The 53,628-nt window shown below is 64.1% G+C and carries 63 protein-coding genes and 1 tRNA gene (1 of these 64 only partly in view); 41 read left to right on the top strand and 23 right to left on the bottom strand.

Going from position 1 to position 53,628, the window contains the following annotated elements:
* The 16 genes from nosD (RMO95_RS17455) to RMO95_RS17380 all read left to right on the top strand — a co-directional run.
* Positions 1 to 425 carry the 3' end of a nitrous oxide reductase family maturation protein NosD gene (gene nosD, locus RMO95_RS17455; RefSeq protein WP_310451933.1) on the top strand. The gene continues 967 nt to the left of window position 1, outside the view, so only the last 425 of its 1,392 coding nucleotides appear in the window; its start codon lies beyond the left edge, outside the window; the stop codon is at positions 423 to 425.
* A complete protein-coding gene (locus RMO95_RS17450) occupies positions 422 to 1,285 on the top strand; it encodes a 4Fe-4S dicluster domain-containing protein (RefSeq protein WP_310451932.1) in 864 nt (287 codons plus the stop codon). The genes nosD (RMO95_RS17455) and RMO95_RS17450 overlap by 4 nt, the downstream gene beginning before the upstream one ends.
* Positions 1,282 to 2,262, top strand: coding sequence for a NapH/MauN family ferredoxin-type protein (locus RMO95_RS17445; RefSeq protein ID WP_310451931.1), 981 nt, complete (start codon positions 1,282 to 1,284; stop codon positions 2,260 to 2,262). The genes RMO95_RS17450 and RMO95_RS17445 overlap by 4 nt, the downstream gene beginning before the upstream one ends.
* 118 nt (positions 2,263 to 2,380) lie before the next feature.
* Positions 2,381 to 3,319 carry an ABC transporter ATP-binding protein gene (locus tag RMO95_RS17440; RefSeq protein ID WP_310451930.1) on the top strand — a complete coding sequence of 313 codons (939 nt, stop codon included), beginning with the start codon at positions 2,381 to 2,383 and terminating at the stop codon, positions 3,317 to 3,319.
* Positions 3,319 to 3,801, top strand: a complete 483-nt coding sequence (locus tag RMO95_RS17435; RefSeq protein WP_310451929.1) for a protein NosL — start codon at positions 3,319 to 3,321, stop codon at positions 3,799 to 3,801. Before RMO95_RS17440 ends, RMO95_RS17435 begins: the two co-directional genes overlap by 1 nt.
* Positions 3,802 to 3,925: 124 nt before the next feature.
* Entirely contained in the window at positions 3,926 to 4,753 is an 828-nt protein-coding gene (locus tag RMO95_RS17430; RefSeq protein ID WP_310451928.1) for an ABC transporter permease, read from the top strand.
* Positions 4,750 to 5,244, top strand: coding sequence for a TlpA disulfide reductase family protein (locus RMO95_RS17425; protein ID WP_310451927.1), 495 nt, complete (start codon positions 4,750 to 4,752; stop codon positions 5,242 to 5,244). Before RMO95_RS17430 ends, RMO95_RS17425 begins: the two co-directional genes overlap by 4 nt.
* Before the next feature lie 28 nt (positions 5,245 to 5,272).
* Positions 5,273 to 6,226 carry a prenyltransferase gene (locus RMO95_RS17420; protein ID WP_310451926.1) on the top strand — a complete coding sequence of 318 codons (954 nt, stop codon included), beginning with the start codon at positions 5,273 to 5,275 and terminating at the stop codon, positions 6,224 to 6,226.
* Between the two features lie 28 nt (positions 6,227 to 6,254).
* On the top strand, positions 6,255 to 7,148 hold the full coding sequence (locus tag RMO95_RS17415) for a class I SAM-dependent methyltransferase (RefSeq protein ID WP_310451925.1): 894 nt from the start codon (positions 6,255 to 6,257) through the stop codon (positions 7,146 to 7,148).
* Complete coding sequence (locus RMO95_RS17410) at positions 7,145 to 8,062, top strand: 1,4-dihydroxy-2-naphthoate polyprenyltransferase (RefSeq protein ID WP_310451924.1); 918 nt, start codon at positions 7,145 to 7,147, stop codon at positions 8,060 to 8,062. The genes RMO95_RS17415 and RMO95_RS17410 overlap by 4 nt, the downstream gene beginning before the upstream one ends.
* A gap of 18 nt (positions 8,063 to 8,080) precedes the next feature.
* Positions 8,081 to 8,932, top strand: coding sequence for a hypothetical protein (locus tag RMO95_RS17405; RefSeq protein WP_310451923.1), 852 nt, complete (start codon positions 8,081 to 8,083; stop codon positions 8,930 to 8,932).
* A gap of 12 nt (positions 8,933 to 8,944) precedes the next feature.
* Positions 8,945 to 9,829, top strand: coding sequence for a bile acid:sodium symporter family protein (locus RMO95_RS17400; protein WP_310451922.1), 885 nt, complete (start codon positions 8,945 to 8,947; stop codon positions 9,827 to 9,829).
* Positions 9,826 to 11,028 carry a nitrous oxide reductase family maturation protein NosD gene (nosD, locus tag RMO95_RS17395; RefSeq protein WP_310451921.1) on the top strand — a complete coding sequence of 401 codons (1,203 nt, stop codon included), beginning with the start codon at positions 9,826 to 9,828 and terminating at the stop codon, positions 11,026 to 11,028. Before RMO95_RS17400 ends, nosD (RMO95_RS17395) begins: the two co-directional genes overlap by 4 nt.
* A gap of 35 nt (positions 11,029 to 11,063) precedes the next feature.
* Positions 11,064 to 11,420 carry a hypothetical protein gene (locus RMO95_RS17390; RefSeq protein WP_310451920.1) on the top strand — a complete coding sequence of 119 codons (357 nt, stop codon included), beginning with the start codon at positions 11,064 to 11,066 and terminating at the stop codon, positions 11,418 to 11,420.
* Between the two features lies 1 nt (position 11,421).
* Positions 11,422 to 12,036 (top strand): SCO family protein, encoded by a 615-nt coding sequence (locus tag RMO95_RS17385; RefSeq protein ID WP_310451919.1) that lies wholly within the window; start codon positions 11,422 to 11,424, stop codon positions 12,034 to 12,036.
* Between the two features lie 12 nt (positions 12,037 to 12,048).
* The gene (locus RMO95_RS17380; protein WP_310451918.1) at positions 12,049 to 13,374 is read left to right on the top strand and encodes an FAD-dependent oxidoreductase; all 1,326 of its coding nucleotides are present in this window, start codon (positions 12,049 to 12,051) and stop codon (positions 13,372 to 13,374) included.
* A 144-nt stretch (positions 13,375 to 13,518) separates the two neighbouring features.
* On the opposite strand, the gene RMO95_RS17375 is transcribed toward RMO95_RS17380, so the two are convergent.
* On the bottom strand, positions 13,519 to 14,031 hold the full coding sequence (locus RMO95_RS17375; protein WP_310451917.1) for a DUF411 domain-containing protein: 513 nt from the start codon (positions 14,029 to 14,031) through the stop codon (positions 13,519 to 13,521).
* Complete coding sequence (locus tag RMO95_RS17370; RefSeq protein WP_310451916.1) at positions 14,025 to 14,525, bottom strand: ankyrin repeat domain-containing protein; 501 nt, start codon at positions 14,523 to 14,525, stop codon at positions 14,025 to 14,027. Before RMO95_RS17370 ends, RMO95_RS17375 begins: the two co-directional genes overlap by 7 nt.
* A 136-nt stretch (positions 14,526 to 14,661) precedes the next feature.
* On the opposite strand from RMO95_RS17370, the gene nirJ reads away from it, so the two are divergent.
* The 6 genes from nirJ to RMO95_RS17340 all read left to right on the top strand — a co-directional run bounded on the left by nirJ (position 14,662) and on the right by RMO95_RS17340 (position 20,229).
* A complete protein-coding gene (gene nirJ, locus RMO95_RS17365; RefSeq protein WP_310451915.1) occupies positions 14,662 to 15,804 on the top strand; it encodes a heme d1 biosynthesis radical SAM protein NirJ in 1,143 nt (380 codons plus the stop codon).
* 102 nt (positions 15,805 to 15,906) lie between these two features.
* Entirely contained in the window at positions 15,907 to 16,500 is a 594-nt protein-coding gene (locus RMO95_RS17360; RefSeq protein WP_310451914.1) for an SCO family protein, read from the top strand.
* 13 nt (positions 16,501 to 16,513) lie between these two features.
* Positions 16,514 to 16,888 carry a hypothetical protein gene (locus RMO95_RS17355; protein ID WP_310451913.1) on the top strand — a complete coding sequence of 125 codons (375 nt, stop codon included), beginning with the start codon at positions 16,514 to 16,516 and terminating at the stop codon, positions 16,886 to 16,888.
* Positions 16,885 to 18,030: an ABC transporter permease gene (locus tag RMO95_RS17350; RefSeq protein WP_310451912.1), complete on the top strand. Its 1,146-nt coding sequence runs from the start codon at positions 16,885 to 16,887 to the stop codon at positions 18,028 to 18,030. Before RMO95_RS17355 ends, RMO95_RS17350 begins: the two co-directional genes overlap by 4 nt.
* Before the next feature lie 425 nt (positions 18,031 to 18,455).
* Positions 18,456 to 19,133 carry an ABC transporter ATP-binding protein gene (locus tag RMO95_RS17345; protein ID WP_310451911.1) on the top strand — a complete coding sequence of 226 codons (678 nt, stop codon included), beginning with the start codon at positions 18,456 to 18,458 and terminating at the stop codon, positions 19,131 to 19,133.
* Positions 19,134 to 19,215: 82 nt separating this feature from the next.
* Entirely contained in the window at positions 19,216 to 20,229 is a 1,014-nt protein-coding gene (locus RMO95_RS17340; protein ID WP_310451910.1) for a hypothetical protein, read from the top strand.
* Positions 20,230 to 20,487: 258 nt separating this feature from the next.
* Here the strand turns inward: RMO95_RS17340 and RMO95_RS17335 are convergent, their stop codons facing one another.
* The 7 genes from RMO95_RS17335 to RMO95_RS17305 are packed head-to-tail and all read right to left on the bottom strand — an operon-like array spanning position 20,488 to position 26,736.
* Positions 20,488 to 20,964 (bottom strand): hypothetical protein, encoded by a 477-nt coding sequence (locus RMO95_RS17335; protein ID WP_310451909.1) that lies wholly within the window; start codon positions 20,962 to 20,964, stop codon positions 20,488 to 20,490.
* Positions 20,961 to 22,175, bottom strand: coding sequence for a sialidase family protein (locus tag RMO95_RS17330; RefSeq protein WP_310451908.1), 1,215 nt, complete (start codon positions 22,173 to 22,175; stop codon positions 20,961 to 20,963). The genes RMO95_RS17335 and RMO95_RS17330 overlap by 4 nt, the downstream gene beginning before the upstream one ends.
* Before the next feature lie 11 nt (positions 22,176 to 22,186).
* Entirely contained in the window at positions 22,187 to 24,610 is a 2,424-nt protein-coding gene (locus RMO95_RS17325) for a TonB-dependent receptor domain-containing protein (RefSeq protein ID WP_310451907.1), read from the bottom strand.
* Positions 24,611 to 24,664: 54 nt separating this feature from the next.
* Positions 24,665 to 25,075, bottom strand: coding sequence for a biopolymer transporter ExbD (locus RMO95_RS17320; RefSeq protein WP_310451906.1), 411 nt, complete (start codon positions 25,073 to 25,075; stop codon positions 24,665 to 24,667).
* Between the two features lie 7 nt (positions 25,076 to 25,082).
* Positions 25,083 to 25,826, bottom strand: coding sequence for a MotA/TolQ/ExbB proton channel family protein (locus RMO95_RS17315; RefSeq protein ID WP_310451905.1), 744 nt, complete (start codon positions 25,824 to 25,826; stop codon positions 25,083 to 25,085).
* 6 nt (positions 25,827 to 25,832) lie between these two features.
* Positions 25,833 to 26,474, bottom strand: a complete 642-nt coding sequence (locus tag RMO95_RS17310) for an energy transducer TonB (protein ID WP_310451904.1) — start codon at positions 26,472 to 26,474, stop codon at positions 25,833 to 25,835.
* Between the two features lie 10 nt (positions 26,475 to 26,484).
* Entirely contained in the window at positions 26,485 to 26,736 is a 252-nt protein-coding gene (locus RMO95_RS17305; protein WP_310451903.1) for a hypothetical protein, read from the bottom strand.
* A gap of 52 nt (positions 26,737 to 26,788) precedes the next feature.
* Between RMO95_RS17305 and RMO95_RS17300 the strand changes: the two genes are divergently transcribed.
* From RMO95_RS17300 to RMO95_RS17270, 7 genes are all read left to right on the top strand, one after another.
* Positions 26,789 to 27,394 (top strand): nitrous oxide reductase accessory protein NosL, encoded by a 606-nt coding sequence (locus RMO95_RS17300; protein WP_310451902.1) that lies wholly within the window; start codon positions 26,789 to 26,791, stop codon positions 27,392 to 27,394.
* Positions 27,395 to 27,401: 7 nt separating this feature from the next.
* Positions 27,402 to 27,893 carry a nitrous oxide reductase accessory protein NosL gene (locus RMO95_RS17295; protein ID WP_310451901.1) on the top strand — a complete coding sequence of 164 codons (492 nt, stop codon included), beginning with the start codon at positions 27,402 to 27,404 and terminating at the stop codon, positions 27,891 to 27,893.
* A gap of 204 nt (positions 27,894 to 28,097) precedes the next feature.
* Positions 28,098 to 29,714 (top strand): cytochrome D1 domain-containing protein, encoded by a 1,617-nt coding sequence (locus tag RMO95_RS17290; RefSeq protein ID WP_310451900.1) that lies wholly within the window; start codon positions 28,098 to 28,100, stop codon positions 29,712 to 29,714.
* 180 nt (positions 29,715 to 29,894) lie between these two features.
* Positions 29,895 to 30,191: a type II toxin-antitoxin system HicA family toxin gene (locus tag RMO95_RS17285; RefSeq protein ID WP_310451899.1), complete on the top strand. Its 297-nt coding sequence runs from the start codon at positions 29,895 to 29,897 to the stop codon at positions 30,189 to 30,191.
* Entirely contained in the window at positions 30,184 to 30,444 is a 261-nt protein-coding gene (locus tag RMO95_RS17280) for a VF530 family protein (protein ID WP_310451898.1), read from the top strand. Before RMO95_RS17285 ends, RMO95_RS17280 begins: the two co-directional genes overlap by 8 nt.
* A gap of 95 nt (positions 30,445 to 30,539) precedes the next feature.
* Positions 30,540 to 31,046, top strand: coding sequence for a DUF1993 domain-containing protein (locus RMO95_RS17275; protein ID WP_310451897.1), 507 nt, complete (start codon positions 30,540 to 30,542; stop codon positions 31,044 to 31,046).
* 14 nt (positions 31,047 to 31,060) lie between these two features.
* Positions 31,061 to 31,324, top strand: a complete 264-nt coding sequence (locus RMO95_RS17270; protein ID WP_310451896.1) for a hypothetical protein — start codon at positions 31,061 to 31,063, stop codon at positions 31,322 to 31,324.
* A gap of 43 nt (positions 31,325 to 31,367) precedes the next feature.
* Here the strand turns inward: RMO95_RS17270 and RMO95_RS17265 are convergent, their stop codons facing one another.
* Positions 31,368 to 31,814 carry a DUF1318 domain-containing protein gene (locus RMO95_RS17265; RefSeq protein WP_310451895.1) on the bottom strand — a complete coding sequence of 149 codons (447 nt, stop codon included), beginning with the start codon at positions 31,812 to 31,814 and terminating at the stop codon, positions 31,368 to 31,370.
* Between the two features lie 16 nt (positions 31,815 to 31,830).
* Positions 31,831 to 32,412 (bottom strand): SCO family protein, encoded by a 582-nt coding sequence (locus tag RMO95_RS17260; protein WP_310451894.1) that lies wholly within the window; start codon positions 32,410 to 32,412, stop codon positions 31,831 to 31,833.
* Positions 32,413 to 32,573: 161 nt separating this feature from the next.
* On the opposite strand from RMO95_RS17260, the gene RMO95_RS17255 reads away from it, so the two are divergent.
* The gene (locus tag RMO95_RS17255; RefSeq protein ID WP_310451893.1) at positions 32,574 to 33,941 is read left to right on the top strand and encodes a hypothetical protein; all 1,368 of its coding nucleotides are present in this window, start codon (positions 32,574 to 32,576) and stop codon (positions 33,939 to 33,941) included.
* Positions 33,942 to 34,011: 70 nt separating this feature from the next.
* On the opposite strand, the gene RMO95_RS17250 is transcribed toward RMO95_RS17255, so the two are convergent.
* Positions 34,012 to 34,572 (bottom strand): YbhB/YbcL family Raf kinase inhibitor-like protein, encoded by a 561-nt coding sequence (locus RMO95_RS17250; protein ID WP_310451892.1) that lies wholly within the window; start codon positions 34,570 to 34,572, stop codon positions 34,012 to 34,014.
* A 320-nt stretch (positions 34,573 to 34,892) separates the two neighbouring features.
* Here RMO95_RS17250 and RMO95_RS17245 point away from each other — a divergent pair, with 320 nt between their 5' ends.
* The 7 genes from RMO95_RS17245 to RMO95_RS17215 all read left to right on the top strand — a co-directional run bounded on the left by RMO95_RS17245 (position 34,893) and on the right by RMO95_RS17215 (position 38,280).
* Positions 34,893 to 35,720: a hypothetical protein gene (locus RMO95_RS17245; protein WP_310451891.1), complete on the top strand. Its 828-nt coding sequence runs from the start codon at positions 34,893 to 34,895 to the stop codon at positions 35,718 to 35,720.
* A gap of 83 nt (positions 35,721 to 35,803) precedes the next feature.
* Positions 35,804 to 35,992 carry a type II toxin-antitoxin system HicA family toxin gene (locus tag RMO95_RS17240; protein ID WP_310451890.1) on the top strand — a complete coding sequence of 63 codons (189 nt, stop codon included), beginning with the start codon at positions 35,804 to 35,806 and terminating at the stop codon, positions 35,990 to 35,992.
* Positions 35,993 to 35,999: 7 nt separating this feature from the next.
* Entirely contained in the window at positions 36,000 to 36,212 is a 213-nt protein-coding gene (locus tag RMO95_RS17235; protein WP_310451889.1) for a type II toxin-antitoxin system HicB family antitoxin, read from the top strand.
* A gap of 72 nt (positions 36,213 to 36,284) precedes the next feature.
* Positions 36,285 to 36,836 carry a hypothetical protein gene (locus RMO95_RS17230; RefSeq protein ID WP_310451888.1) on the top strand — a complete coding sequence of 184 codons (552 nt, stop codon included), beginning with the start codon at positions 36,285 to 36,287 and terminating at the stop codon, positions 36,834 to 36,836.
* A 143-nt stretch (positions 36,837 to 36,979) separates the two neighbouring features.
* Positions 36,980 to 37,243, top strand: coding sequence for a DUF167 family protein (locus RMO95_RS17225; RefSeq protein WP_310451887.1), 264 nt, complete (start codon positions 36,980 to 36,982; stop codon positions 37,241 to 37,243).
* Positions 37,240 to 37,671 (top strand): hypothetical protein, encoded by a 432-nt coding sequence (locus RMO95_RS17220; RefSeq protein WP_310451886.1) that lies wholly within the window; start codon positions 37,240 to 37,242, stop codon positions 37,669 to 37,671. The genes RMO95_RS17225 and RMO95_RS17220 overlap by 4 nt, the downstream gene beginning before the upstream one ends.
* Before the next feature lie 66 nt (positions 37,672 to 37,737).
* Positions 37,738 to 38,280 carry a DinB family protein gene (locus RMO95_RS17215; protein ID WP_310451885.1) on the top strand — a complete coding sequence of 181 codons (543 nt, stop codon included), beginning with the start codon at positions 37,738 to 37,740 and terminating at the stop codon, positions 38,278 to 38,280.
* An 11-nt stretch (positions 38,281 to 38,291) separates the two neighbouring features.
* Here RMO95_RS17215 and RMO95_RS17210 read toward each other — a convergent pair whose 3' ends face one another.
* The 11 genes from RMO95_RS17210 to RMO95_RS17160 form a co-directional block, all read right to left on the bottom strand.
* Positions 38,292 to 40,202 (bottom strand): 2Fe-2S iron-sulfur cluster-binding protein, encoded by a 1,911-nt coding sequence (locus RMO95_RS17210; RefSeq protein ID WP_310451884.1) that lies wholly within the window; start codon positions 40,200 to 40,202, stop codon positions 38,292 to 38,294.
* Between the two features lie 43 nt (positions 40,203 to 40,245).
* Entirely contained in the window at positions 40,246 to 40,764 is a 519-nt protein-coding gene (locus tag RMO95_RS17205) for a hypothetical protein (RefSeq protein WP_310451883.1), read from the bottom strand.
* Between the two features lie 114 nt (positions 40,765 to 40,878).
* Positions 40,879 to 42,435 (bottom strand): hydrogenase iron-sulfur subunit, encoded by a 1,557-nt coding sequence (locus RMO95_RS17200; RefSeq protein WP_310451881.1) that lies wholly within the window; start codon positions 42,433 to 42,435, stop codon positions 40,879 to 40,881.
* Between the two features lie 95 nt (positions 42,436 to 42,530).
* Positions 42,531 to 43,409, bottom strand: a complete 879-nt coding sequence (locus tag RMO95_RS17195; RefSeq protein ID WP_310451880.1) for an SCO family protein — start codon at positions 43,407 to 43,409, stop codon at positions 42,531 to 42,533.
* 16 nt (positions 43,410 to 43,425) lie between these two features.
* A complete protein-coding gene (gene cyoE, locus RMO95_RS17190; protein ID WP_310451879.1) occupies positions 43,426 to 44,316 on the bottom strand; it encodes a heme o synthase in 891 nt (296 codons plus the stop codon).
* A gap of 139 nt (positions 44,317 to 44,455) precedes the next feature.
* Positions 44,456 to 46,153: a cbb3-type cytochrome c oxidase subunit I gene (locus RMO95_RS17185; RefSeq protein ID WP_310451878.1), complete on the bottom strand. Its 1,698-nt coding sequence runs from the start codon at positions 46,151 to 46,153 to the stop codon at positions 44,456 to 44,458.
* 12 nt (positions 46,154 to 46,165) lie between these two features.
* Positions 46,166 to 46,705 carry a hypothetical protein gene (locus RMO95_RS17180; RefSeq protein WP_310451877.1) on the bottom strand — a complete coding sequence of 180 codons (540 nt, stop codon included), beginning with the start codon at positions 46,703 to 46,705 and terminating at the stop codon, positions 46,166 to 46,168.
* Positions 46,706 to 46,732: 27 nt separating this feature from the next.
* Positions 46,733 to 46,885 (bottom strand): hypothetical protein, encoded by a 153-nt coding sequence (locus RMO95_RS17175; RefSeq protein ID WP_310451876.1) that lies wholly within the window; start codon positions 46,883 to 46,885, stop codon positions 46,733 to 46,735.
* A 244-nt stretch (positions 46,886 to 47,129) separates the two neighbouring features.
* Positions 47,130 to 48,080: an MBL fold metallo-hydrolase gene (locus RMO95_RS17170; protein WP_310451875.1), complete on the bottom strand. Its 951-nt coding sequence runs from the start codon at positions 48,078 to 48,080 to the stop codon at positions 47,130 to 47,132.
* Between the two features lie 100 nt (positions 48,081 to 48,180).
* A complete protein-coding gene (locus RMO95_RS17165) occupies positions 48,181 to 49,797 on the bottom strand; it encodes a GMC family oxidoreductase (RefSeq protein ID WP_310451874.1) in 1,617 nt (538 codons plus the stop codon).
* A 163-nt stretch (positions 49,798 to 49,960) separates the two neighbouring features.
* Positions 49,961 to 51,478 carry a CoA-acylating methylmalonate-semialdehyde dehydrogenase gene (locus RMO95_RS17160; protein ID WP_310451873.1) on the bottom strand — a complete coding sequence of 506 codons (1,518 nt, stop codon included), beginning with the start codon at positions 51,476 to 51,478 and terminating at the stop codon, positions 49,961 to 49,963.
* A 112-nt stretch (positions 51,479 to 51,590) separates the two neighbouring features.
* Between RMO95_RS17160 and RMO95_RS17155 the strand changes: the two genes are divergently transcribed.
* The 4 genes from RMO95_RS17155 to RMO95_RS17140 all read left to right on the top strand — a co-directional run bounded on the left by RMO95_RS17155 (position 51,591) and on the right by RMO95_RS17140 (position 53,487).
* Positions 51,591 to 52,484: a LysR family transcriptional regulator gene (locus tag RMO95_RS17155; protein WP_310451872.1), complete on the top strand. Its 894-nt coding sequence runs from the start codon at positions 51,591 to 51,593 to the stop codon at positions 52,482 to 52,484.
* A 63-nt stretch (positions 52,485 to 52,547) separates the two neighbouring features.
* Positions 52,548 to 52,624, top strand: a tRNA-Asp gene (locus RMO95_RS17150).
* 258 nt (positions 52,625 to 52,882) lie between these two features.
* Positions 52,883 to 53,170, top strand: coding sequence for a type II toxin-antitoxin system ParD family antitoxin (locus tag RMO95_RS17145; protein WP_310451871.1), 288 nt, complete (start codon positions 52,883 to 52,885; stop codon positions 53,168 to 53,170).
* A complete protein-coding gene (locus RMO95_RS17140) occupies positions 53,167 to 53,487 on the top strand; it encodes a type II toxin-antitoxin system RelE/ParE family toxin (protein ID WP_310451870.1) in 321 nt (106 codons plus the stop codon). Before RMO95_RS17145 ends, RMO95_RS17140 begins: the two co-directional genes overlap by 4 nt.
* Positions 53,488 to 53,628: the final 141 nt, after the last annotated feature.

Genomic DNA, 53,628 nt, shown 5'->3' with positions numbered 1-53,628 from the left:
CCGACAGCAAGATCTGGGTGCGCAACAACCGCTTCGCCTACAACGGCATCGCCATCAAGCTGACCTCCGAACTCGGCGGCAATGTCGTCACCGACAATGTCTTCGAAGGCAACCTGACCAACGTGGTGCAGGCCGGCCGCGGCAGCTCCGGCCTCAATCAATGGCGCGGTAATTACTGGGACGACTACCAGGGTTTCGACCGCGACGGCAACGGCACCGGCGACACGCCCTACGAGCTCTATGCCTATGCCGACCAGATATGGATAGAACTGCCTCCGGCACGTTTCTTCAAGACCGCGCCGGTGCTGGAACTGCTGGATTTTCTTGAACGCCTGGCGCCGTTTTCCTCGCCCGAGCTGACGCTCAAGGACGAACAACCGCGCTTTCGCAAGCCGCAACCGGACCAGGCCAGGGTGACGGGATGAGCGAGTCGAAACCACCGGACAGCGCCAAGCCGCCGGATACGCCGGCGCCCCCGTCGCGCGAGCGCATGCAACAGGCGCGGCGGCGCTGGTTGCGCACCATCCTGCTCACCGGCGGGGTGATGGGCGCCGCGCTTTCGGGTTTTCTGCCCCTGGTCTACGCCCGCACCAAGCGTCTGCGGCCGCCCGGCGCGCTGGACGAAAAGGATTTCCTGTCCTCCTGCATCAAGTGCGGCCAGTGCGTGCAGGTCTGCCCGGTGCAGGCGATCAAGCTGGCCGACCTGGTCGATGGCTTCGGCGTCGGCACGCCTTACATAGACGCGCGCGAACAGGCCTGCGATTTTTCCTGCGATGCCGTGCAGTGCATCCTGGCCTGTCCAACCGGATCACTGGTGTACAAGAAGCCGGCCTTCCTCGGCTCGCGCAAGGGCGCCAAGCTGGCCGCCGCGCCCATCCTCAAGGCCAAGGAAAAGGATGCCGAGCCGACCCTGAACCTCAGCGAGCGTATCGGCGTCGCACGCCTGACGCGGCCGGAAGCCTGCCTGGCGATCCAGGGCAAGGGCTTCAAGGGCCAGGTGCGGGGGCCGTCGTTCAAGGGGCGCCTGCGCTACATGGAGGTCAACCGCTGGAAGCCGATCGGCGTCGCCGAACATCCTTATGATCTGGCCGAATGCGATCTGTGCGTGCGCGAATGTCCGGTCAAGGGCGCGATTTCCATCGAAACCGTGTTCGCACCCGACGGCAGCAAGCGCAAGTCGCCCGTGGTGCATGAGCCCTGCGTCGGTTGCGGCGTCTGCGAAATGATCTGTCCAGTCGAGCCGACCTGCATCGTGGTCGACGCGCGCGAGGTCTGGAACACGTGAACACCTTCCTCAAGCGCCGCTTCTTCGACCAGATCGCCGTGATGTTCGGCCGCGAGCCGAAAAAGCCGGCGGCGATTTCCGAGCCTGCCCAGCAGATTCATGTACTCAAGCGCGCCACCAACAAGGAAAAGCTGCAGGCGGCGACCCTTGCCCATGAGCGGGCGAAGAAGGTGCACAAGTGGCGCAATCGGCGCTGGGCGGTGCTGATAGTCGCCAACCTGATGTTCACCTTCTCCTTCTGGCTGGATATCCAGATCCTCGAAGGCGCACTGACCGCCTCGCGCTTCGTCGGCTTCCATCTGATCGATCTCAACTCGGCGCTGCAGGTGATGCTGGCGCACAAGCACATCATCGTCAATCTGGTGATCGGCACGGCCACAGTCTTTGTGCTCTGGCTGATTCTCGGCGGGCGCAGTTTCTGTTCCTGGGTCTGCCCTTATCACCTGGTTGCGGAATGGGCGGAGAAGATCCATCTCTACCTGGTAAAGAAGAAGCTGGTGACCGACCAGAACATCGACCGCCGCCTGCGCACCCTCTCGTGGATCGTCTTTGCCGCGCTCGCGCTGGCCACCGGCTACACGGTGTTCGAATCGATTTCGCCGACCGGCATCCTGTCGCGGGCGCTGATCTACGGCCCGGGTCTGGCCCTGCTCTGGGTGCTGGCGCTGCTGGTGTTCGAGGTGTTCTTTTCGCGCCGCGCCTGGTGCCGCTACGCCTGTCCGATCGGCCTCACCTACGGCGTGGTCGGCATCCTCTCGCCGGTGCGCATCAAGTACAAGCTCGACAACTGCTTCCACGAAGGCGACTGCCGCAAGGTCTGCCTGGTGCCCCACGTGCTCGACACGGTGATCAAGGGCCGCGCGGTGGATACCGAAGTTCCGATCGGTCCCGACTGCACGCGCTGCGGACTGTGTGTCGACACCTGCCCGACGGGTTCGCTCACCTTTGACGTCAAGGGACTGTCGAAACTGCTATGAAGACCCTTGATCCGCAGATTACGCAGATTTCACCGATTAATGCGGACGCAATTTCGGTTTTTAATCTGCGAAATCTGCGTAATCTGCGGACAACGCTTTTCGTTCTTCCTCCCAAGCCATGATCAGTTTTTCGCACGTCACCAAAAGCTTTCGCAAGTCGCGCGTGCTCGACGACATCAGCCTCGACATCGGCTTGTCCGAGCGCGTCGCGCTGATCGGCTCCAACGGCGCCGGCAAGACCACGCTGATCCGCTGCCTGCTCGGCGAATACACCTTCGACGGCCGCGTCAGCATCGACGGCCGCGACCCGCGCCAGGAGCGCACGGCGGTGCTGGGATCGATCGGCTTCGTGCCGCAACTGCCGCCACCGCTGAAAATGCCGGTGGCGCAGTTGATCGATTTTTCCGCCGCGCTGTGCGGCACCGACCCGGCGCGCATTCACCAACTGGCGCAGCGCCTGGGACTCGACCTGGCGCCGATCCTGACGCGGCCCTTCGTCAAGCTTTCCGGCGGCATGAAGCAGAAGCTGCTGATCGCGATCGCGCTGGGGCGGGATGCGAAGGTGCTGGTGATGGACGAGCCGGCGGCCAACCTCGACCCCGAGGCGCGCAAGATCTTCTTCGAACTCCTCGCCGAACGCCAGGAGGACGTCACCATGCTGATTTCCAGCCATCGCCTGAACGAGGTCTCGGCGCTGGTGAATCGGGTGGTCGAAATGGACATGGGCAAGGTCGTGCTCGACGATCGCGTCGCCGACGACGTCTCGCTGTCCGGCCAGTTCGGCTGCCGCATTTCGCTCAAGCGTAGCGAGCCTGCATTTGCCAAGGCGATGCAGGCCTGGAATTTCCGCGATCTGGGCGACGGGCTGGAATGGGAGGGCGTGGTGCCGGGCCCCGATCGTCTGCGCTTCATGGGCATGACCTCGCGCTACGTGGCGCTGATCAGCGATTATTCGCTGCACGAGGCGCCGCCCGCGCCAGCCCCTGCGGCAGGCAATGCCGTCGGCGCCGGCGGCGCGGCGCAATACAAAGTTGGCGCTGGCGCCACGGTGATCTGATGGACCGCCGCCGCTTCCTCGCTGCCGCCGTCCATGGCTTTGCGCTGACGCCCATCGCGGCCGCCCTGTCGGCCTGCGGCAGTTCCGGCGCCTGGCCCGAAGGCATGGCCGAGATCAAATGGGACCGCGATACCTGCACGCGCTGCAGCATGGTCATATCCGATCGCCGCTTTGCCGCCGAGCTGCGCGGCGGCGAGAAGAATACGGTGTTCAAATTCGACGACATCGGCTGTGCCGTGTTCTGGATGCGCGACAAGCAGAAGGATTACCCCTGGCTGGCGGACCCGGCCACGCGCTTCTGGGTCGCCGACGCCGGCGCTGGTACTGGCCCGGGCGAGAAATGGCTGGAGGCGCGCAAGGCCTATTACAGCGGCGGCAAGATGTCGCCGATGGCCTACAACCTGGGCGCCAAGGTTTATGCCGAGGCCGGCGATCTCGGATTCGAGGAAATGCGTCAGCACGTGCTGGCCAAAGGCAAATAAGGGACTGCATGAACTTCAAGACCAAAATATTTGCCACAGAGGACACAGAGAGCACAGAGAAACCCAGGATGACGTCTTTCCTCTGTGACCTCTGTGTCCTCTGTGGCCAAAATGGGTTTTTCGTATGAAACAACTCTGGCTCACCGCCAAGCTCGACATCGTCGAATCCCTGCGTGCGCGCTGGTTCCAGGTCTATACCCTGGTGTTCGGCGGCATCGTCGCCCTGCTGTTCCTGTTCGGCCTGACCGAATCGCGTGTGCTGGGCTTCATCGGCCTGTCGCGCCTGCTGGTCACCTATATCCAGCTGACCATGGCGATCCTGCCGATCTTCGTCCTCATCACCACGGTGCGCTCGGTGGCGGGCGACCGCGAGGCCGGCGTCTATGAATACCTGCTGTCGCTGCCGGTGTCGCTGGCGGCCTGGTTCTGGGGCAAGATTCTCGGCCGCTACATCGTGATCTTCCTGCCGGTGTTCGGCGCCATGGTGCTGGCGGTGCTGATCGCGCTGCTGCGCGGGATCGAGGTGCCGTGGGGCATGTTCGGCTATTACACGGCGCTGCTGGCGGTGATGGCGGCCTGCTTCCTCGGCATCGGCATGCTGATCTCGGCGCTGGCGCGCAGCACCGACATGGCGCAGGGTGCCGCCTTCCTGGTCTGGCTGACGCTGTTGCTGTTCCTCGACCTGATCCTGCTCGGCGTGATGATCCAGGGTAAGGTCTCGCCGGAAGTCGCGGTCACTGTCGCGCTGGCCAACCCGCTGCAGGTGTTCCGCACGGCGGCCCTGGCGCTGTTCGATCCGCAGTTGATCGTGCTCGGCCCTTCGGCCTACGTCATCCTCGACCTGTTCGGCGTGACCGGCTACAAGGTTTTCGCGCTGGCCTATCCGACGCTGGTCGGCATTGCGGCGGCGAGCTTGGGTTACCAACTGTTCCGTCGCGGCGACCTGCCATGAGGAGGCTGCTGGCAGCCTTGCTGCTGGCCTGCGGCAGCCTGTCCGCCCTGGCCGGCGAGAAGCTGTCGAGCGCGCCGCTGTTCGCCGCCACGCTGTTCGACCTCGACAACAAGGCGGTGGCCTTCGCCGCTTACCGAGGCAAGCCGCTGATCGTGAATTTCTGGGCGCGTTGGTGCCCGCCCTGTCGGGTCGAGATCCCCGAACTGGTCCAGGTCCAGACGCGACACAAGGCGCGCGGCGTCGAGGTCATCGGCATCAGTCTCGAAAGCGATGCGCCGCCGGTGCGCGATTTCGCCAAGGCCTACGACATCAATTACACCGTGCTGCTGACGCGCGACAAGGGCGTCGCTTTGTTGCAGGCGCTTGGCAACGCCAAGGCCGGTCTGCCCTACACTGTGGTCCTCAACCGCCGCGGCGAGATCGTGGGCAGCAAGCTCGGCGCGATGAACGGAGCCGAACTGGAAGCCGCCGCCGCAGCGGCGCTCCAATGACCAACAGCCAGACCGAAGGAAGCGAGACATGCCGAAGCCGCTGGAACCGACCCTGGATGCCCTGCCCAATCCCTTCCTGCGCTACTTTGCGGCGACCCGGCCGGCCTTTCTTTCCGTCACCTTCGTCGGCTGCCTGCTGGGCCTCGCCACCGCTGCCTGGTCGGGCAGCATGATCGACCCGGCGCTGGCCACCGTGACGCTGTTCTTCGCCCTGATGGCGCACGCCGGCGCCAACGTCATCAACGACTACTACGACGCGCTGTCGGGCTGCGACGGCGCCAACACCGAACGCCAGTTTCCCTTCACCGGCGGCAGCCGTTTCATCCAGAACGGCGTCCTCTCCCTGCGTGCCACCGGCATACTCGGCTATGCGCTGCTGGCGGTGGTGGTGCCGGCCGGCCTCTGGCTGACCGCGGTCAGCGCCTCTGGGCTGATGCTGATCGGGCTGGCCGGCCTGGTGGTGGGCTGGGCCTATTCGGCGCCGCCGCTGAAGCTGCAGAGCCGTGGCCTGGGCGAGTTCGCCATCACCGCCGGCTGGCTGCTGGTGGTGGTCGGCAGCGACTTCGTGCAGCGCCATGGATTCGCCTTCGCTCCCGTCGCCAGCGGCCTGGGCTTCGCCCTGCTGGTGGCCAACGTGCTCTACATCAACCAGTTCCCGGACGTGAAGGCCGATGCCGGCGCGGGCAAGAACACCCTGGTGGTGCGTCTGGGCGTGGCGCGGGCGCGCTGGGGCTATGTGCTGATTGCCGCACTGGCCTACGGCTGGCCGCTGCTGATGGTGTTGCTGGGCCATCTTCCCTGGGGGGCATTGATCGCCTTGCTGCCCGCCATTACCAGCGTCGCCGCGGCGCGGCGGCTCTGGTCTCGCGCGGGGCAGCCGGCGGAACTCATTCCTGCGCTCAAGATGACAATTCTCGCCGCGAGCACCCATGGCCTGTTGCTGGCCGTCATCCTCGGCTTGCCGTGGAGCCGCGAGATTTGAGTGCTTGGGATTAAGGGGCGGGGCGACGATGCAGGAGGAAATTCCCCTCGACGGCAGCTTCGGCAGGCAGTCGGTCAGCGCGGCGGAGCGGCGCCAGCGTATCGGCGAGGTTTTCAGGGCCATCGCGCCGCGCTACGACCTGATGAACGACTTGATGAGCTTTGGCATCCACCGCATGTGGAAACGCAGGCTGGCTGCTCGGGTGGCCACGGTGAGCGGAGTTGCAGTGGATCTCGCCGGCGGTACCGGGGATGTGGCGCGACTGCTTGCTGACGGCCGGCGCCAGGTGGTGGTTTGCGATCCGAGTTTGCCGATGATGGCGGCGGGGCGCGGGAAAATCACACACGGATCGCGGCGTGCGACAAAAGTTGGCGTTGGCGGGACGGCGATCGGCCGCAAGGATGACTTATCCCCCCTGTGCTGGGTGGCCGGCGAGGCCGAAAAACTGCCCCTCGCCAACGCCAGCGTGGACCTGCTGACGGTCGCCTTCGGTCTGCGCAATGCCACCAGCCTACCGCTTGCGCTGCGCGAGATTTTGCGTGTGCTGAAGCCCGGCGGCCGTTTTGTCTGCCTCGAATTCTCGCGGCCCGCGCCCTGGCTGGCTCCGTTCTACGACCTCTATTCCTTCCTGGTGATTCCGCGCCTGGGGGCGCTGGTGGCGCGGTCGCCGCAGGCCTATCAGTACTTGGTGGAGTCGATCCGGCGTTTTCCGGATCAGCGCGAATTCGCCGCCCTCATGCAAGGGAAGGGATTTGGCGCCGTGCACTGGGAGAACCTGTCCTTCGGCATCGCCTGCCTGCATTTCGGGCTCAAGCCCGAAATGCAGACAGGCGAGAGGATGTGGGCTCTCCCCCCATCCCCCTCTCCGGGAGAGGGGGCGACTGATTTGTCTGCCATTGGCAGAACAACGCACAGGCAATGAAGCCGGAATTGCCGCCTGCGCTGATCGCCGCACCTCCGACCGGCTGGCGCGTCTGGTGGACCGCGACGCGCCCGCGCACCTTGAGCATCGCCGCGACGCCGGTGCTGGTCGGCACCGCGCTGGCCCTGGCCGAGGGCGCCACGCCAGCCTGGCTGGCCATGCTGGCCGCGCTGTGCTGCGCATTGCTGATTCAGGTGGGTACCAATCTGCATAACGATGCGGCCGATTTCGAGCGCGGCACCGATCGGCCCGACCGCATCGGGCCGCTGCGCGTGACGGCGGCGGGATGGGCGAGCCCGGCCGCGGTGCGGCGCGCCGCCGCGATCAGCTTCGCCCTGGCCTTGCTGCTGGGCACCTACCTGGTGGCCATCGGCGGCTGGCCGATCCTCGCCGCGGGCCTCGCCTCGCTGCTGGCGGGCTGGTCGTATTCGGGCGGGCGCCACCCGATTTCCCATACGCCGCTGGGCGAGCTGTTCGTCCTGATATTTTTCGGGCTGGTCGCCGTCGCCGGCAGCCATTGGTTGCAACTGGGCGCCACCTCGGCGAATGCCTGGCTGGCCGGGTTCGTGGTCGGCATGCCGGCGGCAGCGGTGTTGCTGGTGAACAACTACCGCGACCTGGAACAGGATCGGCGCGCCGGTCGCCGCACCCTGGCCGTGCTGCTCGGTCGCACCCGCGCCCGCCGGGTCTATTTCACCCTGATGATGCTGCCATTTCCCGTGATGCTCGTTCTGGCGCTGCGCGACCGGCCCGGCGCCGCGCTCGGTCTGCTGGCCTTGCCGTTTTGTTTGTTGCTGTGCCGGCGACTGGCCATTACCGCACCAGGACCGGCGCTCAACCTGTTGCTGGCCGCCACCGCGCGCGCCGGTTTTGTCACGGCCGCGCTGCTGGCGCTGGGCCTCCTGCTGTTCTGATCCCGCCTGCTGCGCTCAATGATGAAAATATCATGTAATCCCGTTGTCGTTGTCGCGGCTTGCCTGTCCTTCGCCATCGGGTCGCCGCGCGTGTCGGCGGCCGATTTCAGCGACACGGCGCTGGCCTATCGCTACGGCAGCAATTTCACCGAGCCGGCCCGGCCGCAAGACATCGGCAAAAATATCCTGACGCTGAGCCACGTCAATAGCGGCAAGAGCGGACTCCACGCGCTGAGTCTGGAAGGCCGCTATTCCGACCGCGACGACCCGGCGCGGAACTCGACCGAAGGCGCCACCGAGTACCTGTTCAACTACCGTTACCAGCTGGCCGCTGCCAGCGTACTGGACCAGCCGCTGGCCTTCGGCCCGGTGGGCGATATGGCGCTGATGGCCGGCATCGACCTCACGACCAAGGACACCCTGTTCGCCCCGCGCAAACGCGCCTGGGTGTTTGGCCCCGTGCTCAAATTCGATGTGCCCGGTTTCCTCGACCTGGCACTGCTGCACTACAAGGAGCGCAACCACAAAGGCATTCCCGGCACGCCGCATCCCGATCACAGCTTCGAGGGCACCTGGATGGTCAACGCCATGTGGGGCATTCCCTTTCGGCTCGGGGCCACGTCCGCCGTATTCAATGGAATGTTCAACCGACTGGGCGAGAAGGGCAAGGACTTCAATGACATTCCCAGCGTTGGGGAAACCCTGCTGCGCATCAACATGATGGTCGATCTGGGCCAGACCTTCGGGCTGGGGAAAAAGACGCTCATGGCGGGCGTCGGCTACGAATGGTGGAAGAACAAGTACGGTACCCCGGCCGGGATCGGTACCCACACCAGGACGCCGACCCTGCACGTCGAGACGCACTTTTAGGAGCCGGCGATCATGGTGATCGACAAATTACTGCCGCTGGCCCTGGCCTTCATCATGTTTTCGCTCGGCCTGACGCTGGTGCTCGCCGATTTCAAGAGGGTCTTCACCCGGCCGAAAGCCATGGTGGTCGGCTTGCTCGGGCAGTTGCTGGTGGTGCCGATGTCTGCCTTTGCCGTCGCGCTGGCTTGGGGCCTGGCGCCCGAAATGGCGGTCGGGCTGATGATTCTCGCGGCCTGTCCGGGCGGCGTCAGCTCGGGTCTGCTGACCCATCTGGCGCGCGGCGATACCGCACTGTCGATTTCCCTGACGGCGGTGACCAGCGTTGCCGCCGTCGTCACGATACCCCTGGTCGTCGACTTGGCGATGCGGCAGTTCATGCAAAGCGGAGTGGGCGTGGATTTCCCGCTGCTGCAGATGGTGCGCGGCGTGTTTCTGCTGACCAGCGTGCCGGTGGTGCTGGGCATGAGTTTGAAGGCCTGGCGCCCGGCGCTCGCCCTGCGCCTGGAGCGTCCGACCGGGCGGCTGGCGACCGTGCTGTTCATCCTCATCGTGCTGGCGACGTTTGTCAGCCAGCGCCAGGTGCTGCTCGACAATCTGGGCAGCATCGGTCCGGCGGCGATGCTGCTCAACCTGCTGGTGATTTCTGCGGGCCTGGCCATGGCGGCGGCGTCCGGCTTGCGGCGGCGCGACCGGATCGCCGTCGCCACGGAATGCGGCCTGCAAAATGCCGGGCTCGGCATATTCATCGCCGCCGGCATCATGCAGTCGCCGACGATGACCGTGCCCAGCGTGGTCTATGCCTTGCTGATGAATTTTGGCGCCATCGGCTTCGTGATCCTGATGCGCAGCGTCGACCGCACCGCGACGGGCACCCTGGCCGAGCCCGTCGGCCGATGAAACTACTGGGCTGCCTGTCGGCGCTGCTCGCGCTGCCGGCTCTCGCCGCGCCGCCGCTGCCGCTGCAGCCGCTGATCGATGCCGCGCCGGCCGGCGCCACACTGCGCCTGGCGCCGGGTGCCTACGCCGGCCCGGTGCATATCAGCCGGCCGCTGACCCTGGATGGCGGGCGGCAGGCCGTCATCGTCGGCAACGGCCGCGGCACGGTGCTCTCGGTCGCGGCCAACGGCGTCACCCTGCGCGGTCTGCGCCTGACCGGCAGCGGCGAACTGCACGACCACGTCGATGCCGGCATCCTGCTGGAGGGCGACGACCATCGGGTCGAGGACAACCAGATCGACGACGTGCTGTTCGGCATCCATCTCAAGCAGGTGCGCCGCTCGCGCATCGCCGGCAACCGCATCACCGGCAAGGATCTCGCGCCGGCCATGCGCGGCGATGGCCTGCGCGTCTGGTACAGCCAGCACAACGTGATCGAGGGCAACCATTTCACGCGCGCGCGCGACCTGACCTTCGCCAACTCGGCGGACAACCGCATCGTCGGCAACGAATTCAGCGACGGCCGCTACGGCATGCACATCATTTTTTCGCCGCGGCTGCTGGTCGAGAACAATCGCCTGACGGCCACCGGCACCGGCATCGTGGTGCTGTATTCGCCGGGCCTGGTGCTGCGCGGCAACCATGTCGCGCATGCCCTGACCGACGGCGGTGGCGGCATCGTGTTCAAGGAAAGCGACGATGCCCTGGTCGAGCACAACGAAGTCCTGCACTGCTCGGTCGGGCTGCGGGTCGACGCACCGCCGCAGTCACTCGGGGCGCTGACGGTGCGCCACAACCGCTTTGCCCACAACGTCGTCGGCATGTTCTTCTATGGCGAGGAGGGCGGCCATCGCATTCACGACAACCGCTTCGAGAACAACCTGAACACAGTGGCGATCAGCGCGCCGGGCGCCGGCAGCGCCAATGTCTGGCGCGGCAATTTCTGGGATGAATACCGGGGCTTCGACCGCAACCGCGACGGCGTCGGCGACACGCCGCACGAGCTGCGGCTGTATGCCGACAGGATCTGGATGGAAACCCCGATGACGACTTTTTTCCGCAATTCGCCGGCGCTCGAAATCCTGGATTTCCTCGAGCGCCTGGCGCCGTTTTCCTCGCCGCATCTCGTGTTGCGCGATCCCGCGCCACGCATGCGCTGAGCCCACAATCAATCTAGCAAACCAAGGAAGACCTCATGAAACCATCGCGAATCACCCTGCTGCTGCTTGTCGCCGTGCTGTCAGCGCCAACTCTTGCGGCCGACGCCGAGGCCGGCCTGCTGGCGATCAAGGCGCTCGGCAAGCTGAACGGCCAGGCGCTGGCCTGTGCCCAGATGCCGGCCGCCGCGCGGGCCAAGTCGCTGATGCTGGCCCATGCGCCGAAGACCCAGCGCTTCGGCGACGCCTACGAGGAGGCCACCCAGGCCGCCTACCTGGCGCAGACGCGCGCGACGGACCCGTGCCCGGAGCCCTTGCGGCTCACCGATCAACTCAATCAGCTGACGCTGCAACTGGCCGCGACACTTCCCGTCGGCGGCGCGGCGTCGAAGTAGCATGGTGCGTCTGTCCGCGGCTGCGGTTTTTCTTGCGACGCTGTGCTGCGGCCCACTGGCGGCGGCGCAGTCCGCGCCGCCATCCGCGCATCTGCTCGGGGCGGAAGTGCCGGCCGGCATCGCGCCGCGCTACCTGCTGATGAACCCGCAGGGCCGGGCAGTGAGCCAGGAGGATTTTCGCGGGCGTTTCCAGCTGGTGACTTTCGGCTTCGTCTCCTGTCCCGACGTCTGCCCGACCACGCTGCTGGAGTTCCGGCACGTCCTGGCATTGCTCGGCGAGCGGGCCGCGCGCCTACAGGCGATCTTCATCACCGTCGACCCGGAACGCGACACGCCCGCGGTCCTGCGCGAATACACGGCCGCCTTCGACACCCGCATCCTTGGCCTCAGCGGCTCGGCCGAGCTGGTGCGGCGGGCGGCGGACAGCTTTCGCGTGCAGTACGAACAGGTGCGCGAGCCGGGCGCGGCACCCGGTCAATACACCATGAACCATACCGCCGGCATGTACCTGCTCGACGGCCGCGGGCAGTTCCTGAGCAAGTTCGCCTATGCCATGCCGGCCGCGGAAATCGCCGCCCGGATCGGCGCGGCCATGACCGCCGCCGGCATTCCCTGAGCGCAGGCGACCTTGTCCAGTTTGGGCACTGCCGGCCGGCGCCATTTTCTCGCCGCGAGTCTCGGCCTCGGCGGTGCGCTGCTGGCACCGCGCGTGCTCGGCAAATCCCTGCCCGAACTCCTGCCGCCCGCCGGCGCCCGCTGCGTGCTGATCGTCGGCGGCGGCTGGGGCGGGCTCACGGCCGCGCGCCGCCTGCGCCAGCTGGCGCCGGAGCTGGATGTCGTGCTGATCGAGCGGCAGGCGAGCTTCCGCTCGCTGCCGCTGAGCAACAAATGGCTGGTCGACAGAACGCCCGATGCGCCGATGCAACAGGACTACGGCAGGGTAGCGGAGGCTCATGGCTATCGTGTAATCCGCGCCGAGGTCACGGCGATCGACCGTGAACAGCGCCGCGTCCATACCGCGCAGGGAACGCTGGGCTATGACTGGCTGATACTCGCGGCAGGCATACGCCACGATTACGGCGCCTGGTTCGGCGACGAGGCGCGCGCCGCCGACGCGGCGCGAAAGCATTTTCCCGCCGGCTTCATGGCCGACGAACTCGACGCCGTGAAGCGCAAGCTGGCCGAATTCCAGGGCGGCGAGCTGCTGATGACCATTCCGCCGCCGCCGGCGCGCTGCCCGCCGGCGCCATACGAGCGGGCGGTGATGATCGCCTGGATGCTGAAGACGCGGCGCATCCGGGGCCGCCTGATCCTGGTCGATCCCGGCGGCGGCATGCAGCGCTTCAACCGCGTGTTCGCCGAACGCTACAAAGATCAGATCGTGCATCTGACGCATGCGCCGGTGAAATCCATCGATCCCTTCCGGAAGACCCTGAGCACGGAATTCGACGAGATCAAATTCGACGATGCGATCCTGATACCGCCACAGCAGGCAGCCGGCCTGGTCGGGCAAGCCGGGCTGGCGGGGCGCGATGCCGCGGGCCAGCCCAGCGGCTGGGCCGAGTTCGATCCGCTGCATCTGCACGCGATCGGCGACGAGCGCGTGTTCCTGGTCGGCGACCTGCTGGGCAAGGTCTCGCCGCTCTTCGGCCACTATCCGAAGAGCGCGCACCTGGCCAGTCATCTCGGCCGCATCGCCGCCGCCGAAATCGCCGCGCGCGCCCAGGGTAAGTCGCCGCCGCAGCTATTGCCCGAGAGCGTCTGCCATGTGCATACCGACGCCGAGCCGATGGAAATGATGCGCATCGACGCCACTTACCGCCTGCGCGGCGACGGCCTGATCGCCCAGACCGTGCGCCAGCACGAAGACCCGCAACCGCGCGGCGAGGACGCGCAGTGGGCGCAGGGGCTTTACGGTGAAATGCTGGCGCCGCAGCCGTTCTCGGCGATGTAGGGTGGATGTAGGGCCGACGTAGGGCCGACGTAGGGCGGACTTCAGTCCGCCATCCACCTTTGGCCGGCTGAAGCCGGCCCTACAAGGCCATCCGCCCCCGCGAGGGGCTTTGTCGCAGGTCTTGCGCAGCGCCAGCTGCTGGCATTAATGTCGGGCGAAGGTGGAGGCCTTGCCGTCGGGGCCTACGAGCAGGGTGTTGTAGGCCTCGCGGCGGATTTCGCGGTCCTGGCTGGCGTTGTCGAGGATGGTGCAGGCCGTTTCGCAGAAGGGATTGGACAGCTCCCGCCCCGGTGCGCCGCGCGGCAGGCCGGGCACGGCCAGGCCGCGCGCGCTGGGCTTTTCCTTGAGCAGCAGCTTGATGTCCTCGGCCGGCACGTGGCCTTCGATGAAATAGCCGGCAACCCTTGCGGTGTGCACCGATTCGAGTTCCGCCGGCACGTTGAGCCAGCGCTTGAGCTTCGGCATATTGGCAATGGGAACTTCTTCCATGCTGACCTCGAAGCCGTTCTTGCGCAGGTGGTCGGCCCAGTCGATGCAGGCCAGGCAGGGGCTGGGGGCATAGACCAGCACCGGCGGCAGCGGCTCCGCGGCGGCGGCAGGCGCGCCGCAGGCCGTGGCGGCAATCAGCAGGAGGACGCCGCGGACGGTCTTCAACACGGCTTGCCGGGCTTGCAGCCCTTGAGTATCCACAGCGATATTTCGCCGGCCAGTTCGTCGGCGCGCACCTTGCGCGCCAGGCTCAGCACATCGCGCCCGGCATCGGTCTTCAGGGCCGGGTCGGCGCCTGCCTGCAGCAGCAATTTGCCGTTCGCGGTGCGCGTGGAAAACGCCGCCATGTGCAGCGGCGTGCGGCCTTCGCCGTCGCGCGCATTGACCGCCGCGCCGGCCGCCAGCAAGGCCTTGAGCGGGCCGCTGTCCTCGTTCATTGCCGCATAGTGCAGGGGCGTGATGCCCAGCGCGGTGCGCGCGTCGCGCGCCTGGGGCGACTGCTGCAGGATCCGCTCGACCTCCTGGCGCGTGCCCATGCGCGCCGCGTCGTGGATCGGCTGCTCGTTCATGCCCAGCGTGGCTTGTGCAAGAATGGAACCCGGCGCGAGCGCGCAGGCCAGCAGCAGAACACTGCAGATGATGTTTTTGAGTAGGGTGGTCATTGCGCCTCTCACGCTTGTCGATGCGAGAAATCATAACCCGGGCGACGCGATGCTTCCTTGATCGCGCACATTAATCCCGGTCGATAGTTGACGCCTGTCAATGCGCCGGCCACCCCCTTTGGGCTTGAATGAGACCATGTTCAGAATCTCCCAGTTCATGCAGGAAATCGCCGCGCCGACGCCGCTCGGGCCGGTGCGCAAGCCTCCCGGACCGGTGGTGATCTGGAACCTGGTGCGCCGCTGCAATCTGACCTGCAAGCACTGCTACTCGATTTCCGCCGACAAGGATTTTGCCGGTGAGCTGAGCACGCAGGAGGTGTTTCGCGTCATGGACCAGCTCAAGGCCTTCAAGGTGCCGGCGCTGATCCTCTCGGGCGGCGAGCCGCTGCTGCGGCCGGACATTTTCGAGATCTCGGCGCGCTCCAAAGCCATGGGTTTCTTCACCGCGCTCTCCAGCAACGGCACGCTGATCGACGAGACTGTGTTCGAGCGCATCCGCGAGATCGGCTACGACTACGTCGGCGTCAGCCTCGACGGCCTCGGCGCCACGCACGACAAGTTCCGCCGCAAGCAGGGCGCCTTCGATCTGTCGCTGGCCGGCATCCGTCTCTGCCGTGACGCGGGGCTCAAGGTCGGCGTGCGCTACACCATGACGCAGGACAACTACCAGGATTTGCCCGGCCTGCTGAAACTGGTCGAGGACGAGGGCATCGACCGCTTCTATTTCTCGCACCTCAACTACGCTGGGCGCGGCAACAAGAACCGCAAGGACGATGCGCTGCACCAGATGACGCGCAACGCGATGGACCTGCTGTTCGACACCTGCTGGGACTATCGGGCAAGGGGGTTGCAGAAGGAATTCACCACCGGCAACAACGATGCCGATGGCGTTTATCTGCTCAACTGGCTGCAGAAACGATTCCCGGAAAAGGGCGAACACATCAGGAAGAAGCTGGCGCAGTGGGGCGGCAATTCGAGTGGCATCAATGTCGCCAACATCGACAACCTCGGCAATGTGCATCCCGATACGATGTGGTGGCATCACACTCTGGGCAACGTGCGCGAGCGCGACTTCGGCGATATCTGGACGGACACCTCCGACCCGCTGCTGGCCGGGCTCAAGGCGCATCCGCGCAAGGTGAGCGGTCGCTGCGGCGCCTGCGTTCACTTCGACATCTGCGGCGGCAACACGCGGGTGCGCGCCCAGCAACTGACCGGCGATCCCTGGTCGGAAGATCCCGGCTGCTACCTCAGCGACGAGGAAATCGGCATCGCCTGAGGCCGCCGTGCTGCGACACTATGTCGCGGCCCTGCGCGCGAGTCCGGCCGTATGATCGTGCGCAGCATGCGCGTATTTCTGCGCCCGATACGGGTGCGGGTCATGAATGAAATGAATCCGAAAACTGCTTTCCTGCGAGGCCTGGCTGCGGCTCTGGCCGTCTTTTTCCTGGCTTCCTGCGCCGAATCCGGAAGTGGCCCCGCCGCAGTGGTCGCACGCCCGGCGGGCGGCGATTTCGTTCTGCAAAGTGCGGCCGGCCCGGTCGATACGCGTGCCTTGCGCGGCAACGTGCTGCTGATCTATTTTGGTTACGTGAACTGTCCGGACATCTGTCCGGTCTCGATGGCGGCGGGCGCCGCGGCGCTCAACGCGTTGACGCCGCAGGAGCGGGCGAAGACCAGGATGATCATGGTCTCGGTCGATCCCGAACGCGATACGCCGGCCAGCCTCAAGGAGTACGCGGCCTACTTTCATCCGGCAATGATCGGCGCGGTCGGGACACCTGCGGAAACCGCCGCCATTGCGAAATCCTTCGGCGCCGGTTATCTGCGCCAGCCGACGCGTCCGGATTGCGGCTATGCCGTAGATCACAGCTCCCAAACCTATGTGGTCGGCCCGGATGGCAAGGTGGCGGAACTGCTGTCGCTCGGCGTTGCCACCGACAAGGTGGTGGCCACCGTGAGGAAACTGCTGTGAGGAAACTGCTGTGATGCGCCCCGCTGATCGGGCATTCCTGCTGCTGGCCGCGGGGATCTGCGCCTTCGGGCTGTGCTTCGTCGATGCCGCCCGTCTGCGTGCGGCGGCCGGTGCCGACGAGGCCGAACGCACGCGCCTGGTGGCGCAATTACGCCTGACCGACCTTGCGTTATTCACCGAGGCGCGCTACACGCGACATCCCTCGCAGGCCGACCTGCATTCGGCATTCCAGGACCATCCGCTGGCGCTCGAGCATTTCCCCACCGGCTCGCTGATCCCGCCGCCGGCCGGATTGCTGAAAGTTATGCCTCCGGGAAACCCGGAGGCGGTATCCCCTGCGGACGGCGCTGACGCTACGGCGGCAGGCGACGAGGGCGGCGCGAAATGAAGCTCTGGCTGGCCAAACAGCGCTACCTGATCGACTTTACGCTGGCTTCGCTGGCGCGGCGCAAGGCGCGCAACCTCGGTCTCTTGTTCGTCTACACCGTGCTGGTGTTCATGCTGGCCTCGGTCACGCTCTACACCCACGCCCTGCGCCAGGAAGCGGCGCGTGTGCTGGCGGCTTCGCCCGAGGTGATCGTGCAGCGCATGGTGGCCGGCCGCCACGACCTGATTCCACCCGGCTACATGGCAAGGATCGGCCAGGGTCGTGGATTGCGTGGCGTGCAGAAAATGGAAGGCCGCCTCTGGGGCTACTACTACGACGCAGTGACCAAGGCCAACTACACCTTCATGGTGCCGGCAGAGAACGCGCCGGCCGTCGGCGAGATTGTCGTCGGCCCGGCGCTGGAGCGCTCGCGCGGGTTGGCCAGGAACCACGGCATCACCTTCCGTTCCTATTCGGGCAAGTTGCACAGCTTCGTCATCGCCGATGTGCTGCCGCAGGCCTCCGAACTCGTCAGCGCCGACCTGGTGCTGATGAGCGAGCAGAACTTTCGCGCTTTCTTCGACTATCCCGCCGGCCATTACACGGACATCGCGCTGTCGGTCGCCAATCCGCAGGAGGTGCGCAACGTCGCCCTGAAGCTCGCTGCCGCTCTGCCTGACGCGCGGCCCATCCTGCGCGACGAGGTGCTGCGCACCTATGCGTCGATCTACGATTGGCGCGAAGGCATCGTGCTGGCGCTGCTTTCCGCCGCCATCCTGGCTTTCGGCATCCTCGCCTGGGAGAAAGCCTCCGGGCTTTCGGCCGAGGAGAAGCGCGAAATCGGCATCCTCAAGGCGATCGGCTGGGAAACCGGCGACGTGATCAAGATGAAATTCTGGGAGGGCCTGCTGATTTCGCTGACGGCCTTTTTGGTCGGCTTCGTCGCCGCCTACGTGCATGTGTTCCACTTTTCTGCCTCGCTGTTCGAGCCGGTGCTGAAGGGCTGGGCGGTGCTCTATCCGCGCTTTCAGTTGACGCCGCACATCGACGGCGTGCAGGTCGCGACCTTGTTCTTCTTCACCGTGGTGCCCTACGCCGCCGCGGTGCTGGTGCCGATCTGGAAGGCGGCGATCACCGACCCGGATTCGGTGATGCGGGGGTGAGATGAAATTCCTCTTGTGTTTGAGGTTGGTGGGTGATCGGGCCGCCGGGGCGCTCTGCTCCGCTCCATGTCCCCCGTCGCCGGCCTGCGGCCGCCGCGCCCCACGGCTTGCCCTGCATGGCAAGCCGGCTTCGGCAGCGCGGAGCAGTGCTCCGCGAAACCCTGCCTACGCCCTCCTTTACTTACGCGGAGCAGAGCGCCCCACCGGCCCGATCTGGTGCCGCCGTGGGTGTTTGACCGTTCCAAGCCACCGGCGTATCCAGCCAAGGATGGCGGGTATCCGACTCCCGGAAGTAAAGGAGGAGGGCCGGTGCTTTTTCGGCCCGGAGGACATGGAGGGAGTCGGATACCCGTCGTCCTTGGCGCGCGCCACGACACCCCCGTTTCATGCGTCGCGGAAGACGCAAGCGTCATGGAGCGACTGAGATGATCGAACTCCACGCCATCCGCAAGGCCTTCAATCAAGGCCATGACAACGAGTACTGGGCGCTCGACGGCATCGACCTGAGCATCGAGGCCAACAAGGTCACCGCGCTGCGTGGACCCAGCGGCTCGGGCAAGACCACCCTGCTGACCATCGTCGGCTGCCTGGCGCGGCCGACCGAGGGACGTGTGCGGCTGCAGGGCGAGGACATCTCGGGGCTGCCCGAGCGCTTCCTGACCGAAATCCGCCGCAAGCGTTTCGGCTTCATTTTCCAGCAGTTCAATCTGATCAAGGGCCTTTCGGCGCTGGACAACATTATCCTGCCGGCCTACCCGACCGGGCGACCGCGCCGACAGGTACTCGATCGCGCCGAGGAATTGCTGGCCGGCCTCAAGCTCGGCCACCGGCGCCACGCCAAGGTGGAATGGCTTTCCGGCGGCGAGCAGCAGCGCGTCGCCATCTGCCGGGCGCTGATCAACGATCCCGAACTGCTGATCGCCGACGAGCCCACCGCCAACCTCGACACGCATCTCGCCGGCGAATTCATGGGCATCCTGGAAAGCCTCGCCGATCAGGGCCGCACCATCCTGCTCACCAGCCACGATCCGCTGGTGGTTGAATCCGACGTGGTGCAGCGCGTGATCGACATGCGCGACGGCAGGCTGATTCACGAGCGCTAGCCATGCCAGCACCAGCAGTTCCGATTCGAGCGCAGCGAGCAAACTGTCACCCCCGCCGGAGGGCGGGGGGCTGGGGGTGGGAGTGATATTCCAGCCCGCCATCATTGCGCTCCTGCTGGCCTCCGCCCTGTGCGTGCTGGCGCTGGCAGCGAGTGCGCCGTTCGCACTCGAAGTGATCCGGCGCTGGGACATCACGAGCGGTAGCGAGCGGCAATTGCAGCTGGAACGCCGCACCTACCTGTTTTCGACGCTGCTGACTTTCGTCCTCGCGCTGCAGCTCGCCGCCGTGCTGTTGTTCGTCTTCAACGCCGAAAAAATGTCCGGCATGTTCGTCGGCGCCATGTGCGCGGTGGGCACGCTCAACGTCAATGCCTTCGGCTTTCCGGCGCTCAACGCCAAGATCGCGGTGTTCTTTCTCGCCGCAATGTGGCTGGCGATCAACCACGTCGACAGCCGCGCCCGCGACTACCCGCTGGTGCGCATCAAGTACGCGTTGCTGCTGGCGCTGGCGCCGCTCCTGGCCGCCAGCGCCTGGACCGAGCTGCAATATTTTCTCGGCCTTAAGGCCGACGTCATCACCTCCTGTTGCGGCAGCCTGTTTTCGGCAGGCAGTCCGACGCTGGCGGCCGAAGCCTCGGCCCTGCCGCCGCTGCCGGCGATGTGGCTGTTCTACGGCAGCCTCGGCGCCGCCATCGCCCTGGCCGCGTGGCACGGCCATGGTCGCGGCAGGAACGGCCGAAGTGCCTATGCACTGGCCGCGGCGAGCGCGCTGGGATTCGGCGCGACGATTGCCGGCATTCTTTCTTTCGTCTCGCTCTACGTCTACGAGCACCCGAACCACCACTGCCCGTTCTGCATCCTCAAGCCCGAATACGGCTACCAGGGCTACTGGCTCTATGTGCCGCTGTTTGGCGCCACGGCAGCGGGGCTGGCGGTCGGCGCGATTCAGCCCTTCGCACGCATCGAGAGCCTGCGCGAAATCGTGCCGGGATTCTCGCGCCACCTCGCCGCCATTGCGGCCAACGGCTTCGCCTTGACCGCGGCGATCGCCACGGCAATGATCTGGCAATCCCGACTTATATTGATCGAGCATTGATGCTGCAAAAAGTATTTGATCCGCAGATTTCGCCGATTAACGCAGATGGATCAGAGTATTACCTGGATGAGCCTCATCACCTTTCTGGTGGGCCATGAGGGCTGACCGCTTCGTTGTTTTCTCTGCGTAATCTGCGTCATCTGCGGATTGAACCGAGGTTTTCAGGATGAATGACGCTGTGGTTTTCTCCTCCCCCTTCAAGGGGGAGGCCGGGAGGGAGTGTCCTTCATGCGATTGCCGTATCGCCAGCGCCAACTTTTAGCGATTGACCGCGAGACCAAGCGATTTGCGGGTGCTTGCACTATCCACCGCGCCGGAGATCGCGACACGCTTGCCATGGCCATCGAAGAACAGGGTCCGCGGCAACTCGCCGCGCCACTTGGGGTCGAGCGCGAAAGCGATCGCCTCGGGCGCATCGCTGCCATAGACGTAGCGCACGCCCGGCACCTTGATCCGGTCAAGCGATGTGGCGACCTCGGCGGAGAGCGGTTCCACGGCGACGGTGATGAGCCGCAGGCGGGGATCGGCCTTGACCATGTCGGCGAACAATCCGAGATTCTTCTTGCAATGAGGACAATCGGTGGACCACAGCGCGACGATGGTCGGCGCCGCATGCGTCGCTCCATCGGTGAGAGTTCGTGCCGATTTTCGATCGAGGGCAACGAAGCCCGCGGCAAAGGCGGCGGCGGAGGTGACGCAGGCGAGCAGCAGGGAAATCAGGACGAGGCGTTTCATGGCAGGCGGAACACGCGCATGCCTTCGAGTTCGGTGCGCCAGTAGGCGAACAGATCCTTGCCGAAGGTGATGGCGCGCGGATGATCGGACGCGCCATTGGCGGCACCCAGCGCCAGGCGCTTGAAACTGGCGCCGCCGTCCTCCGAGATCTCGGCGTGCAACTGCGTCCGCTCGCCGTCGAATTCCTTCCAGAGAATGCCGATGCGCCGGCCGGCGATGGCGATATCGGCGCGGGCCGCCTGCTCGCCACCGACAAAGCGCTGCCCGTCGATACCGCCGCTTGCCAGGCGGCCGTAAAAGGCGCGGCCTTCGCCATTCTTCTGGTTGAACCAGACGGCGTGCCGCACACCGTCGGGCGCCACGGCGAGCGCCGGCCCGTGGTGCGGACAGCCATCGACTTTCCAGCGGTCGAAGGTGGCGCGCTCGACGCTGGCCGGCGTTCCGTCAGGGCTGAGCTTGGCCAGCGCATGGTCGCGCTCGTTGGGCTTGAATACATGTCGCCAGAGGATCAGGGGGGCGCCGTCGGTATCGACGGCTGCCGCGATCCGGCAGCACTCGCAGGAATGATCGGCGACTCTGGTTTCCGGTTTGAAGCTTCTGCCGCCATCGTCCGATACCGCGGCATAGATCGCGGCACCACGATAGGGCTTCTTCGCCGCGTTGGCCGATTCGAGGTCGCGCTTGTCTATCCAGGCGAGGTACACCCGCCCATCGCCGCCGACGACCATCGTCTCGAAACGATGGGTGATTTCCTGTCGATCGCGGTGCACGGTGATGGGTGTCGCAAAGCTGGCACCGCCGTCGTCGGACCGTGCCAGCCGTACTTCGCCGGTATTGGGTTTGCCGAGCGGCTTGGTCCAGGAAATAAGTACGCCGCCATCTTGCGCGAAAGCGATTTTCGGCCGGTTCTCTCCGTCGCCGGATATGGCCTCCGGCCGCGCATTGACAATCACCGGCGGCGACCAGTTGGCGCCCTGATCGCCGCTGCGATAGAGCAGCAGATGATCGCCCTGCTTGGCAACCGCCAGCAGTTGGCCTTCCCTGGTGAATGCCGCCGAACCGGCCAGTTCGACGCGAGCCTTTTTCGCCATGCCGGTCATTCCCGCCATCGCTGCCTTGTCTTTCGCGTCGGCGGCGGATGCGGAATGCGGCAGCACGGATGCGGCTATCGTCAGCGCCGCAATGGCGCACAGTTTGTGCAAGGACGTCATCGATCCCATCCTCAGTAGTTGAATTTCAAACTGGCGAAATAGGTCCGTTGCTGATACGGGTACAGGGTGAAGTACTTGACGTCGCCAATGTTGTCGATGCCGACGGAGGCGGACCATTGTTTGGCCAACTTGTAGAGCAACTTGGCATCGAAAACCCCGAAGCTGCTGCGCCCGCCATAGACGTTCGGGTTCGGGTCCGGGTACTGCATGGTGGCCGTGTTGAACAGGCCGCTATGCTGTCTTCCGCTGTAGCGATAACCCAGGCTGCCGGAGAGTTCGGCGGAGACGTGATAGGTCGCCAGCATCGACGCGCGCCAGACCGGGATCAGCGGCAGCTCGGTGCCCACCAGTCCGGGGTTGGCAATGTTCTGCGTGATCCGCGAATGGATGTAGGCGAGGCTGCCGGAGAGATCGAGGCCCCGAATCCACATGTCGCTGGTTTGCAGCGCCATTTCGATTCCATAGCTACGGACCTTATCTACGTTCTGCACGCTGCTGATGCTGAATCCGGGCAGGGTCGTGATATCGGTTTGGGAGACGAGCGCGCCCTGTTTTTCCTCGCCGAACAGGGAGGTTCGCCACAGGCCGTTGCTCAGGAAACGCTCGATGGTGAACTCCCAGGAGTCGGCGGTTTCGGGCTTGAGGTTCGGGTTGTTGGTCTTCGCGATGTTGTACGGCGCCGGGAATCCGGCAATTTGTGCGGGAGTGGCGGCGGTCGAGGTGCCGGCAACGGTAATGCCGACGTTCTTGAACAGTTCGCCGACCGTCGGGAAGCGCACGCCCCTGCCGAGCGAAGCGCGCAGCGCCAGCATGTCGGATGCCTGCCAGGAGAGCGACGCCTTGGGCGAGAAGGCATGGACCGTCTTGTCGGCGTAGCTCACGTTGCTTCCGCTGGCGTAGTTGCTGCCGTTCAGGGCACGCCACTTCTCCTGGCGGCCTCCCAGCACCAGTTTCACGTCGGGCGAAACCTGCCACGCATCTTGCACATAGACCGCCTGGGTGGTGGTGCTGCCCCTGGAGTTGGTATTCAGCACAGCGGCATCGCTGGTTCGCCACGGCCCCGCCGCAAGGGTGTATTGGTCCGACTTGGTCGTGTAGGTGTCTGCGTGGAAGCCGAAGCTCACCTGGTGCCGGCTTTTCAGGTTGCCGTCGGGCCGCCATTCGCCGCGCGCGTCGAGGTTCTGCCAACCCGTGCCATCCGCATAGCTGATGGTTCCCGCGGTGGCATCACTGCTTGGCGTGGTGCCGAAGTTGCCCGAGCTGGCGCGGGTGACGTCCTTGTTCTGATTGAAGTGACTGGCTGTCAGTTCCCAATCCCAGGTTCCGCCGCTCTGCGATTTCACGGACAGACCGTGCATGTGGTACTCGGCCTCGGCGTAACTGATGCTCGGGGCAGTCACGGAGTAGTCCTTGCCATCGACCCGGACATAGCGGTAGGGGCCGGCGGCCTTGCTGGTACCGTAAATCGTGTTGCCGGCCGCATCCCGCAAGTAACTGTCGACCAGTTTGTCCGAGGTGTTCTGCCAGATGTTCAGGGTATAGGTGGCGCGTACCGTTGGCGAAACGTCATAGGCGATCCTGAGCGTCCCGTCGTCCTTCACGGTATGGTCCATGCTGGTCGCGGCGGTGCTCACTCGCGGACTGTTGGCGATGTTGTTGTCGAAATGCGCACCCGTGACCACCGTGAATTGTCCTGCGGCGGCGGGTGCTCCCGTCTTGGCCGTGGCGGCGGTGAAATCGGTGGGATGGCTATGGTTGTCCAGCCGATCGACGCTCAGGCGGAACGACCAGTCGCCGATTTTGTTGCCGAGGGTTGCGGAGCCATGCGTGCCGGTAAAGGTTTTGTCCGTTCCGTAGAGCCTGAAATTCTGGCCGAAGGTGTCGAGCTTGGCGTGCGCTTCAAACCGGGTCGGCATGTGCGAACTCATCAGCACCACGCCGCCCACCGAATTGCCGGGATACAGCGCGGAGAAGGGGCCGTAGATGACGTCGACCCGGTCGATGGCGTCCTGCGACACCAGACCCCAGCGCGGGCCGGGACAACAACTATTGACCAGATGGTTCGAAAGCAGCAGACCATCCGCATAAACGATGGTTTCGGCGCTGGAGTTGACGCCATACATCCGCATCGCCAAACCGCCATTCACGTCGCCGATGAAGCGTTCGCGAACGTGAACGCTCGGCAGGTACAGGAGTGCTCCGGCCGACGATACCGAATTGACGCTTTCCGCAATTTGCTTCCGGGTCACGCTTTCAGTGGTTGAGGGAACATGGGCGGGCACCGCCGGTTTGGTCGATTCCGCCGATACGGAAACCTCCTTGAGCTTGGCATCATCTTCGTCGGCGATGGCGCTACCGGCGTAAACAAGGCCGAGAACGGCTGCAATCGTGACCGGTAATTGGCGGCGAACAAAAGTACTTGGTGGGTGCGACATGGTTTGTGGAATCCTGACTTGAATTGACGTACGGCTGATGTTTGAGCCGGTGACCTAGCGGCCGGGCTCGGTGACGAAGGCGATGCGGTTGATACCGGCCTTCTGGGCGGCGGCGAGGATGTCGGCCACCTTCTCGTAGCGCGTTGCGCGGTCGGCGCGCAAGTGCAGTTCCGGGTTGCGGCCGGCGGTGGCGGCGAAGCGGCTTTCCACTTCACTGCGGTGCACCGGAGCGCCGTCGAGGTAGTAGAGGCCATTGGTATCGAGGGCGAGCTGGATTACGAGCGGCTTGTCCTCGACTTTCTGCGAGCTCACTTGCGGCAAGTCGATGGGTACGGCCTGGTGCAGCACCGGGATGGTGATGATGAAAATGATCAGCAGCACCAGCATCACGTCCACCAGGGGCGTGGTGTTGATTTCCGCCATGGGCTGGGCGACGCCGCCCTCGCTGAAGGAACCGAATGACATGGCGCGCTCAGGCGGCCTGCCGCGCCACGGCGGCGGACGTGGGGGCGGATGCGATGGTCGTCTTGCCTTTCACTGCGGCGCGGCGGGCGCCGGTTGCATAGAAGGCGTGCAAGTCATGGGCGAAGCCGTCGAGCTGAGCCATCACCAGCCGGTTGGCGCGGGTCAGCGCGTTGTAGGCCAGCACCGCGGGAATGGCAACGAACAGACCGGCGGCGGTCATGATCAGCGCTTCGCCCACGGGGCCAGCCACCTTGTCGAGCACCACGCTGCTGGAACCGGAAAGCGCGACCAGGGCATGGTAGATGCCCCACACCGTGCCGAACAGGCCGATGAACGGCGCAGTTGAGCCGACCGAGGCGAGGAAGGTGAGGCCGCCCTCCAGATTGGCCTGGGCCGAGAGCATCTGGTTGCGCAGCGCACGCGTTACGGATTCGGAGAGGCTGACGCCTGCGCCGAGGCAGGCGGAGGACTCGTAGTTCTCGGCGGCCTGCGCGCCGGCGTGCGCCAGACCCGAGAAGAGGGCGGTGCGGTCGGATTCTTCGATGGCGGCAATTGCATCGGGCAGCGAGCGGGCCTGCCAGAACGCTTGCGGCGCGCGTTCGATGGCGCGGTTCATGCGCAGCTGGCGTGCGAAACGGCCGACGATCAGTGCCCAGCTGATGACGGACAGCAGCAGCAGGATGAGCGCTGTGGCATGGGTCACCATGTCGCCTTGCTGCCAGAAGTGGATCAGGCCAAATTGGGTTTGCATGGTGGTTTAACTTTCGAGTTGAAAGGTGATGGGGACCTGCACCCAGGCAGCGAAGGCCTGGTCGCCGCGCCGCGCCGGAACGAAGCGCCAGCGGCTGACCGCGTCGGTGGCGGCCTGGTCGAGGCGCGCGAAGCCGCTGCCGGTTTTGAGTTCGACCTTTTCGGCGAGGCCGGCGGCGCTGACATATACGCGCAGCAACACCTTGCCCTGCTCGCCGAGGCGGCGCGCGACAAGCGGATAGACGGGCTTCGGGTTGTCCAGGTAATCCGCGTCGAAGCGCGCAGCGGTGATGGCGACTGGCGCCGGCGCAATGTTGATCGGCGCGGCAGGGACCGGCGATGGTGGCTGGGGCGGCTGGGGCGGCACCGCGAAGGCGGCCGGCGCCTCGCTTGGCGTGGTGGATGCCAGCAGTTGCGGGGACGGCGGTGGCAGATTCCTCTTTGGCTGGGGCGGCGGCTTGGGGGCATCCGGCGGAATCTCGACCAGTCGCACGGTCATGGGTTCGATGACTTTCCTCAACTCGTCGGCAGGCACCACGACTGCAACGAATCCGATGAGCGCCGCATGCGCGGCCGCCGCGCCGGTCAGGGAAAACAGCGGGCGCGTGGGCTGGCCGGCATCGGGAAGGGACGGAAAGAAAATACCCATAGTCGGCACTTCAGAGCAAGCCGATGGCCGCGACGGATTTGCAGGTGATCATGGTGTGCATAGGTCTGGCAAAAGCATGTGGCGCATTCTGCTGCCGCCTGCAGTGCAAGCCTTGCGGCGAAACGCCGCATGCGACGTTTTGACGCGCGGCATGATGTCGCGCCGGGGCATTGATGCCCCTGTTTTTGATCGGCATCAAAGACGTATTCAAATGCAGGAATCCGGACAAACGCTGCGGCAAAATGCCGCGGAGAAAGTGCATTCGCGACGCCTAATATTGCGGTGCACATTTCCCATAATTCAAGGAGTCCATCATGGACAGACGTGAAGCCCTAAAACTGTCCCTGCTCGCCGGCGTCGGCCTCGCTGCCGGCAGCGCGCAGGCGCAGCAATCCTGCGCCACCGACGGCACGCCGGCGCAGTTCACGCCGAAGAAGGCGGCCGATGCAAGGCCGCTCGACAAGGAATTGGACAACTACCCGAAGTGCCCCTACTGCGGCATGGACCGCAAGCAGCATCACCGCACCCGCATGCTGGTGCAATACAGCGACGATCTGGCCGACGGCACTTGCTCGATCCATTGCCTGGCCCTGAGCCTGGGCGTCAATGTCGACCGCGAGCCGAAGATGATCTGGGGGCCGGATTTCGCCAGCGCCACCGAGACGAGTCCGCTGCTGCCGGTGGAGAAGCTGAGCTATCTGATCGGCGCCGACATCAAGCATGTGATGACCAAAAAGAGCAAACATTCCTTCGCTTCGGCGGATGCTGCCAAGGTGCATCAGGCCAGGCACGGCGGCACGCTCGGCGACTTCGACGAGGCCATGAAGCAGTCCTACCTCGGCATGGCGGAAGACGTTGCGCAAATCCGCAAGAACCGCGAGGAGCGGCGCAAGAAAATGATGATGCAGAAGCAGGGTTGATCCCGCCATGAATCGCCGCGCGCTGCTCGTGTTCCTGCTCTCGTCGCTGCTGCCCGCGGCGGCGCTGGCGCAGGGCGCGACGCAGCTGCCGAAGCCGGGGCCGAAGGATCTTTGCCCGGTGTGCGGCATGCTCGTTTCAAAATATCCCAATTGGGTGGCGGCCATCGTCTACAAGGACGGCCATGCGCATCATTTCGACGGCGCCAAGGACATGTTCAAGTTCTGGTTCGAGCCGGCGAAGTACGCGGCGGGCCACAAGCGCGGGGACATGGTGGCAATCCGGGTAACGGATTTCTACAACCTGCAGCCGGTCGATGCGCGCAAGGCCTGGTACGTCATCGGTTCCGACGTGCTCGGCCCGATGGGTCACGAGTTCGTGCCGCTGGTGAGCAAAGAGGATGCGGCCGATTTCCTCAAGGACCACAAGGGCAGGCGCATCCTTACCTTCGAGCAGGTGACCGGGGATCTTCCTTTCAGGCTCGACGACGGCCGCTTCTGAACAAAGCCCGGCATTCGTCGTTCCCGCGAACGCGGGAACCCAGAAAGACAAGGCACTGGATGCCCGCCTGCGCGGGCATGACGGGTTTCACGTTTGGTGCTACTTATCGCCACAAGGGTTAGCCGAAATCAAGGTTGGGCGCGGTTTCTCCGCTATGCTTTGCGGAACGTTTCGCGCCAATCTTGACCAGGGATGATCCATCGCATGAGGCATGACTTCGCAAGCCGTTGTTCCAGCATTCGTCGCGCAGCGCGGGCTGTTCCCGCACTGCTGGCCCTTGTTGCACTTCCCGCCGCCGCTGCCGACGCCCCGGCGCTCTACCAACAGCATTGCGCGGTCTGCCATGGTCCCGGCCGGGTCGGCCTGACCGGGCCGGCGCTGCTGCCGGAGAGCCTGTCGCGCCTGCGCAAACCGGAAGCGATCAAGACCATCACCGCGGGCCGCGCCGCGACCCAGATGCTGGGCTTCGCCGACCGCCTGGGCAAGCAAGAGATCGCCGCGCTGGCCGACTACATCTACACCGCCGTGTCGCCAGCGCCAACTCTTGCGGAAGCCGACATCAAGGCTTCGCGCGTGGCCTATTTCGCGCCCGGCAGCCTGCCGGCCAAACCCACCGAGATCTTCAAGGGCGTGGACATGATGAATCTGTTCATCGTGGTCGAGACCGGCGACCACCACGTCACGGTGCTCGACGGCGACAAGCTGGAACCGATCCACCGCTTCCCCAGCCGCTACGCGCTGCATGGCGGGCCGAAGTTCACGCCCGACGGACGCTATGTTTTCTTCGCCTCGCGCGACGGCTGGATCACCAAGTTCGACATCTGGAACCTCAAGGTGGTGGCCGAGATCCGCGCCGGCATCAACACGCGCAACGTCGCCGTCTCGGGCGACGGAAAATATCTGGCGGTGGCCAACTACCTGCCGCATACGCTGGTGCTGCTCGATGCCGACCTGAACCTGCTCAAGGTGCATGAGGTGTGGGACAAGGAGCGCAAGGAAAGCTCGCGAGTCTCGGCGGTGTATGACGCCGCTCCGCGCCAGAGCTTCGTCGCCGCGCTGAAGGACGTGCCCGAGGTCTGGGAGATCAGCTACAACCCGAAGGTCGACGACATCCCGGTCGGCATGGTGCACGACTTCAAGTACAAGGAAGGCGCCTTCATCCCCGGCTTCCTCAATCCGCGCCGCAGCTTCCTCTCCGAACCGCTCGACGATTTCTTCTTCACCCAGAACTACTCCGAACTGATGGGCTCCTCTCGCTCCGCCGGCGAGGGCCAGGTGGTCAATCTCGACGTGAGGAAGAAAATCGCCGACCTGAAATTGCCCGGCATGCCGCACCTTGGCTCGGGCATCACCTGGCAGTACAAGCCGCCGCAGGGCGCGCAGGATCGCACCGTGATGGCCACGCCCAACCTCAAGGAAGGCCTGATCACGGTGATCGACATGAAGGACTGGAGCACGGTCAAGACCATCCCGACGCTGGGCCCCGGCTTCTTCATGCGCAGCCACGAGAACACGCCCTACGCCTGGACCGATTCGATGATGTCGAAGGGCAAGGACACGCTGCAGGTGATCGACAAGCGCACGCTGGAGAAGGTCGCCGAAGTGAAGACCGATCCGGGCAAGACGCTCGCTCACGTCGAGTTCACCCGCGACGGCAAGTACGTGCTGGCCAGCCTGTGGGAACGCAAGGCCGACGGCGGCGCACTGATCGTGTTCGACGCCGCGACCTTCAAGGAAGTGAAGCGCATCCCGATGGACAAGCCGGTCGGCAAGTACAACCTCTACAACAAGATCACTCGCTCGGAAGGCACGAGTCACTGAGCCTAGTACGCAGGCATGTTGAAACCGATGGATGTAGGAGCGAGCGTGCTCGCGATAGCGGCTTATCGCGAGCAAGCTCGCTCCTACAGGGAATGAGACTTTTCTTGTTGACTGACTACTAGCCGCGCGGCGCCGGGCTGATGTATGGTTGCGCCATTGAGATACTCAGGGGATCCGGCTATGAGTCACAAACACCGAAATGTCCTGCAGGCGATCTTCCACGATCCGCTCAGCAGCAATATCCAGTGGCGCGAAGTCGAGTCGCTGCTGCACCACCTCGGCGCCACGGTCGAACCGGGCCATGGCGCGCGCTTCCGCGTCGTTCTGAACCGGCACGAGTTCACGGTGCACCATCCCCACCACGGCAACGAGTTCGGCAAGACCGACGTCAAGTACCTGCGCGAATGCCTCGCCGCGGCCGGCGTCACGCTGTCGAGCTACGACGAGCAGCAGAAGTCGGCCAGCGGCGATGGATGAAACCCAGGCCGGCAATCCGCTGCACGGCGTTACGCTGAAAATGATCCTCGACAGCCTGGTCGCGCGCTATGGCTGGGAGGAACTGGGGCAGCGCATCGATATCCGCTGCTTCACCCACGAGCCGAGCATCGCCTCCAGCCTGAAGTTCCTGCGCCGCACGCCCTGGGCGCGGGAGAAGGTCGAGGCCCTGTATCTGCGCCTGCTGCGCGCGACGGCTGCCCTGCCATCGGCTTCGCGGCCGCGGTCGGGCTAGCGGCGGCCGCCGACGCGGCGATGCACCGGCGGGCGCGCGAAGCGCGAATCCCCCGGCCAACAATGGCAGAATGAAACCTCTATGGAGGCTCGATCATGACTATCTCGATGTACGCAGCCAGTGCCCCACGCTTCGTCGACATGCTGCGCAATCTCGACGCGATCCTCGCCAAGGCCCAGGATCACGCCATCGCGAAAAAAATCGATCCGGCGGTCCTGCTCGGGGCGCGGCTGTTCCCGGACATGCTGCCCTTCGTGAAACAGGTCCAGATCGCCACCGATCACGCCAAAGGGGCGGTCGCCCGACTGGCGGGTGTGGCGGTGCCGAAGTTCGAGGACAGCGAACAAAGCTTCGATGAACTTCGGGCGCGCATTGCCAGGACGATCGAATTTGTCGAGTCCTTTTCCGCAGGGCAGATCGACGGTTCCGAAGAGCGGGAAATCGCCCTCAAGGTCGGCGGACATGAAATGAGTTTCAAGGGCCTGCCCTACCTGGTCGGCTTCGCCCTGCCGAATTTCTATTTTCATCTGGTGACGGCGTACAACATACTGCGGCACAACGGCGTCGACATCGGCAAGCGCGATTACATCGGCAATCCCTAGCGCATCGAAGCGACATGCGTTCGACTCGTGCCACTGCGGCCCTGGCCAGGCTGAACTTGCGCAGCGAAGGGCATCATTACCTGATGGCCCTCACGGGGAGCGGCCAGTTCATTCTGCGCGAACGTATCGACGGCGCCGAGCGGCCGCTTTCCGACGCCCTGTCGCTGGACGACTTCGTGCGCCTGCTGGATTCCATGGGGCCAAGGAAAATTGCCCGCGTGACCAAGAGCGAGGCTGCCTTCATGAAGCAGTTGGGGAAAAAAGATCAGGCGCTCTGAATTCCCGGCCTTCGATCGACTGCTCGGGGCGAGTCAGGGCAATTCAGGGCTTGCGGCTCCACTTGCCTGCGGCATCGCGCAGCCACCAGCCTGACTTCCATTGCTGGTGCCAGCGCTCGCGCATCAGTTCCCATACTTCAGGTTCGGCGTCGCGCCGGTGATTGCTGTCGGCCAGGGCCTGGATCAGCGCCTTGCGTTCCTCGTTTTCCACGTCGATCAGTTTTTCCGCGATCTGGCGTTTCGCCAGCGACATTTTGGCGCTGTCGCGCAGGTAGATGAAGCCGTCCTTGCCCAGGCCGATTTCACCGGCTTCGTAAAAGCGCACCAGGCGCGAGGTGCGCTGCGCCAGGGCGTGCTTGACGACAATCACCGGCGGCGTGCCGATGTCGAGGTTGATGGCTGGCTTGGCGGCGTCCTTGACAGGTTCGGCGGCCAGGACGTGGAAGGCGGGCAGGGTGAGACAGGCGAGCAGCAGTGCGATTCGTTTCATCGGGATTCCCAGGTTGTCATTTGCCGGCCAGCAGCAGCTTGAGGTCGGCGGCGATATTGGCGGGGGCTTCGCCATGACGCAACAGCAGGCGCAGCTTGCCCTGCGGATCGAAGGCGAAGCTGCCGGTGGAGTGATCGATGCTGTAGCTGCCCGGCGTCGAGCCCGGTTGCTTGGCATAGAACACCTTGAAGTCCTTGGCCAGCGCGGCTATGCCTTTTTCATCGGCATAGAGGCCGAGGAAGCTCGGGTTGAAGGCCGGTACATACTGCGCCAGCAGTTGCGGCGTGTCGCGCGCCGGATCCACGGTGGCGAACAGCACCTGCACGCGTTTGGCATCTTCGCCGAGCAGCGCCATGGCATCGCGCATGGTCGACAGCGTGGTCGGGCAGACGTCGGGGCACTGCGTGTAGCCGAAAAACAGCACCACGGCCTTGCCCTTGAAATCGGCCAGGCGGCGCGGCTGGCCGTTGTGGTCGGTGAGGCTGAAATCCTTGCCCCAGTCGACCATCGACAGGTCGGTCGAGACGAAACGCGGGGGTTCGGAGCAGCCTGCCAGCAGCGTGGCGCAGCAGAAAAAAATGGCCGACAGCAGTTTCATGGAAGGGGCGATGCGGGAGTGTCAGGAGGGCGATCAGTGTACCATCCGGCCTTGCCGTATACTTTCATTCTTTTCGCGGGGTAATAGTGAATTCGCATAATGTCGCAATTTCCGGCGAGGCGTCAAAAGCCCTTGCCAGGGCATGGTTGTGGCTGGGGCTGATGGCGCTCATCGGTTCCGGTCTGCTGGCCATTTTGCTGGTGCTCTCGCGCACGCCGGGAATCCAGGACGTATTCCCGCTGAAGGACTTTTTCCGCGCCGCGCTGGTGGTTCATGTGGACCTCTCGGTGGCGATATGGTTCATGGCCTTTGCCGCGGTGATCTGGAGCGCGCTGGGCCGCGATGGCTTTGCCTGGCTGGGCTGGAGCGGCTTCGCGCTGGCGGCAGCGGGCACCGCGCTGATGACCGTCTCGCCCTTCCTGCCGGGCGCCGATCCGGTGCTCAACAACTACATTCCGGTGTTGCAGCAAAAGTACTTCTACGCCTCGCTGTGGATTTGCGCGGCGGGTTTCGGCCTGGCCGTGCTGCGCGCGCTGCTCACCACCTGGCCGCGCCCCTTCCTCGGTGCGCCGCTGCAAAGCGGGGCCTTCCTCGGCGCGGTGGCGGCCTTCCTTGCGCTGGCGGCCTTCGTCTGGTCCTGGGTGGTGGTGCCGCGGATCGAGGAGAAGATTTATTTCGAAGTGCTGTTCTGGGGCGGCGGCCATACCCTGCAGTTCCAGCATGCGCTGCTGATGGTGGTGGCCTGGCTATGGATTGCCGACCATCTCAGGCGGCCTTCGGCTGCCCCGCCGCCGGGCCGCCCCAAGGCGGGGCAAGCCAACGACGCGGAGCCGCGCAGCGGCGAACATCCGTCACCCCCGCCCTCGGGGCGGGGGCCGGGGGGTGGGCTGTCTGTCTCCGCGCGCGCGCTCTCCGCCATGTTCTGGATCGCCGCACTGCCGCTGCTGGTGGTGCCGGCGATCTACTTCACGATCCCGGCCGGCGAACTGCCGCACATGGAACTCTTCGCCAAACTGATGATCTGGGGCCATCCCTACATGGCGCCGCTGATCCTGGTCGGCTTCCTCGCCGTGTGGGCCACGCGCCGCATGCCGGCGCATGCGGCCAAGTCGGCCTTCATCGCCTCCTTCTCGCTGTTCGCGGTGGGCGGTGTACTGGCCTACATGATCCAGGGCGTGAACGTGGTGATCCCCGCGCACTATCACGGCTCCACCGTGGGCGTGACGCTGGCCTTCATGGGACTGGCCTACGTGCTGCTGCCGCAACTCGGCTTCGGCGAAGTCGAAGGCCGCATGGCGCGCTGGCAACCCTATGTCTATGGCGGCGGGCAACTGATCCACATCCTCGGCCTGGCCTGGTCGGGCGGCTACGGCGTGCAGCGCAAGGTGGCCGGCGCCGAGCAGGCCCTGACTACGTTGCCGCAGAAAATCGGCATGGGCATGATGGGCCTCGGCGGCCTGATCGCCGTGATCGGCGGCATCATGTTCGTGCTGGTCTGCCTCAAGCTGATGCTGCCGCGCAAGCGCTGAAAAACGCCGGGCCGGCGTCGCGTGCGCCGGCCCCGCTGCGACTTCCTTCCTGCGACCTCTTTCCTGCGGCCTACTTCTTGCGGCCGTACTTGCCGGTCAGCGTCGCTTTGCCGATGGAATTGGCATTGATCATGAAGCCGGCCAGCGAAGCCGTCGCCCCGGCAGGCAGTTCGAGCTTGTCCACCTTGAGCGCGTGCAGCGTGAAGTTATAGCGATGCGGCTTGTCGCCGACCGGCGGGCAGGGGCCGCCCCAGCCGGGGCCGCCGAAGTCGGTGGCGATCTGCGCCGCACCCTTGGGCAGGCCTGAGCCGTCGGCCTTGCCCGCGCCCTTGGGCAGTTCCGTGGCATCGGCCGGAATGTTGGTCACCACCCAGTGCCACCAGCCGGCGCCGCCGGTCGGCGCGTCGGGGTCATGCACCAGCAGGGCGAAGCTCTTGGTGCCCTTCGGCGCGCCGGACCATTTCAAGGCGGGCGAGATGTTCTTGCCGGCGCAGCCGAAACCCTGGAACACCTGCTCCTCGGCGATCGGCGCCGCGGCCTTGATGTCGTCGCTGCCGAGCTTGAATTTTCCGGCGTGGGCGCTGCCGGCCAGGGCCAGCCCCGCCGCAAGCAATAGACCGTTACGGATCATGATGGCTCTCTTTCCTGAATGAGATGGAGCGCCGATTTTAGAAGCATTGGCGGCGAGGCCGTGAAAGTTGGCGCTGGTGGTACGGCGACGGCGGCGTCTACTCGTGCCAGAATGCCGCGTGAATCGTTTAATTTAGGCGTCGTAGGTGTTTCTGGTGTCCTAGCAACAGCACTGCGCCGGTACGCAGTCGAATTATTGGGTTCCACGAAAAATGAGTAAGTTGCTGATGATCGGGATAGCGCGAAGCCGGATTTCTTATGCGGCCGCATTGATGGCTTGTTTTCCAGTTCTTCTGCACATTCGTTAGATCGCTTAGGCCCATGGCATCTCGGTGTTACCTCTGTGGAAAAGAAATCGCCGAAGGCGATGTTGTCAGCGACGACCATGCCGTACCCCAGCAACTCATTGCCCGCCAGCAGCCGAAAGTCAAAGGCTTTGACTACGGTGGTTATCTGCCAACCCACGAGCCCTGCAACAACGAGTTCGGCCCAGAAACCCACTGCCGTAAGGCATTGACGTTGATTTCCATCTTGTACGACCCAGAATGCGTAAGAAAATTTCAGCACAAGAGTGACCCCTCGATCGTCATGCTTGCGCTCAATTCCGAATGCCTACGTGATTTCACCCATCGAGACCTGGCCTTCTTCAAGTTCATCGATGTGCGCGATAAGACGATTGCCGAATTCTCTAGGCCGGAATTCTTTGCAGAGAAACCAAAGACTAATCCGGTTCGCGACGCACTATTTACCGCATTGGCGGTGCTCACGAAAAGCGCCGCCGCTCTGTTAGTGTCCAGACATTTGGCACACGCGCCAGTTCGCTGGAGAGTATTGGCCATTCCATACACAGGCGCGACCGATGACACGGATTTTGACCAGATATTTGGGGACACCAAGCCCTTCGACATTGGAGTGAAGGTCTGGCTCCGTCCATTCGAGACAGGTGACTGGTTCGCCCTTTACCGTGCATACAACATCCTTGTCTTCCTACTTTTCCGCTTTTCGGACGACGACACCATTTGGACCGGCATGTGTGATCGGTTCAAAGATGCCGAACGCCTATGCTTCGAAGGCAGCAATCTGAATGAACTTATCAACTATCGTTGGAAAACGGTCCAACCCTTCGGTGTACCGGGCGCTTCGCGATAAAGCCGAGCGGGCCGGTGAATTCGTTGTGCCGTTCGCTATCGGCGCGCATTGTTGGCAAGTGGACAAGCTGATATTCTTCGCGGATGAAAATCGGTGAAGTTCTGCGTATGCTTCAAGCTGATGGCTGGTTTCTGGTAGCGACGCGAGGCAGCCATCGACAGTACAAACATCCCGTGAAGCCTGGCCGGGTTACGGTGCCGGGCAAGCCAAGCGACGATGTTGCTCCCGGGACTTTGAACAGCATCATGAAGCAGTCCGGTTTGAAGAAGTGAGGTCACTATGCGTTACGCCATCGTAATTGAAAAAGCCGAATCAAATTACTCTGCCTATGTCCCCGACTTACCGGGGTGTATCGCAACAGGTGCAAGCATTGAGCAGGTCGAGGCGGAAATTCGTGAAGCCATCGAGTTTCATATCGACGGTTTGCGAGAAGATGGAAGCCTGATCCCCTTACCGTCCAGTCAAGTTGAGTACATCGAAATCGCGGCATAGCCCGGCAGTCCACACGGGCGCTGCGCGCAAAGCCGCGCAGCGCCGGTTAGCTCTACGTCGCGTGTAGGTTCCATGGTCATCGCCCCACGTGCAGCGGAAGCATTCATCCATGGCTATTCATCATTGTTAGCCGAAGTGCATCGACTATCGAACGGCGAGGCTGGTCTGGAATTGTTGAAGATGTTGGCGGCTGCCCGCGACCTGACCATCGCTACTCCATCACTTATTGAGTCGGCTGCATCAAGGCTTGAGGATAGGGGGAGTCCGGTGCCTCCTGACGTTGTCAACGCAATCAAGTCTCTCCAGCTCAAGCAATGGGCATACCTTCGTGACACCAAGACCTATTCTGTTTTTTTGGAACCCACCGGCAAAGCGGCTTACGCGGTGCTGGGTCTGACCAATAGGCTTCGAGACATTCTTGGTGGCTCTGGAGTTTCGTTCCGAACAGGCTTGGTTGAGTATAGCGGTCGCTTCGTGTGTGATGGCATCGTCTCAAATCCCGTCTGGCTTGGTCCAAACTACCGTAAAGACTTTGCGGCCCGTCTGGCGGTGCTCAAGAAGGAGGGCAACTTCCATGTGACGCCGTCACGCTATCGCATCATTCCACCGGACGCTGCGCGATGAAGCTGCGTGGCGCCCCTGAACTTGAATCTCGGGAACTCTGAAGCGCCAATCCCAGGATGAAGAAATCAAGGCATGGCGCAGCCGGGGCGACGCGCGAGGGATCGGCGATAGATTCATTCTGTGCCTGGGATGGTGAAACCCTGGTGCTCAATATCCTGGGTCAGCCCGGCGCGAAGCGGGATACGATCGGCAAGGTTAAGGGCGATCAGCTCAAGGTCAGCGTCACCGCCGCGCCGGTGGCGGGCAGGGCGACCGATCACATGGTGCGCTTCCTGGCGGAGGAGTTCGGCGTGACAGCCAATGACATTCGAGTCGTGTTCGGCAGGTTCAACGTCAACAAGCAGCTGCGCATCAAGTCGCCCGGAAAGCTGCCGCCGGTCGTCAGCAAGCATCTGGCGCAACCATGAACGCCGACTACGCCGACATGGTCGCCCTGTTCCGCCAGTTGACCGACGAGGAACTGCTCTCCCGCTATGCTTCGAAAACGCTGACCGACACCGCGGCGGCCCTTGCCGGCGAGGAAATCAAGCGCCGCGGCCTCGACCTGCCGCTGCCGGAACTATCCGGGCCGGAGGATGCCGAGTACGCCGGCGACTACGAGATCGTCGCGCGCTTTCTCAATCCGACCGACGCCTACGTGCTGTGTTCCTGTCTGAAGATGGCCGGCGTTCCGGCGCTGGTCGCCGACGCGGAACTGGTGCAGACGAATTCGCTTTGGGCCGTCGCTCTCGGCGGCGCCAGGCTGCTGGTGCCGGCGCTTCATGTCGTCGAGGCGCGGGAAGTCATTGCCGCATTCAATCGCGGCGAATATGCTCTGCCGGACGATGACGAATAAACGGGCTGGCGCAATGCCGTCGGCCCGGCGGTCGCCTCAAACGCTATGCCTTGTGGGAGAAACGCAATGAGTCGCAGCGATCACATCCGCCTGATGGCGACTTACAACGAATGGATGAATGCGAGGCTGTACGAGGCGGCCATGGGCTTGTCCGGCGAGGAACTGGCGGTCGATAGGAAGGCCTTCTTCGGCTCCATACTCGGCACGCTGAACCATCTGGCGGTCGGCGACACGATCTGGCTGCAGCGCTTCGCCGGCCACCCGGTCAATTTTCCGGCGCTGAGGGCGATACGCGAGCTGCCGGCCCCGGCCAGCCTCGATCAGCCGCTTTTCGCGGACATAGCCGGCCTCGCGCAGCACAGAAAAATGCTCGACCGGACCATCATCGAATGGTCGCGCTCGATAGGCGAGCGCGACCTGGATCACGTGCTGAGTTATGCCAACACCAAGGGCGTGGCCGCGCGCCGGAACTTCTTCAGTCTGGTGATGCATTTCTTCAACCATCAGACCCACCATCGGGGCCAGGCGACCACGCTGCTTTCCCAGGCCGGCGCCGATGTCGGGGTCACCGACCTGCTGACGCTGATCCCCAGTCCGACCCCGGCCTGAACCGCAGCCCGCTATTTCGGTTGCAAGGCCATCGAGCGGGCCGAGATGGTGAAGGCATCGGAGAAGCACATGCCCTCCTCGGCGCCCCGGTTCTTCAGCGTCGGGAAGATCGCTTCGACCATTTTCACCGAGCCGCAGGCATAGATTTCGTGGCCCTTGAGGTCGGGGAAATCTTCCAGGATGGCTTCATGTACCAGGCCGGTGCGACCGGTCCAGTGGTCGCCCGGCGCGGCATCGGAGATCACCGGGATGAAGTGGAAGTTGTGGTGCTCGCGCGCCCAACTTTGCGGCAGTTCGGGCAGGTAGAGGTCGGCCAGCTGGCGCACGCCCCAGTAGAGGTAGATCTGGCGCTTGAGGCCGCGCTGGAAGGCGTCCTCGACCATGCTCTTGACCGGTGCGAAGCCGGTGGCGCCGGCGACGAAGACGATCGGGCGCGCGGATTCGCGCAGCGAGAAATCGCCCAGCGGGCCTTCGAAGCTGACCGCGTCGCCCTCCCTCATCTGCTCGAAGACGTGGGTGGTGTAGCGGCCGCCGGGCATCAGGCGGATCTGCAGTTCGATCAGGTCGGACTGCCGCGGCGGATTGGCGAAGGAGAAGGCGCGGCGCTGGTCGTCGTCGAGGATTATGTTGATGTACTGGCCGGCCCTGAAGGAAATCTGCTGGCCTTCCGGCAACTTGAGCAGAACGCGCATCACGTCGTGGGTCAGCTTTTCCAGCTTCGCCACGTGGGCGGTGTATTGGCGGATGGTCGTCGCTGCGGCGGCCGCTTCGTATTCGATCTCGACGTCGCCCAAGGCCGTGGCGCAGCACAGCAGCACCTTGCCGGCGGCGAGTTCCTCGGCCGACAGCGCGCTCGGCTGATACAGCCCGGGATCGACATTGCCGGAGAGCACGGTGCACTTGCACTGGCCGCAGCCGCCGTTGCGGCATTCGTAGGGCAGGTTGATTTCCTGGCGCAGGCCGGCATCGAGCAGGGTTTCGTCGAAGCGGATGGCGACTGCCCGGTGGTCGGGGCGGAAGGTCACCGTCGCTTCGGCCTTTGCCGCGCCCATGCGCTTGGGCGGCAGCCACGGCGCAAGGAACAGCAGCAGCGACAAGCCGACGATGCCGAACCAGAGGTAGAGCGGATTGACGACATAGACCAGCGCCAGCACCGGCATCTGGAACCAGTCGAAGCCAATGTTGGTCGGCACCACCAGCATGTCGGCTTCGCCGCCCTGGCTGACCACCGGTTTGACCAGCGCCAGCACGACGAACATCAGGGTGAAGGCGATGGCGATCGCACGCGGCGGGTTGACATGGGCGCGCGGCACGCGCTGTACGTGTACCCAGGCGATGACCCCGGCGATCAGCGGCGCGCCGAGGTGGATGAAGGCGAGCAGGGTGAATAGCCGGCTGGTGACGTTGTCCTGGTAGATGAAATTGCGGATCAAGGTGCCGTTGAACATCGGCAGCGCATCGAACCATTCGGCGGTGGCGATGACCACGAACTGCGCCAGCTTGTCCCACACCAGCATGAAGCCGTTGAGGCCGGAGATATACACCAGCCAGATCAGCGCCACGCCGGTGGCCCAGGAGAACCAGCGGAAGCCGCGGTAGCGGTCGTAGGCGAAGTGCCGCAGCATGTGCAGCAGCATGGTCAGGATCATGCCGTCGGTGGCATAGCGATGCACGCTGCGCATGATGCCGCCGGCCCACCACTGCTCGTGGGTGATGCGCTCGACCGATTCGTAGGCGTCATGCACTGCGGTATCGGCGAATATGTAGAGATAGACGCCGGTGCCGATCAGCAGCCAGAATTGCCAGAAGCTGATGGTGCCCAAGTGGTAGAAGGGGTTCAGCTTCTCGCCGAAGGCGACGTTGAACAGGTTCTCCGCGCGCATGAAGAACCAGCGCACGAGTTTTTGGAGGAGAGTCAGCATGGTCTGTATCCGCGCAAGAGGATGGAGGTTCGGTGGGTTGTGCTCAGAGTTTTTCCGCAGTGCCCTGCTGGAAGAACAGGCCGCCCTTGTCCGGATTGAAGTCGATCACCAGCACTTGCGCCGGCTTTAGCGTGACCTTCGCTTCCTTGACGAAATTGAAGCCGGGATTGATCAGGTTGTCGTTCATTTTCACCGCCAGCTGGTAGGTGCCCGCCTTGACTTCGAAGCGCTTGTAGACCGTGGACACGCCGTCGCGGGAAAGCCCCGTGGGATGCATCACGGTTTCGAACATCGGCTTGCCGTCGAGTTCCAGCACCAGCTTGATGTCGGAACGCCCGCGCGGGCAGTCCAGCGGCGCGCGCATGTTGGGCGGCAGCTTGGCCAGTTCCTCGGGCGTGCGCTTGCGGCACTCGCGTCCGCCGAGGTGGCTCATCGACAGCTTGACCAGGGCCACGTCGTCCGCTATCTGCTTGTAGGTGGGCGCCGTGGAGAAGTAGCCGATGAAAGCGGCAAAGGCGCCGTAGAGGATGATCTGGCCGGCAATGGCGACGGGTTTAGCCATGGTGAGTTCCTTCGCAGGGCCGTCCCAAGAAGGAACAGCCAGTTACACGGAGCGGGCATTGCCCGCGAACTTTCGTCACCCCCGTCCATCGGAAGGGGGCTGGGGGGAAGGTCGTCATCTGGTTCTCCGGGAATAAGCGGGCGGTTTGCTGCTGGCGAGTGCTTGGGTTTCGAGTCGGGTCCTGAATTCATCGACCGCGGCGGCGAGCCGTTTGTCCTCGCTGCGCGAGGCATGAACCACTTGCAGCAGTTCCTGCGGCACCAGGCCGCGCAGATGCGGTTCGCGGCTGCGGGCAAGGCGTTCCTGTGTCCATTGCATGCCGAGGCGGAAATCGCAACCGCCGTCGCGGCAGCCGGTAATGACGATGCCATCGGCGCCGCTGCGCAGCGCATATTCGACGAAGGACGGTGGCAGCATGCCGGTACACAGCAGGCTGATGGCGGCAGTGTCGGCGCTGGCGAGACGGCTTACGTCGGCGCCCTTGTCGCAGCCGAAGACCACCAGCCGGGTTCTGCCCTGCAGTTGCGCCAGCCGGGCTTCGAGCTGCCGGCGCAGGACATCGACCGGCTGCTGCGGCATGTCGATGCCCGTCACCAGCTTTTCCTGGCTGCGGAAGGGCGTCGATGAGGGACATGATCCGGCGCAGATGCCGCAGGCGGCACACAGGTCGGGATCGACGACGGCAATCTGGTGCGCCGGCTTGTCGGGATGCGGCGCCATGGTGACGGCTTCGTAGGGGCAGTCGGCGTGGCAGCGGCTGCAGCCGTTGCAGTTGGCCGCATCGACCACGGCGATTGGCTGTGCCTTTGGATGGGGCAGAAAGGGCAGGGCAAAGAGCAGGATCGTGGCGCCGAATATCAGGGTCCACACGACTGCCGGCGAGCTGATGTCGGTCAGCGGATGGATGAACAGGATGAACCAGTCGAGGCGCAAGTCGGTTGGCGCCAGTGCCAGATTGGCCGGCGCATCGGAGAGTGCCGGCTTGATCAGGGCCAGCGCCAGAAAGCCGGCCATGACGACTGACATCTGCCTGCGCGAAGGCAGGTAATCGACGTGGCTGATGCGATTGACATGGGCCCAGAGGCCGAGAATCAGCATCAGCGGCACGCCGATGTGGATGAAGATCAGCACGGTGAAGAAGCGGTCGTTGATCGAATCGGGGGCGAGAAAGTTGCGCGCCGCCGGTGAGCTGAAGATCGGCAGCCAGTCGAGCAGTTCCGTGCTGGCGACGGCCGAAAACTGCGCCAGCCTATCCCAGACGATCCAGTAGCCGCCGATGGCCGCGATATAGGCAAACCAGACCAGCGGTACGCCGGTGACCCACGAATACAGGCGAAAGCCATGGTAACGGCCGTAGGCCCACTCGCGCAGCAGATGCAGCATCATGACCAGCACAAAGGCATCGGCGGCGTAGCGATGCATGCTGCGCAGTATGCCACCCAGATACCACTGTTCGCGCGACAGCCAGCCGATCGAGTTGTACACGCCGTCGATGCTGGTATCCAGCACGGTGTACATGTAGAGCCCGGTGGCGACCAGGATCCAGAGAAAATACAGGCCGAGGGCGCCGAGATGGCGCAAGGGATTGTCGGCGCCGCCGAAGAAGCCATCGAACAGATTCTCGATGCTTTCGAAGAGGGATTGCGCATTGCTGCGCAGAACTGCATGCATGCTCGTGGGGGTCCGTAACGTCGGTGCCGGTTGACTACGGTCGACTATTAGCGGTTGATGATATTCAAGTCGGAAGCTTTTCGACTTGACTCGAATCAACCGGATTGAATCCCGTCCTTGCGCTGCTTGCGCATGAAGCTCCAGCCCACCCAGCCCATGAAGAAGGTGAAACTGATGAAGCCGGCGATCTCGAAATAGAGCGCGTAGTTGGTGCGGTACCTGCCCGTGACCGGGTCATACACCGAACACAGGATCCGGATGCGGTCGGCAATCTCGCCGAGGGTGCTGGTCTGCGCCGGGATCGGCGCGCCGGTGATCATCGCCTTGAGCGGTTCCGCCAGGTCTGCGGCGGTAAAGGTTTCGCCATAGATCTGACGGACGATCTTGCCCTCGGCATCGACCAGAGTGACCTGGTTCAGGTGATCGAAGCCGGCGGTGGTGGCGATATAGCTGAAGCCGAAATTCTGCGTAAGTTCGTCGACGATGGCCGGTGCCGGGCTGAGGAATTCCCAGTTGGGCAGATGGATGCCGTACTGGGTGGCGAAGGCCTTCATCGCCTGCGGCGAATCGAAGGGCTGGTTGAAGCCGATGCTGACGATGTTGAAGCGATCGGTGCCGAGTACGGCGATGGTGTTCTGCACGGCCTTTTGCAGGTTCTTGGTGGTGGTGGGACAGACTTGGAAGCAGGCGGTGTAAATGAAATTCACCAGCAGCGGCTTGCCGCGGTACTTGGCCAGCGGGGTCGGGCGTTCCTGTCGATCGAGCAGGACATGGTCGCCGACGGGCTGGCCAATCACGCTTTGCGATCGCTCCAGCGCCGACTGTGCGTCGAGCGTGGTGAGCACCAGACCAGTGCGCGCACCTTGGGGCTGCTGGGCAAGCTTGGGCTCAGGCACCTTGTCGGCGGCGTGGACGCAACTTGCGCCAATGACAAAAGCTGCCGCGAGTGCGGCATGAACAAGATGACGGATCACGGGAACTACCTGCCGACTAGAAGCGGGCGTCGATGATCGCCGCAGTGAGCACCAGCGTCAGCTGGGCCAGCGAGGCATGGAAGCAGGTCATGGCCGTTTCGCGATTGGTGTTCTGCACCAGGCGCCAGGCCTTCTGGATGAACAGGAAGCCGCCGATTGCCGCCCCGGCGAAGTAGATGGCGCCGAGGCCGAAGGCCAGCGGCAACAGCGAGGCCGCCACCAGCAGCAGGGTGCTGCCGAATATCGCCTTGGCCGCGCGCTGGTCGCCGACCACCACGGGCAGCATCGGCACGCCGGCCGCGGCATAGTCGTCGCGGTAGGCAATCGCCAGGCTCCAGAAGTGCGGCGGCGTCCACAGGAAGAGCACGAAGGCCAGCGCCAGGGGTACGGCGCCGACATGAGGATCGGCGGCGGTCGCGCCGGCCAGCACCGCCCAACTGCCGGCCAGGCCGCCGAACACGATATTCAGCCAGGTGCGGCGCTTGAGCCAGACCGTATAGACAATGGCGTAAAAGAAGGCGCCGAGGAAGGTGAACAGCGCGGACCAGGCGTTCAGCGCCAGCCATGCGGCGGCCACCGACAGCGCCATCAGGCCGAAGATGACTACCAGCCAGAGCGGGCCGTGCTTGACCTCGCCGGTGGCGAAGGGACGGTTCTTCGTGCGCGACATCAGCGGATCGGTGTCGTGTTCGTAATACTGGTTGAAGGCGCCGGCGCTGGCCGAGGAAACCAGCACGGCGAGCGTCAGTATGATGAGTTGCGCCAGACTCAGGCCGGGGCCGCTGCTGACCGAAAGTCCGGCGAGTGCGGTGAAGGTGATGACCACGCCGATTCGCAGCTTGAACACTCCGGCGATGGCACGCAAGGAAAGGCCCGGGGATTTGGCAGTAGGCAGCGTCGATTCCATAGGTGTGTTCGCGGGGTGGTGGCGTAGTGTTTATTTTGTATCGTAACCTGCTTGAATCGGTCCTGGGTTCCAGGGCCGATTCAGGCAGGTCCCCGCACCGCAGTGCGGGGAGCCTGTTCAGCCGTTGATCAGCCCGTTTTCAGCTGAGGCCCCAGACTTCGGACAGGTACTTCCAGTTCACGAAGTAGTAGAGCACGAAGCAAGTCAGCAACGTGATGGCCAGCACCACCGTACCGGGAACCTTGACGTGTTCTTCGCTGCCGGTGTGGGAAGCGGCAGCCGCCACGGTCTGGTCGGGGATCGGCACCGGCTTGTCATGGGCCGCACCACCGTCGAGCTTCTTGCCGAACAGCAGGGAACCCACCACCAGCAGGATCCACAGGCCGCCGCCGATGACCGCGATGACGCCGAAGATGCCGGTGAGACCCATCATCAGGTAGGCCGAGCCCGGCCATTCATACTGGAACGGCGCTCCGGAGAAGGCCATGTCCCAGTGGCGGCGCGATACGCCCAGGGTGCCGGCGCCCATCATCACCAGCGACAGCACGATCATGCTGAGGCCGTAGAGGTAGGGCTGGATCTGGCACAGCTTGGGGAAAATCATTTCGCGCTTGAACAGGGTCGGCACCAGCAGGTAGGTGACCGCCATGAAGGCCAGCGTGGTACCGACGACGACCGTGGCATGGAAGTGGCCCGGCACGTAGAAGGTGTTGTGCATCAGCATGTTGATCTGCTCGGTGCCCAGCACCACGCCGGAGATGCCGCCGATGAAGCCGAAGCCGACCAGGGAAATGAACATGCCGGAGAACACCGGGTTGCCCCAGGGCGCCTTGCGCAGCCATTCGAACAGGCCGTTGTTGAAGCCCTTCTTGCGCTGTGCCGCTTCGATCGCACCCGGAACCGTGAAGCCGTGAATCATCGACGCGAGTACCGCGAAGTACATGAAGTAGGAGGTGTTCAGCACCTTCCATTCGGCGCTCATGCCCGGGTCGGACAGCAGGTGGTGCGCGCTGGCCAGTTGCAGGAACAGGATGTAGAGCAGGAAGGCGAAGCGCGAGACTTTCTCGGACAGCGGCTTGGCGCCGAAGGCCACGGCAGCGACCAGATACCAGATCGAGACGTGTGCGGCAACGTTGATCTGCTGCGAGGAGTGACCCAGTGCCCACCAGACCATGCGGTACAGCTGCGCGTCGATTTCCTTGATGATGCCCACCGACCAGAGGAAAGTCGGGATCAGGATCGCGGCGCCGGAGGCGATGGTGAAGACCGCGATGATCGCTGCCGTCATGGCGCCGAAGGTGACCAGCGGCAGTGAGCCGGTGTAGGTCTTCTCGCGCTTGGCGACCACCAGGGTACCGAAGAACACGCCGCAGCCGATCAGCGCACCCACCGCAAACAGGATGATGCCCAGGTAGAAGTGCGGCGCGGCCTGCATCGGCACGTAGGAGGTGAACATCACGCTCGACTCGCCCTGGAAGATGGCGACGTTGGTCATGATGCCGCCGACGACCATGAGCCAGAACTGCACCCAGCCCAGCCATGGCGTGGCAATTCGGCAGCGCAGCAGGGTCGATGAGGCAAAGTAGAGCACCGCCATTTCGAAGAAGATGATCCACAGGATCAGCATGTCGATGCCGTGCGCGGTCAGGATCAGGTAGAACTGGTCCGCCGGCAGCAGCTTGATCGCCGGCCAGCGGGTCAGGATCACCAAGAGGGCGGTGATGCCGCCCACCAGCAGCCAGAGCACGCCGGCAACGGCGTTCCAGCGCATCAGTTTGTCGGCATCGAGGTCGAACTGCAGCCCGGTGCGCGGACAGGTACGGTAAGTAGTTGCCATCTGTGTATCCCCTTATTTCACGTAAATACGGCCAAGCATCGTGTGGTGCCCGATGCCGCAGTATTCGTTGCAGACGATGGCGTAGGTGCCGGCCTTGGTCGGCGTCATCTTGACCACATGCTCATAGCCGGGAATCACCTGGATATTGATGTTGGTCGGCTGCAGCGAGAAGCCGTGGTTGTAGTCGACGGACGACAGGTGGATCTTGTAGGTCTTGCCCGCTTCGAGTTCCAGGATCGGATACCAGGCCCAGAGACGGGCCAGCAGGAAGGCTTCGCCCTTGGCGTTGGGCTTGACCACCGGGATGTTCTGCTCCGTCTCGGTACGAATGGTATTTTCCTTGACGAAGGCTTCCGTCTTGGCCGTGAACATCTCGGTGGTGGTCTTGTAGACCTCGTTCGAGAGGTTCTGCTTACCGTTGATGTGCCAATAGACCATCATGGTGAACATGATCATGGCCCAGACGAAGGCGATACCGATCCAGGCCCATTCTTGCCCGGAAATCGGGGTTTTCCACCACAACCGCTCTGAAGGCGGCAGGATTGCACTCATATGATTCTCCCTGATTGACTGGATTGCTTACTTGGCGAGGGGGACACTCATGATGTCGATGATGCCCCACAGGATGTAGATGACACCGGGAGACGCTACCCCCAGAAACAGGAGCAGGAAGTGGTTGTCCAGCAATTTCTGCATGAATGGAACATCGTCGTCGTCATTGTTATTCGCCATGGTTCTGCCCTCTAACGGTTGGCGCTGCAGCGCGCGGTGGAATCGAACTTACGGAAACTAGTGGGGGCGAAGATAGCCCGACGGGGGGTGTCGGGTAATTGACGTAGGACAAGAAATCGCAGTGTCGGCGCAGGTTTCCATGCTGCGCTGCGACAAAACGCCGCAGCTGTTTGTCGCTACATTGCCGAGAACATGCGGCCGCCCGCCCGTCGGTGTGGGACCAACGGACACCCCGGTGCGGCGGTCAGGCGGTTTCCTGGACTTCCAGCCAGTAGGCCAGACCCTGAGCGTTAAGCTCCAGGTCAAGGTGCCAGATGTCGAGTATCTCCGCATCGCTGAGGCGGCAGCCGTGGGCATGGGCTTTCTTGAGCAGGAGCGTGGTCAGGTTCTCGCGGATGCGGGCCGTCTTGTCTTCGTCCTCGCTGGCCGCCAGCGCAATCGCGACGTACTGGTCGAGCAGCCCGAGCACTTTGCGGCCCAGTTCGGCGGGCGGCGCCAGGCGGCTGAAGTGGGTCAGATAGACGGCTTCGGGATTGAAGGACAGTATGCGCAGGATGGAGGTGCGCATTTCGTCGGGGTCGAACTGGATCGGCGTCGAGGAGGGGAAGATCAGCGGGCGGCCAGAGACATCGAGTTCGCGGTAGGAAATGCCGAAGGTGTCGCCGGTGAAGATGCCGCTGGTCTGGCGGTCGACGATCGCTATGTGGTGGCGGGCATGGCCCGGTGCGTCGATGCAGAGCAGTTCGCGCGAGCCGAGTTTCAGTACCGTGTTGTCGTGGGCTTCGATGATGCGTTCGGCCGCGATCGGGATCAGTTTGCCGTACATGCGCCGCGCCCGCTCCTGGCCATAGACGCCCTCGACGCCGGCCATCAGTTTGCTCGGCTCGATCATGTGCCGCGCGCCGCGCGGATGGACGACGAGCTTGGCGTTGGGGAAGGCTTCCATCATCACGCCGGCGCCGCCGGCGTGGTCGAGATGGATGTGGGTCAGGATCACGTAGTCGACGCTTTCCGGCCCCAGGCCGCGCGCGGCAAGGGCCGCCAGCGCCTGCGGCATGACCTCGAAGTTGGCGGTATCGACGAAGGCGGCGCGGCCCTCGCTCTCGATCAGGTGGATGGCGGCCAGCAGCGGGCGGACGTAGCCGGCATCGAAGGCATAGATGCCGTTGTGATAGTCGATCATGGTGTTGGGCATGGTTTGTATCGGCACGACTGCAGGTCTTGTAGGGTTTTGTAGGGCCGACTTCAGTCGGCCAAGAGTTGATGGCGGACTGAAGTCCGCCCTACGGTCCGCCCTAAGCCTTCCGCGCGGCGCGGATCAGTTCGGCGCCGCGTTCAGCGATCATCACCGTCGGCGCGTTGGTGTTGCCCGAGGTGATGGTCGGCATGATCGAGGCGTCGACCACGCGCAGGCGCCCAATGCCGCGCACGCGCAGCTCGGAATCGACCACCGCGTTCGGGTCGTCGGCCCGGCCCATGGCGCAGGTGCAGGTCGGGTGGAAGATCGTGGTGCCGATGTCGCCGGCGGCCTTCGCCAGTTGCTCGTCGCTCTGCACCTGCGCGCCGGGCTGGTGCTCCTGCGGCCGGTAGGGCGCCATGGCCGGCTGCTCGACCACGCGGCGCGTCAGGCGCAGGGCGCGCGCGGCGACCAGGCGGTCGTTCTCGGTCGACAGGTAGTTCGGTGCGATGACCGGCGCCGTCGCCGGATTGCGGTCGCGGATATGCACCACGCCGCGCGAAGTCGGACGCAGGTTGCATACACTCGCGGTGAAGGCCGGGAACGGATGCAGCGGGTCGCCGAACTTTTCCAGCGACAGCGGCTGGACATGAAATTCGAGGTCGGGCGTGGCCACATCGGGCGAGGAGTGGAAGAAGCCGCCAAGCTGACTCGGGGCCATCGACAAGGGACCCGAGCGGAACAGTGCGTACTCCAAACCCATCATCGCCTTGCCCCACAGGCTGTTGGCACGCTGGTTGAGCGTGGTGATGCCCTGCACCTTGAAGATCATGCGCAGTTGCAGGTGGTCCTGCAGGTTGCCGCCGACGCCCGGCAGCTCATGCAGCAATGGCACGCCGCGGCTTTTCAGCATTGCGGCGGGGCCTATGCCGGAACGCTGCAGAATGGTCGGCGAGCCGATCGCGCCGGCCGTCAGCACCGTCTCGATGCGCGCCGTGACCTTGTGCGGCACATCGTTCAGGCTGAACTCGACGCCGCGCGCCTCCTTGCCCGCCATGACCAGCTTGTCGATCAGCGCGCCGGTGACGACCTTGAGGTTGGGCCGGTGCCGCACCGGGCGCAGCATGGCCTTCGAGGCATTCCAGCGCACGCCCTTCTTCTGGTTTACCTCGAAGTGGCCGATGCCGAAATTGTCGCCGCGGTTGTAGTCCTGCTTGAAGGGGATGCCGGCTTGCTTGGCCGCTTCGGTGTAGCGGTCGAGGATGTCCCAGTGCAGGCGCTGCTTCTCGACGCGCCACTCGCCCTTGTCGCCGTGCATTGTGTCGGCGCCGGCCCAGTGGTCTTCGCTGTGCTTGAACACCGGCAGCACGCTGTTCCAGTTCCAGCGCGCATCCCCTGTGATCTGCGCCCATTCGTCGTAGTCGCGGTCCTGGCCTCGCAGGTAGAGCATGCCGTTGATCGACGAGCAGCCGCCCAGCACCTTGCCGCGGGCGTAGATGATCGAGCGGCCGTTGAGGCCCGGCTCGGCCTCGGTCTTGTAGCACCAGTCGGTGCGCGGATTATTGATGCACTTCAGGTAGCCGATCGGGATGTGGATCCAGATCCAGTCGTCCGGCCCCCCGGCTTCGAGCAGCAGCACCGTGACGTCGGGATCGGCCGAGAGGCGGTTGGCCAGCACGCAGCCGGCCGTGCCGCCGCCGGCGATGACGTAGTCGAATTCGCCAAAGTCTTTCATGGCCGGGAAAACCTATTAGCCACAGAGGGCACAGAGATCACGGAGAAACCCCGTGGTCCGCGATACTCCGGTTGGCCCACGCGAGAATGATCGGATGCCGTGGCAGTGAGCTTTATCTCTGTGCCCTCTGTATTCTCTGTGGCCGGAAGTTTGGTTTTCTGCGTCATTTGTTCACCGGCATCACGAACTCGGGACCCTTCGATTCCGAACCCGGCCAGCGTTGCATGATGGCCTTGTAGCGCGTGTAGAAGCGCACGCCTTCCTCGCCGTAGATGTGGTGGTCGCCGAACAGGCTCGCCTTCCAGCCGCCGAAGGAATGCCAGGCCATGGGCACTGGGATCGGCACGTTGATGCCGACCATGCCGACCTCGATCTTCTGGATGAAGGCCTGCGCCGTGCCGCCGTCGCGCGTGAAGCAGGCGACGCCGTTGGCGAAGCTGTGGCGGTTGATCAGCTCGACCGCCGCGGCGAAGGTCGGTACGCGCACCACGCACAGCACCGGGCCGAAGATTTCCTCCTGGTAGATGCTCATTGCCGGCGTGACGTTGTCGAACAGCGTCGGGTTGATGAAGAAACCTTCTGCCAGCTCGCCGGTCAGCCCCTGGCGGCCGTCGAGCACCAGTTTCGCGCCTTCCTGCACGCCGGCGGCGATGTAGCCGGCCACCTTGTCGCGATGCACGCCGGTCACCAGCGGCCCCATTTCGACGTTCGCCGCATCGCCAGCACCAACTTTCAGCTTCCTCGCGCGTTCGAGCACGCGCGCCACCAGTTCGTCGGCGCAACTGCCGACCGCCACGGCGACCGAGATCGCCATGCAGCGTTCGCCGGCGGAGCCGTAGGCGGCGCCAATCAGCGCATCGGCAGCACCGTCGAGGTCGGCGTCGGGCATCACCACCATGTGGTTCTTCGCCCCGCCCAGCGCCTGCACGCGCTTGCCGTGGGCAATGCCGTGGGCCTGGATGTATTTGGCGATCGGCGTCGAGCCGACGAAGGACACCGCCGCAACATCAGGATGTTCGAGCAGCGCGTCGACCGCTTCCTTGTCGCCCTGTATGACGTTGAAGGCGCCGGCCGGCAGTCCTGCCTCGCGCAGCAGTTCGGCGGCGAACAGCGAGGGCGACGGGTCGCGCTCGGAAGGTTTCAAGATGAAGGTGTTGCCGCAGGCCAGGGCCATCGGCGCCATCCACATCGGCACCATGAAGGGGAAGTTGAAGGGCGTGATGCCCGCGGCGACGCCCAGCGGCATGCGCTGGCTCCAGTGGTCGATGCCGCCGCCGATGCCATGCGAATGCTGGCCCTTGAGCAGTTGCGGAATGCCGCAGGCGAATTCGATGACTTCGAGTCCGCGCTGCACCTCGCCCAGCGCATCGGGCAGGGTCTTGCCATGCTCCGCACTGAGCAGCTTGGCGATGTCGGTCGAGTACTTGTCGACCAGGTCGCGGAACTTGAACAAGACCCGGGCGCGGCGCTGCGGCGCCGCGGAGCCCCAGTCGGCGAAGGCGGCGCGGGCGGCGGCCACGGCGCGGTCGACGTCGGCCCGGGTTGCCAGCGAGACCTGGCGCGCGACGCGGCCCTCGGCTGGATTGAACACCTCGCCGACGCGGGTGCCGGCGCCGGCATCGGCGTGGCCATTGATCCAGTGGCCGATCAGGTCGGCGGCATTGATGAATTGGAGGTTCATGGCGGTCTCTTGATCGGGATGGGGGATTGGAACTCGTCATTAGAGCGCGATGACGGGACGAAATCCAATGAGAAATGCTTGCGCGCGATATTTGCGGCGCTAATATCCAGGCATGGACTTCAATCTGATCCGCACTTTCGTCACCTTGGCACGCGAGGGCAATCTCACGCGCACCGCGCAGCACCTGCACCTGTCCCAGCCGGCACTGTCGCTGCAATTGAAGAAGCTGCACGAACAACTCGGCCTGGTGTTGTTCGAGCGCACGCCGCGCGGCATGCGCCTGACCCGTTCCGGCGAGCAGTTGCTGCCGGCTGCGCAGCGCGCGCTGGAGGCGTCGAGCGAACTGGTCAGCCTGGCGGCGGGGATCAGCGGCCAGATCGGCGGCCGGCTGCGCATCGGCACCATCGTCGATCCCGAGTTCCTGCGCCTGGGGCCCTTCCTCAAGCGCCTGGTCGAGTACCACCCCGGCCTCAGCACCGATCTTGCCCACGGCATGTCGGGCGCGGTGCGGCGCGAGGTGGCGGCCAAGCGGCTCGACGTTGCCTACACGCTCGGCCAGCCGGGCATGGGCGACGTGGATGCCGCATTCGACGTGTTGCGCCTGACCGGATTCAGTTACCGCGTCATCGCGCCGCCGGGCTGGCAGGAGCGGGTGCGCGGCAAGGACTGGAAGGCGCTGGCGCAACTGCCCTGGATCGGCACGCCCACGGATTCGGTCCATCATCGGCTGCTCGCCGGCGTTTTCAGGGAGGCCGGCGCCAGTCCGCGCATCGTCGCCCAGGTCGATCTCGAACCCTCGATGCTCGACCTGGTCAAGTCCGGCGTCGGGCTTTCGCTGGCGCGCGACAGCATTGCCCTGCGCGCCGCACATGCCGGTGGAATCGTGATTGCGGATCGCGTGGAGGTGCCGGCCGAGCTCGGATTCCTGTGTCTGCGCACGCGCCGCAAGGAGCCGGCGATCGCCGCCGCATTCAGCGTAATCGGCAGCGTATGGAGCGCGGCATGAAATTTCCGCGACAATTCATTGCGCGGTCGGGTTGCCTGTGGCACAATGCGCGCCTTCCAACGCGGAGTGGTAGTTCAGTTGGTTAGAATACCGGCCTGTCACGCCGGGGGTCGCGGGTTCGAGTCCCGTCCACTCCGCCAACGTTTCATCGAAAACCCGCAAGCCTTCAAGGCCTTGCGGGTTTTTCGTTTGCGCCCCGCCATTCTCCCCTGCATCGCCTGGCTTTTGCCCTTGGACCGATTGGGCGCGCACCGTCATCGGGGGATTCTCGGCCGCCGTGCTCTAAGGCAATGTCAGCCCGCACCCATGGAGTCGCGGCGATTGTGCGGCTGCGGCGAGGTTGAAATGGGGGATGGCAATGTGTAGGATTAAATCCTACCAACCTCATGGAGGCCGACATGCGTACAACCCAGCAATTCAGTATCACCCTGCCGAATGAAATGGCGGGGATGGTGAAATCGATGGTTGCCACGGGCGTCTATGCCACGGAAAGCGAAGTATTCCGTGATGGACTCCGGGCGCTTATGGCGCGGGAACGTGCCATGGAACAATGGCTGCATGACCAGGTTGGTCCAGCCTATGATGCACTGAAAGCAGACCCTTCCCGGGCGGTCAGTCCCGATGAGGTACGGGCGCGGATTGCCGCCGAGCATAAGCGCAAGGCCGTTGCCCGCAAGGTGAAATGAAGTATCGCGTGGTCTTCTCGCCGGAAGCGGAAGATCAATTGGCCGAGCTTTATCGCTACATTGCTGCAGTCGCTTCGCCCGGTATTGCCGCGCGCTACGTCAATGCCATCATCACCTACTGCGAGACGCTCGATACTTTCCCATTGCGTGGGGCCAAGCGCGACGATATTCGTCCAGGTTTGCGCATCACCAATTACAAGGGGCGGACGGTCATCGCATTTGACGTGGATGCACGGCAAGTTTCCATCATCGGCGTGTTCTATGGCGGGCAGGATTACGAATTGGCGCTTCAGGACGATATCGAGGACGAATGCTGATATGGCTTCGCCGTCGAAGAGAGGGCATCTCTGTGGCCTGAGTGACGTGTATCCGACCATTGGCGCGCCATTTTTTGCATGTTTGGTCACTGCTGTCCGGTTAAATTGAAGGTGGAATCGCTGTAAGCCATGACTGACAAG

Source organism: Sulfuritalea sp. (genome assembly GCF_031426875.1).
Lineage (GTDB): Bacteria > Pseudomonadota > Gammaproteobacteria > Burkholderiales > Rhodocyclaceae > Sulfuritalea.
This window is presented reverse-complemented; position numbering and strand designations above follow the sequence as displayed.

Bases quoted from the DNA above. Each gene is read 5' to 3' on its own strand.
- RMO95_RS17450 (WP_310451932.1), top strand. From the start codon at position 422: ATGAGCGAGTCGAAACCACCGGACAGCGCCAAGCCGCCGGATACGCCG.
- RMO95_RS17440 (WP_310451930.1), top strand. From the start codon at position 2,381: ATGATCAGTTTTTCGCACGTCACCAAAAGCTTTCGCAAGTCGCGCGTG.
- RMO95_RS17435 (WP_310451929.1), top strand. From the start codon at position 3,319: ATGGACCGCCGCCGCTTCCTCGCTGCCGCCGTCCATGGCTTTGCGCTG.
- RMO95_RS17430 (WP_310451928.1), top strand. From the start codon at position 3,926: ATGAAACAACTCTGGCTCACCGCCAAGCTCGACATCGTCGAATCCCTG.
- RMO95_RS17425 (WP_310451927.1), top strand. From the start codon at position 4,750: ATGAGGAGGCTGCTGGCAGCCTTGCTGCTGGCCTGCGGCAGCCTGTCC.
- RMO95_RS17420 (WP_310451926.1), top strand. From the start codon at position 5,273: ATGCCGAAGCCGCTGGAACCGACCCTGGATGCCCTGCCCAATCCCTTC.
- RMO95_RS17415 (WP_310451925.1), top strand. From the start codon at position 6,255: ATGCAGGAGGAAATTCCCCTCGACGGCAGCTTCGGCAGGCAGTCGGTC.
- RMO95_RS17410 (WP_310451924.1), top strand. From the start codon at position 7,145: ATGAAGCCGGAATTGCCGCCTGCGCTGATCGCCGCACCTCCGACCGGC.
- RMO95_RS17405 (WP_310451923.1), top strand. From the start codon at position 8,081: ATGATGAAAATATCATGTAATCCCGTTGTCGTTGTCGCGGCTTGCCTG.
- RMO95_RS17400 (WP_310451922.1), top strand. From the start codon at position 8,945: ATGGTGATCGACAAATTACTGCCGCTGGCCCTGGCCTTCATCATGTTT.
- nosD (WP_310451921.1), top strand. From the start codon at position 9,826: ATGAAACTACTGGGCTGCCTGTCGGCGCTGCTCGCGCTGCCGGCTCTC.
- RMO95_RS17390 (WP_310451920.1), top strand. From the start codon at position 11,064: ATGAAACCATCGCGAATCACCCTGCTGCTGCTTGTCGCCGTGCTGTCA.
- RMO95_RS17385 (WP_310451919.1), top strand. From the start codon at position 11,422: ATGGTGCGTCTGTCCGCGGCTGCGGTTTTTCTTGCGACGCTGTGCTGC.
- RMO95_RS17370 (WP_310451916.1), bottom strand. From the start codon at position 14,525: ATGACCACCCTACTCAAAAACATCATCTGCAGTGTTCTGCTGCTGGCC.
- nirJ (WP_310451915.1), top strand. From the start codon at position 14,662: ATGTTCAGAATCTCCCAGTTCATGCAGGAAATCGCCGCGCCGACGCCG.
- RMO95_RS17360 (WP_310451914.1), top strand. From the start codon at position 15,907: ATGAATGAAATGAATCCGAAAACTGCTTTCCTGCGAGGCCTGGCTGCG.
- RMO95_RS17355 (WP_310451913.1), top strand. From the start codon at position 16,514: ATGCGCCCCGCTGATCGGGCATTCCTGCTGCTGGCCGCGGGGATCTGC.
- RMO95_RS17350 (WP_310451912.1), top strand. From the start codon at position 16,885: ATGAAGCTCTGGCTGGCCAAACAGCGCTACCTGATCGACTTTACGCTG.
- RMO95_RS17345 (WP_310451911.1), top strand. From the start codon at position 18,456: ATGATCGAACTCCACGCCATCCGCAAGGCCTTCAATCAAGGCCATGAC.
- RMO95_RS17335 (WP_310451909.1), bottom strand. From the start codon at position 20,964: ATGAAACGCCTCGTCCTGATTTCCCTGCTGCTCGCCTGCGTCACCTCC.
- RMO95_RS17330 (WP_310451908.1), bottom strand. From the start codon at position 22,175: ATGACGTCCTTGCACAAACTGTGCGCCATTGCGGCGCTGACGATAGCC.
- RMO95_RS17325 (WP_310451907.1), bottom strand. From the start codon at position 24,610: ATGTCGCACCCACCAAGTACTTTTGTTCGCCGCCAATTACCGGTCACG.
- RMO95_RS17320 (WP_310451906.1), bottom strand. From the start codon at position 25,075: ATGTCATTCGGTTCCTTCAGCGAGGGCGGCGTCGCCCAGCCCATGGCG.
- RMO95_RS17315 (WP_310451905.1), bottom strand. From the start codon at position 25,826: ATGCAAACCCAATTTGGCCTGATCCACTTCTGGCAGCAAGGCGACATG.
- RMO95_RS17310 (WP_310451904.1), bottom strand. From the start codon at position 26,474: ATGGGTATTTTCTTTCCGTCCCTTCCCGATGCCGGCCAGCCCACGCGC.
- RMO95_RS17305 (WP_310451903.1), bottom strand. From the start codon at position 26,736: ATGCACTTTCTCCGCGGCATTTTGCCGCAGCGTTTGTCCGGATTCCTG.
- RMO95_RS17300 (WP_310451902.1), top strand. From the start codon at position 26,789: ATGGACAGACGTGAAGCCCTAAAACTGTCCCTGCTCGCCGGCGTCGGC.
- RMO95_RS17295 (WP_310451901.1), top strand. From the start codon at position 27,402: ATGAATCGCCGCGCGCTGCTCGTGTTCCTGCTCTCGTCGCTGCTGCCC.
- RMO95_RS17290 (WP_310451900.1), top strand. From the start codon at position 28,098: ATGAGGCATGACTTCGCAAGCCGTTGTTCCAGCATTCGTCGCGCAGCG.
- RMO95_RS17285 (WP_310451899.1), top strand. From the start codon at position 29,895: ATGAGTCACAAACACCGAAATGTCCTGCAGGCGATCTTCCACGATCCG.
- RMO95_RS17280 (WP_310451898.1), top strand. From the start codon at position 30,184: ATGGATGAAACCCAGGCCGGCAATCCGCTGCACGGCGTTACGCTGAAA.
- RMO95_RS17275 (WP_310451897.1), top strand. From the start codon at position 30,540: ATGACTATCTCGATGTACGCAGCCAGTGCCCCACGCTTCGTCGACATG.
- RMO95_RS17270 (WP_310451896.1), top strand. From the start codon at position 31,061: ATGCGTTCGACTCGTGCCACTGCGGCCCTGGCCAGGCTGAACTTGCGC.
- RMO95_RS17265 (WP_310451895.1), bottom strand. From the start codon at position 31,814: ATGAAACGAATCGCACTGCTGCTCGCCTGTCTCACCCTGCCCGCCTTC.
- RMO95_RS17260 (WP_310451894.1), bottom strand. From the start codon at position 32,412: ATGAAACTGCTGTCGGCCATTTTTTTCTGCTGCGCCACGCTGCTGGCA.
- RMO95_RS17255 (WP_310451893.1), top strand. From the start codon at position 32,574: ATGGCGCTCATCGGTTCCGGTCTGCTGGCCATTTTGCTGGTGCTCTCG.
- RMO95_RS17250 (WP_310451892.1), bottom strand. From the start codon at position 34,572: ATGATCCGTAACGGTCTATTGCTTGCGGCGGGGCTGGCCCTGGCCGGC.
- RMO95_RS17245 (WP_310451891.1), top strand. From the start codon at position 34,893: ATGGCATCTCGGTGTTACCTCTGTGGAAAAGAAATCGCCGAAGGCGAT.
- RMO95_RS17240 (WP_310451890.1), top strand. From the start codon at position 35,804: ATGAAAATCGGTGAAGTTCTGCGTATGCTTCAAGCTGATGGCTGGTTT.
- RMO95_RS17235 (WP_310451889.1), top strand. From the start codon at position 36,000: ATGCGTTACGCCATCGTAATTGAAAAAGCCGAATCAAATTACTCTGCC.
- RMO95_RS17230 (WP_310451888.1), top strand. From the start codon at position 36,285: ATGGTCATCGCCCCACGTGCAGCGGAAGCATTCATCCATGGCTATTCA.
- RMO95_RS17220 (WP_310451886.1), top strand. From the start codon at position 37,240: ATGAACGCCGACTACGCCGACATGGTCGCCCTGTTCCGCCAGTTGACC.
- RMO95_RS17215 (WP_310451885.1), top strand. From the start codon at position 37,738: ATGAGTCGCAGCGATCACATCCGCCTGATGGCGACTTACAACGAATGG.
- RMO95_RS17210 (WP_310451884.1), bottom strand. From the start codon at position 40,202: ATGCTGACTCTCCTCCAAAAACTCGTGCGCTGGTTCTTCATGCGCGCG.
- RMO95_RS17205 (WP_310451883.1), bottom strand. From the start codon at position 40,764: ATGGCTAAACCCGTCGCCATTGCCGGCCAGATCATCCTCTACGGCGCC.
- RMO95_RS17200 (WP_310451881.1), bottom strand. From the start codon at position 42,435: ATGCATGCAGTTCTGCGCAGCAATGCGCAATCCCTCTTCGAAAGCATC.
- cyoE (WP_310451879.1), bottom strand. From the start codon at position 44,316: ATGGAATCGACGCTGCCTACTGCCAAATCCCCGGGCCTTTCCTTGCGT.
- RMO95_RS17185 (WP_310451878.1), bottom strand. From the start codon at position 46,153: ATGGCAACTACTTACCGTACCTGTCCGCGCACCGGGCTGCAGTTCGAC.
- RMO95_RS17180 (WP_310451877.1), bottom strand. From the start codon at position 46,705: ATGAGTGCAATCCTGCCGCCTTCAGAGCGGTTGTGGTGGAAAACCCCG.
- RMO95_RS17175 (WP_310451876.1), bottom strand. From the start codon at position 46,885: ATGGCGAATAACAATGACGACGACGATGTTCCATTCATGCAGAAATTG.
- RMO95_RS17170 (WP_310451875.1), bottom strand. From the start codon at position 48,080: ATGCCCAACACCATGATCGACTATCACAACGGCATCTATGCCTTCGAT.
- RMO95_RS17165 (WP_310451874.1), bottom strand. From the start codon at position 49,797: ATGAAAGACTTTGGCGAATTCGACTACGTCATCGCCGGCGGCGGCACG.
- RMO95_RS17160 (WP_310451873.1), bottom strand. From the start codon at position 51,478: ATGAACCTCCAATTCATCAATGCCGCCGACCTGATCGGCCACTGGATC.
- RMO95_RS17155 (WP_310451872.1), top strand. From the start codon at position 51,591: ATGGACTTCAATCTGATCCGCACTTTCGTCACCTTGGCACGCGAGGGC.
- RMO95_RS17145 (WP_310451871.1), top strand. From the start codon at position 52,883: ATGCGTACAACCCAGCAATTCAGTATCACCCTGCCGAATGAAATGGCG.
- RMO95_RS17140 (WP_310451870.1), top strand. From the start codon at position 53,167: ATGAAGTATCGCGTGGTCTTCTCGCCGGAAGCGGAAGATCAATTGGCC.